Annotated in this window: 52 protein-coding genes, 1 tRNA gene and 2 pseudogenes (1 of these 55 cut by a window edge); 25 read left to right on the forward strand and 30 right to left on the reverse strand. The window is 59.3% G+C overall.

Annotation, left to right across the window (positions count from 1 at the left end; translation table 11 throughout):
- Together pssA and ACRER8_RS03080 are read left to right on the forward strand one after the other, a co-directional pair.
- A protein-coding gene (gene pssA / locus ACRER8_RS03075) for a CDP-diacylglycerol--serine O-phosphatidyltransferase (protein ID WP_431744884.1) crosses the window boundary here: on the forward strand, positions 1-904 show its 3' portion. Its footprint begins 440 nt before the window's first position; the window shows 904 of its 1,344 coding nt (coding positions 441-1,344); the start codon falls outside the window, past its left edge; the stop codon is at positions 902-904.
- A 5-nt stretch (positions 905-909) separates the two neighbouring features.
- Positions 910-1,560: a TetR family transcriptional regulator gene (locus tag ACRER8_RS03080; RefSeq protein ID WP_431744885.1), complete on the forward strand. Its 651-nt coding sequence runs from the start codon at positions 910-912 to the stop codon at positions 1,558-1,560.
- Positions 1,561-1,619: 59 nt separating this feature from the next.
- On the opposite strand, the gene ACRER8_RS03085 is transcribed toward ACRER8_RS03080, so the two are convergent.
- The 4 genes from ACRER8_RS03085 to ACRER8_RS03100 form a co-directional block, all read right to left on the reverse strand.
- On the reverse strand, positions 1,620-5,216 hold the full coding sequence (locus ACRER8_RS03085) for a molybdopterin cofactor-binding domain-containing protein (RefSeq protein WP_431744970.1): 3,597 nt from the start codon (positions 5,214-5,216) through the stop codon (positions 1,620-1,622).
- A 26-nt stretch (positions 5,217-5,242) separates the two neighbouring features.
- Positions 5,243-5,731, reverse strand: coding sequence for a (2Fe-2S)-binding protein (locus ACRER8_RS03090; RefSeq protein WP_431744886.1), 489 nt, complete (start codon positions 5,729-5,731; stop codon positions 5,243-5,245).
- Between the two features lie 242 nt (positions 5,732-5,973).
- Positions 5,974-6,432, reverse strand: coding sequence for a MarR family winged helix-turn-helix transcriptional regulator (locus ACRER8_RS03095; protein ID WP_431744887.1), 459 nt, complete (start codon positions 6,430-6,432; stop codon positions 5,974-5,976).
- Between the two features lie 215 nt (positions 6,433-6,647).
- Complete coding sequence (locus ACRER8_RS03100; RefSeq protein ID WP_431744888.1) at positions 6,648-7,697, reverse strand: 2,5-dihydroxypyridine 5,6-dioxygenase; 1,050 nt, start codon at positions 7,695-7,697, stop codon at positions 6,648-6,650.
- Positions 7,698-8,039: 342 nt separating this feature from the next.
- Here ACRER8_RS03100 and ACRER8_RS03105 point away from each other — a divergent pair, with 342 nt between their 5' ends.
- From ACRER8_RS03105 to ACRER8_RS03120, 4 genes are all read left to right on the forward strand, one after another.
- Entirely contained in the window at positions 8,040-9,197 is a 1,158-nt protein-coding gene (locus ACRER8_RS03105; RefSeq protein ID WP_431744889.1) for an FAD-dependent monooxygenase, read from the forward strand.
- Complete coding sequence (locus ACRER8_RS03110) at positions 9,194-10,012, forward strand: alpha/beta fold hydrolase (protein ID WP_431744890.1); 819 nt, start codon at positions 9,194-9,196, stop codon at positions 10,010-10,012. The genes ACRER8_RS03105 and ACRER8_RS03110 overlap by 4 nt, the downstream gene beginning before the upstream one ends.
- Positions 10,013-10,176: 164 nt before the next feature.
- Complete coding sequence (locus tag ACRER8_RS03115; RefSeq protein WP_431744891.1) at positions 10,177-10,857, forward strand: N-carbamoylsarcosine amidohydrolase; 681 nt, start codon at positions 10,177-10,179, stop codon at positions 10,855-10,857.
- Positions 10,858-11,526: 669 nt separating this feature from the next.
- Entirely contained in the window at positions 11,527-12,840 is a 1,314-nt protein-coding gene (locus ACRER8_RS03120) for an MFS transporter (protein WP_431744892.1), read from the forward strand.
- 222 nt (positions 12,841-13,062) lie between these two features.
- Here ACRER8_RS03120 and ACRER8_RS03125 read toward each other — a convergent pair whose 3' ends face one another.
- Positions 13,063-14,037, reverse strand: coding sequence for an aldo/keto reductase (locus tag ACRER8_RS03125; RefSeq protein ID WP_431744893.1), 975 nt, complete (start codon positions 14,035-14,037; stop codon positions 13,063-13,065).
- Positions 14,034-15,341 (reverse strand): NTP/NDP exchange transporter, encoded by a 1,308-nt coding sequence (locus ACRER8_RS03130; protein ID WP_431744894.1) that lies wholly within the window; start codon positions 15,339-15,341, stop codon positions 14,034-14,036. The genes ACRER8_RS03125 and ACRER8_RS03130 overlap by 4 nt, the downstream gene beginning before the upstream one ends.
- Positions 15,342-15,548: 207 nt before the next feature.
- On the opposite strand from ACRER8_RS03130, the gene ACRER8_RS03135 reads away from it, so the two are divergent.
- A complete protein-coding gene (locus tag ACRER8_RS03135) occupies positions 15,549-15,884 on the forward strand; it encodes a hypothetical protein (protein ID WP_431744895.1) in 336 nt (111 codons plus the stop codon).
- Positions 15,885-16,063: 179 nt separating this feature from the next.
- Positions 16,064-17,035, forward strand: coding sequence for a hypothetical protein (locus ACRER8_RS03140; protein ID WP_431744896.1), 972 nt, complete (start codon positions 16,064-16,066; stop codon positions 17,033-17,035).
- 491 nt (positions 17,036-17,526) lie between these two features.
- Here the strand turns inward: ACRER8_RS03140 and ACRER8_RS03145 are convergent.
- The 3 genes and pseudogenes from ACRER8_RS03145 to ACRER8_RS03155 all read right to left on the reverse strand — a co-directional run.
- Positions 17,527-17,667: pseudogene (locus ACRER8_RS03145) on the reverse strand (carboxymuconolactone decarboxylase family protein); the annotation flags it as partial.
- Positions 17,668-17,670: 3 nt separating this feature from the next.
- Positions 17,671-20,301 (reverse strand): DNA ligase D, encoded by a 2,631-nt coding sequence (gene ligD / locus ACRER8_RS03150; RefSeq protein ID WP_431744897.1) that lies wholly within the window; start codon positions 20,299-20,301, stop codon positions 17,671-17,673.
- A gap of 75 nt (positions 20,302-20,376) precedes the next feature.
- On the reverse strand, positions 20,377-21,297 hold the full coding sequence (locus ACRER8_RS03155) for a Ku protein (RefSeq protein ID WP_431744898.1): 921 nt from the start codon (positions 21,295-21,297) through the stop codon (positions 20,377-20,379).
- Between the two features lie 234 nt (positions 21,298-21,531).
- Between ACRER8_RS03155 and ACRER8_RS03160 the strand changes: the two genes are divergently transcribed.
- Positions 21,532-22,710: an MFS transporter gene (locus ACRER8_RS03160; protein ID WP_431744899.1), complete on the forward strand. Its 1,179-nt coding sequence runs from the start codon at positions 21,532-21,534 to the stop codon at positions 22,708-22,710.
- Between the two features lie 47 nt (positions 22,711-22,757).
- Here ACRER8_RS03160 and ACRER8_RS03165 read toward each other — a convergent pair whose 3' ends face one another.
- Together ACRER8_RS03165 and metC are read right to left on the reverse strand one after the other, a co-directional pair.
- Complete coding sequence (locus tag ACRER8_RS03165) at positions 22,758-23,024, reverse strand: hypothetical protein (protein WP_431744900.1); 267 nt, start codon at positions 23,022-23,024, stop codon at positions 22,758-22,760.
- A 34-nt stretch (positions 23,025-23,058) separates the two neighbouring features.
- Positions 23,059-25,800 (reverse strand): cystathionine beta-lyase, encoded by a 2,742-nt coding sequence (metC, locus tag ACRER8_RS03170; protein ID WP_431744901.1) that lies wholly within the window; start codon positions 25,798-25,800, stop codon positions 23,059-23,061.
- A gap of 244 nt (positions 25,801-26,044) precedes the next feature.
- On the opposite strand from metC, the pseudogene ACRER8_RS03175 reads away from it, so the two are divergent.
- Positions 26,045-26,317, forward strand: a pseudogene (locus ACRER8_RS03175) (LysR family transcriptional regulator); the annotation flags it as partial.
- A gap of 310 nt (positions 26,318-26,627) precedes the next feature.
- Here the strand turns inward: ACRER8_RS03175 and ACRER8_RS03180 are convergent.
- From ACRER8_RS03180 to ACRER8_RS03190, 3 genes are all read right to left on the reverse strand, one after another.
- Positions 26,628-27,347 (reverse strand): alpha/beta hydrolase, encoded by a 720-nt coding sequence (locus ACRER8_RS03180; protein WP_431744902.1) that lies wholly within the window; start codon positions 27,345-27,347, stop codon positions 26,628-26,630.
- 641 nt (positions 27,348-27,988) lie between these two features.
- Positions 27,989-29,314: an LLM class flavin-dependent oxidoreductase gene (locus tag ACRER8_RS03185; RefSeq protein WP_431744903.1), complete on the reverse strand. Its 1,326-nt coding sequence runs from the start codon at positions 29,312-29,314 to the stop codon at positions 27,989-27,991.
- Positions 29,315-29,329: 15 nt separating this feature from the next.
- Positions 29,330-30,283 carry an aliphatic sulfonate ABC transporter substrate-binding protein gene (locus tag ACRER8_RS03190; RefSeq protein WP_431744904.1) on the reverse strand — a complete coding sequence of 318 codons (954 nt, stop codon included), beginning with the start codon at positions 30,281-30,283 and terminating at the stop codon, positions 29,330-29,332.
- 230 nt (positions 30,284-30,513) lie between these two features.
- Between ACRER8_RS03190 and ACRER8_RS03195 the strand changes: the two genes are divergently transcribed.
- Entirely contained in the window at positions 30,514-30,957 is a 444-nt protein-coding gene (locus ACRER8_RS03195; RefSeq protein WP_431744905.1) for a hemerythrin domain-containing protein, read from the forward strand.
- Positions 30,958-31,020: 63 nt separating this feature from the next.
- Here ACRER8_RS03195 and ACRER8_RS03200 read toward each other — a convergent pair whose 3' ends face one another.
- The 4 genes from ACRER8_RS03200 to ACRER8_RS03215 all read right to left on the reverse strand — a co-directional run bounded on the left by ACRER8_RS03200 (position 31,021) and on the right by ACRER8_RS03215 (position 34,340).
- Positions 31,021-32,019: a bile acid:sodium symporter family protein gene (locus tag ACRER8_RS03200; protein WP_431744906.1), complete on the reverse strand. Its 999-nt coding sequence runs from the start codon at positions 32,017-32,019 to the stop codon at positions 31,021-31,023.
- Between the two features lie 107 nt (positions 32,020-32,126).
- Entirely contained in the window at positions 32,127-32,357 is a 231-nt protein-coding gene (locus ACRER8_RS03205; RefSeq protein WP_431744907.1) for a hypothetical protein, read from the reverse strand.
- A 185-nt stretch (positions 32,358-32,542) separates the two neighbouring features.
- Positions 32,543-33,721, reverse strand: a complete 1,179-nt coding sequence (locus ACRER8_RS03210) for a GGDEF domain-containing protein (RefSeq protein ID WP_431744908.1) — start codon at positions 33,719-33,721, stop codon at positions 32,543-32,545.
- Positions 33,722-34,004: 283 nt separating this feature from the next.
- A complete protein-coding gene (locus tag ACRER8_RS03215; RefSeq protein WP_431744909.1) occupies positions 34,005-34,340 on the reverse strand; it encodes an ArsR/SmtB family transcription factor in 336 nt (111 codons plus the stop codon).
- Between the two features lie 49 nt (positions 34,341-34,389).
- On the opposite strand from ACRER8_RS03215, the gene ACRER8_RS03220 reads away from it, so the two are divergent.
- The gene (locus ACRER8_RS03220; protein WP_431744910.1) at positions 34,390-35,481 is read left to right on the forward strand and encodes an NADH:flavin oxidoreductase/NADH oxidase; all 1,092 of its coding nucleotides are present in this window, start codon (positions 34,390-34,392) and stop codon (positions 35,479-35,481) included.
- Between the two features lie 393 nt (positions 35,482-35,874).
- On the opposite strand, the gene ACRER8_RS03225 is transcribed toward ACRER8_RS03220, so the two are convergent.
- The gene (locus tag ACRER8_RS03225; protein ID WP_431744911.1) at positions 35,875-36,123 is read right to left on the reverse strand and encodes a hypothetical protein; all 249 of its coding nucleotides are present in this window, start codon (positions 36,121-36,123) and stop codon (positions 35,875-35,877) included.
- 150 nt (positions 36,124-36,273) lie between these two features.
- Here ACRER8_RS03225 and ACRER8_RS03230 point away from each other — a divergent pair, with 150 nt between their 5' ends.
- Positions 36,274-36,597, forward strand: a complete 324-nt coding sequence (locus ACRER8_RS03230; protein WP_431744912.1) for a hypothetical protein — start codon at positions 36,274-36,276, stop codon at positions 36,595-36,597.
- A 184-nt stretch (positions 36,598-36,781) separates the two neighbouring features.
- Positions 36,782-37,222 carry a tryptophan-rich sensory protein TspO gene (tspO, locus tag ACRER8_RS03235; protein ID WP_431744913.1) on the forward strand — a complete coding sequence of 147 codons (441 nt, stop codon included), beginning with the start codon at positions 36,782-36,784 and terminating at the stop codon, positions 37,220-37,222.
- 98 nt (positions 37,223-37,320) lie between these two features.
- Here the strand turns inward: tspO and ACRER8_RS03240 are convergent, their stop codons facing one another.
- The 3 genes from ACRER8_RS03240 to ACRER8_RS03250 all read right to left on the reverse strand — a co-directional run bounded on the left by ACRER8_RS03240 (position 37,321) and on the right by ACRER8_RS03250 (position 38,788).
- Positions 37,321-37,713 carry a VOC family protein gene (locus ACRER8_RS03240; RefSeq protein WP_431744914.1) on the reverse strand — a complete coding sequence of 131 codons (393 nt, stop codon included), beginning with the start codon at positions 37,711-37,713 and terminating at the stop codon, positions 37,321-37,323.
- 100 nt (positions 37,714-37,813) lie between these two features.
- The gene (locus ACRER8_RS03245; RefSeq protein WP_431744915.1) at positions 37,814-38,308 is read right to left on the reverse strand and encodes a GNAT family N-acetyltransferase; all 495 of its coding nucleotides are present in this window, start codon (positions 38,306-38,308) and stop codon (positions 37,814-37,816) included.
- A 392-nt stretch (positions 38,309-38,700) separates the two neighbouring features.
- Positions 38,701-38,788: transfer RNA gene (locus ACRER8_RS03250), tRNA-Ser, on the reverse strand.
- 135 nt (positions 38,789-38,923) lie between these two features.
- Here ACRER8_RS03250 and ACRER8_RS03255 point away from each other — a divergent pair.
- The 7 genes from ACRER8_RS03255 to ACRER8_RS03285 all read left to right on the forward strand — a co-directional run bounded on the left by ACRER8_RS03255 (position 38,924) and on the right by ACRER8_RS03285 (position 43,212).
- Positions 38,924-39,595 (forward strand): Bax inhibitor-1/YccA family protein, encoded by a 672-nt coding sequence (locus ACRER8_RS03255; RefSeq protein ID WP_431744916.1) that lies wholly within the window; start codon positions 38,924-38,926, stop codon positions 39,593-39,595.
- A 127-nt stretch (positions 39,596-39,722) separates the two neighbouring features.
- Positions 39,723-40,115: a sulfurtransferase complex subunit TusD gene (gene tusD / locus ACRER8_RS03260; RefSeq protein ID WP_431744917.1), complete on the forward strand. Its 393-nt coding sequence runs from the start codon at positions 39,723-39,725 to the stop codon at positions 40,113-40,115.
- A gap of 1 nt (position 40,116) precedes the next feature.
- On the forward strand, positions 40,117-40,479 hold the full coding sequence (tusC, locus tag ACRER8_RS03265) for a sulfurtransferase complex subunit TusC (RefSeq protein WP_431744918.1): 363 nt from the start codon (positions 40,117-40,119) through the stop codon (positions 40,477-40,479).
- Positions 40,479-40,778, forward strand: coding sequence for a sulfurtransferase complex subunit TusB (tusB, locus tag ACRER8_RS03270; protein ID WP_431744919.1), 300 nt, complete (start codon positions 40,479-40,481; stop codon positions 40,776-40,778). Before tusC ends, tusB begins: the two co-directional genes overlap by 1 nt.
- The gene (locus tag ACRER8_RS03275) at positions 40,775-41,110 is read left to right on the forward strand and encodes a TusE/DsrC/DsvC family sulfur relay protein (RefSeq protein WP_431744920.1); all 336 of its coding nucleotides are present in this window, start codon (positions 40,775-40,777) and stop codon (positions 41,108-41,110) included. Before tusB ends, ACRER8_RS03275 begins: the two co-directional genes overlap by 4 nt.
- Complete coding sequence (locus ACRER8_RS03280; protein ID WP_431744921.1) at positions 41,107-42,108, forward strand: glycosyl transferase family protein; 1,002 nt, start codon at positions 41,107-41,109, stop codon at positions 42,106-42,108. Before ACRER8_RS03275 ends, ACRER8_RS03280 begins: the two co-directional genes overlap by 4 nt.
- A 96-nt stretch (positions 42,109-42,204) precedes the next feature.
- The gene (locus ACRER8_RS03285; RefSeq protein ID WP_431744922.1) at positions 42,205-43,212 is read left to right on the forward strand and encodes a glutathione S-transferase family protein; all 1,008 of its coding nucleotides are present in this window, start codon (positions 42,205-42,207) and stop codon (positions 43,210-43,212) included.
- A 136-nt stretch (positions 43,213-43,348) separates the two neighbouring features.
- On the opposite strand, the gene cysG is transcribed toward ACRER8_RS03285, so the two are convergent.
- The 6 genes from cysG to ftsK form a co-directional block, all read right to left on the reverse strand.
- Entirely contained in the window at positions 43,349-44,743 is a 1,395-nt protein-coding gene (cysG, locus tag ACRER8_RS03290) for a siroheme synthase CysG (protein WP_431744923.1), read from the reverse strand.
- A complete protein-coding gene (gene serS / locus ACRER8_RS03295; RefSeq protein WP_431744924.1) occupies positions 44,744-46,024 on the reverse strand; it encodes a serine--tRNA ligase in 1,281 nt (426 codons plus the stop codon).
- A 29-nt stretch (positions 46,025-46,053) separates the two neighbouring features.
- Positions 46,054-46,428: a fluoride efflux transporter CrcB gene (gene crcB, locus ACRER8_RS03300; RefSeq protein WP_431744925.1), complete on the reverse strand. Its 375-nt coding sequence runs from the start codon at positions 46,426-46,428 to the stop codon at positions 46,054-46,056.
- Positions 46,428-47,750, reverse strand: coding sequence for a replication-associated recombination protein A (locus ACRER8_RS03305; protein ID WP_431744971.1), 1,323 nt, complete (start codon positions 47,748-47,750; stop codon positions 46,428-46,430). Before ACRER8_RS03305 ends, crcB begins: the two co-directional genes overlap by 1 nt.
- An 18-nt stretch (positions 47,751-47,768) precedes the next feature.
- Positions 47,769-48,392 (reverse strand): outer membrane lipoprotein chaperone LolA, encoded by a 624-nt coding sequence (gene lolA / locus ACRER8_RS03310; RefSeq protein WP_431744926.1) that lies wholly within the window; start codon positions 48,390-48,392, stop codon positions 47,769-47,771.
- A 75-nt stretch (positions 48,393-48,467) separates the two neighbouring features.
- A complete protein-coding gene (gene ftsK, locus ACRER8_RS03315) occupies positions 48,468-50,873 on the reverse strand; it encodes a DNA translocase FtsK (RefSeq protein ID WP_431744927.1) in 2,406 nt (801 codons plus the stop codon).
- 465 nt (positions 50,874-51,338) lie between these two features.
- On the opposite strand from ftsK, the gene aat reads away from it, so the two are divergent.
- The 3 genes from aat (at position 51,339) to infA (ending at position 53,103) form a co-directional block, all read left to right on the forward strand.
- Positions 51,339-52,028: a leucyl/phenylalanyl-tRNA--protein transferase gene (aat, locus tag ACRER8_RS03320; protein WP_431744928.1), complete on the forward strand. Its 690-nt coding sequence runs from the start codon at positions 51,339-51,341 to the stop codon at positions 52,026-52,028.
- 47 nt (positions 52,029-52,075) lie between these two features.
- Positions 52,076-52,783, forward strand: a complete 708-nt coding sequence (locus ACRER8_RS03325; RefSeq protein WP_431744929.1) for an arginyltransferase — start codon at positions 52,076-52,078, stop codon at positions 52,781-52,783.
- Positions 52,784-52,884: 101 nt separating this feature from the next.
- Positions 52,885-53,103: a translation initiation factor IF-1 gene (gene infA / locus ACRER8_RS03330; protein WP_002553999.1), complete on the forward strand. Its 219-nt coding sequence runs from the start codon at positions 52,885-52,887 to the stop codon at positions 53,101-53,103.
- 293 nt (positions 53,104-53,396) lie between these two features.
- On the opposite strand, the gene clpA is transcribed toward infA, so the two are convergent.
- Complete coding sequence (gene clpA / locus ACRER8_RS03335; RefSeq protein ID WP_431744930.1) at positions 53,397-55,667, reverse strand: ATP-dependent Clp protease ATP-binding subunit ClpA; 2,271 nt, start codon at positions 55,665-55,667, stop codon at positions 53,397-53,399.
- Between the two features lie 29 nt (positions 55,668-55,696).
- Entirely contained in the window at positions 55,697-56,059 is a 363-nt protein-coding gene (gene clpS / locus ACRER8_RS03340) for an ATP-dependent Clp protease adapter ClpS (protein ID WP_110950555.1), read from the reverse strand.
- Positions 56,060-56,281: 222 nt separating this feature from the next.
- On the opposite strand from clpS, the gene ACRER8_RS03345 reads away from it, so the two are divergent.
- Positions 56,282-56,572: a cold shock domain-containing protein gene (locus ACRER8_RS03345; protein WP_431744931.1), complete on the forward strand. Its 291-nt coding sequence runs from the start codon at positions 56,282-56,284 to the stop codon at positions 56,570-56,572.
- The last annotated feature ends 419 nt before the right edge of the window (positions 56,573-56,991 follow it).

The following is a 56,991-nucleotide window of genomic DNA, read 5'->3' on the forward strand; positions in this document are numbered from 1 at the left end:
CGCCAGTATCAACAATGTCTACTTGCACAAGCTTGGCAAATACCGCCTCGATCGCTATCAGTTGCTGGAAAACAAAGCGCTGGCCGATTCATTCCAGCGTCTGGTCCAGGAGGAAATTCTGCCATCCGACGCCGTGTATCGTCTCGACCTGCCCTCGCCGCCAAACTCTCGCAGCATTCGGGGCGAAATCCGCCAGTTCCGCCAGCGCCTCAGGCGTGCCAGCTATGACGTGAATGAAGGGGTTCGTGAAAATGGCCAGTTGCGCATCATTCCGCTGCTGGGCATTGGCAACAAGAATTCGCTGAGCAAGGTGCTCTGCGATCTGATTGCCGCGACCCGCGATCAACTGACGCTCTGCACGCCCTATTTCAACATGCCGCTGGTGGTCAAACGCGAGATCAACCGCGCACTCAAACGCGGCGTGAAGATCGACATCATCATCGGCGACAAGACCGCCAACGACTTTTTCATCCCGCCGCAGGAACCGTTCAAGGTCATTTCCGCGCTACCGTATCTGTATGAAATCAGCCTGCGTCGTTTCATGCAGAAGCATCAGAACGCTGTCGCCAGACATGACCTGAACATTCACCTGTGGAAAGACGCCGATAACACCTTCCACCTCAAGGGCCTGTGGTCGGACGAGCGCTACACGGTGCTCACCGGCAACAACCTCAACCCGCGCGCGTTCCAGCTCGACCTGGAAAACGCGGTGTTGATCGATGACCCCAAGGGCGAGTGGCTCAAACCTCGCACCAAGGAAGTCGACCTGTTGATGCGCAACACCCACCACGTGGGCAAATTCGACGAGCTGGACACCTTGAGCGAATACCCGATGGGCGTGCGCACCTTCCTGCGCCGGGTCAGCCGGGTGCGGGTCGAACGCCTGCTGTACCGGATTCTCTGAAACTCATGAGCAAGAACACCGGCGTCCGCGCGCAACAAGCCGAAGAAACCCGCGCGCGCATCCTCCAGGCAGCGATCACGGTCTTCACCCGCGACGGTTATTCGGGCGGGCGCATAGAAAGGATTTCGGCCGAGGCCGAGTCCAACGACCGGATGATCTACTACTACTTCGGCAGCAAGGAAAAGCTGTTCGTGAAGGTGCTGGAGCACACTTACGAGCGCTTCAATCAGGCCGAAAGCACGCTGCAACTGGACCCTTCGACACCAGTTGCAACGTTGCGTCAGATGGTAGCGTTCGTTTGGGACTACTACGTCACACACCCGGAATTCGTCGCCATCCTGAGCATCGAAAACCTGCACAAAGGCAAACACGCCAGACAGTCCAGCGAATTGCGGCGCCTGTCGGGAGAAGCGGTGGGGGTCCTGAGGCCGATCATCGAAGCCGGTCAACAACAGGGCCTGTTTCGCCAGGATGTCGACCTCAAGCATGTCTATCTGATGATCGCCTCGCTCTGCTACTTCTATAACTCCAACCTGCACACCCTGACCTCGTTTCTCGGGCAGGACATGGGCGGCCAAGGCCAGCGGCGGGACTGGCTGGCGTTCATACAGGATCTGGTGGTGCGGGGGGTGATGGTGTTGCCCTCCGAAGAATAAACATCCAATTGCAGATCGTTCCCACACAGCGCGTGGGAACGATCACGGATCACGCGATGCTAATGCGTGCCGGGATTTGCCTTAAGGTACGCGACCTTCTCCTGCAATCCCGTCCACTGCGGTTCGTTCGGTGCGAAACGGCTGCGCAGATAGGCGGCCAGGTCGCTGATCTGCGTATCCGAGAGGCTGTCCTTAAACCCCGGCATGTACCCCAGATCCCGTGTGGCGGGGTTGGAAATCCCTTGCTGAATCACTTTGATCAGATTGTCCGGCATGGCGCTGTGGACGTTGGTATTGCTCGCCAGTGACGGGCTGACACCGAACAGTTTCGGCCCCATACCATCGGCGTGACAGCCCTGACACGAGCCCTCGAACACCCGCTGGCCATTGCTCAATGACTGCGCCGACACGCTGGGTTGCATTACAGGTTTCGGCGCAGATGCTGTGGTCGTTGTTAATGAACCCGCCTCAGCCGTCCCATTCAACGACGCCAGGTACACAGCCATCGCCCGCACATCCGTTTTCGACAGTTTCGCCAGCTCTGAGACCACCGGCCCCATCGGGCCTGCCGCCACGCCATGGGCATCGGAATAACCCGTGCTCAGGTAGCTGAACAGCTGATCCTCGGTCCAGGGCGTTGGCGATTTCGACAAGCTGTTGAGCGCCGGAGCCTCCCAGCCGTCGACCATGCCTCCCGCCAGAAACGCCGCGCCGCCCTTCTCCGCGCCCATCAGGTTGCGCGGCGAATGACAGGCCGCACAATGCCCCAGTCCGTTGACCAGATACTGCCCGCGATTCCATTGCGCGCTTTGCTGTGGCTGCGCCTGCACCTCACCCTTGCGCAGAAACAGCGCATTCCAGCCCGCCATCAAAGGCCGCATGTTGAACGGAAACCGCATGTCGTTGGCCGGCTGTAGCTGCTTCACCGGCGCTTGCGACATCAAGTAGGCGTACAGCGCCTGCATGTCGGCATCGTCGATGTTTCGAAAAGCGGTGTACGGAAATGCCGGATAAAGGTGTTTGCCATCGCGACTGATACCGTCACGCATCGCCCGTTCGAACGCCGGATACGACCAATTGCCGATGCCGGTCTCGGGGTCCGGCGTGATGTTGCTGCTATATAAGGTGCCGAATGGCGTCTGCATCGCCAGACCGCCCGCATTGCTTACACCGCCAGGCGCGGTGTGGCAGACCGCGCAATCCCCCGCCGACGCCAACAGCCGACCTCGCTCCAGTGTCGCGGCGGACCAGGTGCCCGAACTCGGCGGCGCAATCGGTGCGATCTCCGCACGCCAGGGCAATGCAGTCGCCGCCACCCCCAATACAGCGCCGAACGCCGCGAACAGCGAACCAAACAGCCATTTCGAGCGCTTGGCTTTAGGCGATTCGGGGGGATTGCAGTTGGCTTCATCCCCCGCGTTTTTCAGGGCCGCCAACACTCGCTCCGCCGTGATCGGCAATTCACGGAAACGAATGCCGGTGGCGTCATAAATGGCATTGGCGATGGCCGCTGCACTCGGCACGGATGCCGACTCCCCGGCCCCCATCGGCGGTTCGGCCTGGCGCGGCATCATCATCACGTCGACCTTGGGCACCTCCGGGAAAGTCAGGATTGGATATCCGCCCCACTCCTTGCTGGCAATGGTCGATTCCTCGAAAGTGACCCGCTCCTTCAGCACGCGGCTGGTGGACTGAATCACATTGCCGTGAATCTGGTGCTGCACCCCCGCCGGATTGACCATCATCCCCGCGTCATGGCCGATCACCACCCGCGTCACCGAGACATCGCCGGTGTGCTTGTCCACCGCCACATCCGCGACCCAGGCCGCCCAGGCCGCACCGAAGCCGGGAAACTTGCTGTGGATGTAGCGCGCATAGGCGAACCCGCGACCGCGCAGCACCCCGTCTTCTTCCGGGATCTGCATGGGTTGGATACGCGGCGTCCAGTCGGCGCGGGCCGCGGTGGCCTTGACCAGTTCCGAAGCGCGGTCATCGTGCAGATAGCGCAGGCGATATTCCACCGGATCCACGCCTGCGGCAAAGGCCAGTTCGTCGATGTAGGACTCATGGGCGAAGGTGTTGGGCAGCGCCGACACGCCGCGCATCCATGATGCGCGCACGATCGGCGCCATATCGTTGATGGTCACGCGCATGTGTTCGATGTCGTAGGGCGGGATCGACGTGCGGTCGCCCATTTCGAACATCACAGCGACCGGATCGACTCGCCCGGTCAGCAGGAGCGCCAGAGTGGGCGAGTTGTTGGAGGGGTAACTGGTGGTGAAGTCGTACCCGGCCACGCCACCTTCCGCGTTGAGGCCGCCGTCGACTTCCATCAATTGCGCCGTGCCCTTGGGCTCCCAGGCATGCTCTTGCTCGCGGGTCAGTTGCACCCGAACCGGGCGTCCTACCGCACGCGACAGCAGCACCGCATCGGCACACACATCGTCTGCGCAGTTGCGACCATAACAACCGGCTGCTTCCATGCGGATAATTTCGATCTGTTCTTCGGGATATTCCAGCAACCACGCCAGATCCGCCCGCAACATGTGTGGATTCTGCGTGCCGGACCAGACCCGGATGCCTTCCTCGCGGTAGTCCGCAAGCCCGCAGGAGGGTCCGATCGATCCATGGATCTGATAGGGCCAGAGATAAGTGCGGGTCATCCGTTCGCTGGCAGCGGCCAATGCTTCGTCGACGTTGCCCTTGTCCAACACTACGCGCTGCACCTTGGGATTATCGCGAATGGCCTGTTCGACATCGCTCATGTCGGGCAATTGATGCTGCCAGGGCTTCCAGGTGACTTTCAGCTCCTTGGCAGCCCTGGCCGCCTGCTCTTCGCGCATCGCCACCACGCCGATGAAATCGCGGATCACCACCACACGCACGATGCCAGGGATGTGAGCGATGGACGATTCATCGACCTCCAGCAGGCTGGTGCCTACGAACTCGCCTGTGTCGTAGCCGGCGTAAGGCGGGCGGATCACTCGACCGTGCAGCATGTCCGGCAGACGCATGTCGTGGACGTAGGTCAACTCCCCGGTGGCCTTGCCCGGAATGTCGACCCGCGCGGCGACGGTCCCCACCAGCTTGTAATCTTCCAGGCGCTTGAGCGGTGCGTCGCCGGAAATCCTCAGCTCGATGTGCTGGTCGAGCAGCAATTCGCCGAATCGGCAGGTTCGACCGTCTTGCGCTTTGATCACCCCGCTTTCGATCACCAACGTTTCCGGCCTGACCTCCCAGCGTTGCGCCGCGGCCTGCAACAGATAGCGGCGGGCCTCGGCGGCAGCGTTGCGCAAGGGGATCGCGGAAATCTGCAAGGTGGCGCTGGCGATGGTCGCGCCCTGATTCGGCGCACGCTCGGTGTCACCGAGGATCATGGAGACCTGATCCATCCGCAGATCAAGTTCTTCGGCGACGATCTGCGCAAGCGAAGTACGAATGCCAGTGCCGAGATCCACGTGACCGTTGAAGGCGTAGACCGTGTTGTCCTGATCGATGGCGATGAACAGCCCCAATTCCTTGGGCTTGACGGTGGGCGTGCCGCCTTTGGCGACCGGGCCGGACGGCGGCAGGATGTCATCGACGATCAGCAGCACGCCGTTCTTGGCCAATAGATGATCGCGAGTGGGCGTGGGCTTTGCCTGGGGAGGTGTCATTGGCGCAGTCAAAAGAGTCGCTCCGTTCAAAGCTGATGACGGGCGGCCCGCATGACCGCGCGAAGAATTTCGATGTGGGTGCCGCAGCGGCAGAGGTTGGCCGAGAGTTCGTTGCGGATCTGCGCTTCGGTGGGATGTGGGTTGCGGTCGAGTAAGGCCTTGGCGGTCATGATCATGCCGTTCATGCAGTAACCGCATTGCGCGGCCTGCTCGTCGATGAATGCCTGCTGCACCGGGTGCGGGTACTCGCGGGAGCCGATGCCCTCCAGCGTGGTGATTTCACGTCCCTCGGCACCGGCCAGTGGAAACACGCAAGAGCGTGCCGCCACCCCGTCGATGATCACCGTACAGGCGCCGCACTCCCCCAGGCCGCAGCCGTATTTCGGGCCGTTGAGCTGCAAGTCGTTGCGCAGGATCAATAGCAGCGGGGTCTCCGCCATGGCCGTCACGGACGAGATTCGACCGTTGACCTGTAGCGTCACGGTCGTCTCGCCCGTTACCTGCTGCTCGCTCATATCGCGTTCCCCATCTGTTACCAACCGTCTCGGGCTTTTGGTGAAGTAATTACTTCATGAAAAGAGAGCAGGAAGCGTGCCAGTGCGGGGTGGGACGTAGGAAGAGGAAGTCGGTCGTGCCGGAATGGAGATCAAACTGAGAGCGAATTCATTCTCGAAAGATTTATCAGACGTCAGAGATGCGTAGGAGGCACTGGCCCAATCGCGGATGAATTCGCTCCCACAAGGGATTCGTGAGCGCCTTACTCTTCCGGCTCTTCGATCAATTTTCGCAGCAAAAACAACACCGCCACGCGTTCGGCGGGATTCAGATTGCTGAGGGTGAGTTCAGTGATCTGCGCGGCGCGAGGAACGGTTTCCTGCACCAATTGGAGGCCGCTGTCCGTCAGGCTGCAGATGACCTTGCGTCGATCCTGCGGGTCGGGGTCCAGGCTGATCAGGTCGCGGGCCTTGAGCCGGTCGACGATACCGCGAATGGTCGCCTGATCCACCGCTGTGGCCTTGACCAACTCGGTTTGCGAACTGGGGCCGTGGTCGCGCAGCGCGCAGAGGGTTACGAACTGCACCGCCGTAAGCTGCGAGTCGCCAACATTCTGCTGAAAGATCGCCAGATGACGCTGGTAAGCCTTGCGCAGTAAGTGGCCGACCTGCTCGGAAAAAGTGTACGACGCGGGGGTTTTGGAAGGTTTATCAGTGGACACGGATGGCTCGTTCGGCGGGCGGTAGAGAGTGGTGGGTACATTAACGCTTGCGCAGGGTTAAGGGGAGTCTCTAGAGCACTGCGGATCAGAACTGTGGGAGCGAATTCATTCGCGAGGCGGCGGTACATCCGACGCACTTCTGTCGTATGCACTACGGCATCGCGAATGAATTCGCTCCCACAGGGTGTATTTCCGGGAGCTGAAGGAAAAAAGCGTCAGGCTTTGGAAGCCTCTGGCGCCACCACATCACCACCCAGCACCACGGCCTGATCATCCAGATAGATATCGCAATGGCGCAGCGGGATATCCAGGTGGCACGGCGTCTTGCGCGTGCCGCCGACTTCGGTGTTCGGCCCGGTAGAGAACAGGAAATTGCCGTAAAACGCCCTGGCATCCATGCACATGCCGTCGTTCTTGTCGTGCAGGCCCATGGCGGTCCACTGCGCACGCGGCTGCAGACCCCAGCCGATGTGGGAGATGCCATACACCTCGGGGTCGTTGAAATACTTCATGTAATCGCGCAGGTATTCGGCCTCGAATCCGCCGTGAATGTTGGTGATGAAGCCCTTTTCGATCTCCAGCGTGATCTGCTCGCGGGAGTACGTCTTGAATGGCAGCACGATATCCCCGACATCGATCACCAGCGTGCCCTCGGCGGTTTCCTCGTTCGGCCAGGAGAACAGAAAGCCGCTGGGCCAGTGGTCCCAACGCCCCGGTTCGTCGGCAAAACCATACTCGGTGACCGAAGGGTACTGCCCCAACCGCGCACGGAAATCGCTGCCTGCGCGGGACTTCACATGAATCGAACGCGCCGCCTTCAACATCTGCTCGGCCGCCAGCACCCGCTCCTTGTCGGCCACGCTCGGCAGCATGCGCGCCAGCACTTCCGGCGGCTCGACCGCCAGCAGAATCCGCGTTCCCGTCTTGAGGATCTGCTCCTGTTCAGGCGAATGCAGCAGCATCATGGTGTCGATGATCAGATCCGCCGCTTCCAGCGCGCGTTGCGCGGCAATGTTGCCGGTAAGCGCCGTGTCGCCGCAGTAGGCGGTCATGTCGTTGCCCATGGCCTTGGGGTGATTGAACGACGGCAACTCTACCGCATATACCTTCGCCCCCAGACGCTGTGCGGCATCCATCGCGGCACGCACGGTGCGCGCATCGGAGTAGTGGCTCTTGAGCACTGCGACGCTCTGAGTCGTGTCGACTTTCGACAGTTTCAGCACGTGCTCGAACATTTGGGTCAATTCGCAATCGCTAACCGGCATCACTTGGCTCCTCGTCATCCAGCCTGGGCGGAACGCACCATTGAAAGGCGTCACGCTTCACATTAGTGCAGTTTTTAAAGCGTACACGCTAATAAAAGGTGATAAGACATCAAATAGTGGAAGTCTGCAATAGGCGCGCCACTTCGTTACCTATACACACAAAACCCTTATTTGACTGGTTACAAAGGGTGACATGTCTATTTGCGACGGCCTGGCGTATTTTTTTGAAATACCTATTCACATTTCAAAAATTAAGCGTATACACTTTAAAAACGCACTGTGGAGACGATCAGTATTCGTCACACACTCTCAGAGATTCACGAAACACGAAGGAAGCGCGCCATGCCAGCTACGTCCATTTCGCAAAAAATCGCCATCGTCGGAGCCGGTCTGGGTGGTGCTGCTGCCGCCACGCTGTTGCAGCGGGCCGGCTTCAAGGTCGATGTCTATGAGCAGGCCCCAGAGTTTTCGCGCATCGGTGCGGGGATCCATATGGGCCCTAACATCATGAAAATCTTTCGCCGCATGGGCATCGAACAGCAGCTGAGCGACATGGGCTCGCACCCGGACTTCTGGTTCAGTCGCGATGGCGCCACCGGTGACTACTTGTCGCGCATCGCATTGGGCGAGTTCTCGCTCAAGGAATACGGCGCGGCGTACATCACCGTGCACCGCGGTGACCTGCATGCGCTGCAGATGTCGACCCTGGCCCCCGGCAGCGTGCACTTCAGCAAATGCCTGACCACCCTTGAAGAACGCGACAATGGCGTGCGCCTGAACTTCGCCGACGGCACTCACGCCGACGCCGACATCGTGATCGGCGCCGACGGCATCAATTCAAAAATCCGTGAAGAGCTGCTGGGCCAGGAGAAACCTTTGTACAGCGGCTGGGTTGCTCATCGCGCCTTGATCCGCAGCGAGGTACTGAGCAAATACAACCTGGACTTCGAGAACTGCGTGAAGTGGTGGAGCGAGGACCGTCACATGATGGTCTACCACACCACCGGCAAGCGCGATGAGTACTACTACGTCACTGGCGTACCTCATGCGGCATGGGATTTCCAAGGCAACTGGGTCGATAGCAGCCGCGATGAGATGTACGAAGCCTTCGCCGGTTATCACCCCACCGTGCAGGCCCTGATCGAGTCCACCGAAAGCGTGACCAAGTGGCCACTGCTCAATCGCAATCCGCTGCCGCTGTGGAGCCGGGGTCGTCTGGTGCTGCTGGGCGATGCCTGCCACCCGATGAAACCGCACATGGCCCAAGGCGCGGGCATGGCCATCGAAGACGCCGCGATGTTGACTCGCTGCCTTCAGGAAACCGGTCTGACCGATTACCGCACCGCGTTCGAACTCTATGAAGCCAACCGCAAGGAGCGCGCCTCGCGGGTGCAGGCCGTGTCCAACGCCAACACCTGGTTGCGCACCCAGGAAGATCCGGCCTGGGTCTACGGCTATGACCTCTATGCCCAGCAGCTGAAATCGGGGGTGGCCGCGTGAATACTTTCGTCCACGGCGGCAACGTAGCGACCAACGGCATTCGTCAGCATTACCTGCGCTACGGCGGGACCAGACATGCCGACAAACCGGCGTTGATCCTGATCCCGGGCATTACCAGCCCGGCGATCACCTGGGGCTTCGTCGCGGAACATTTGGGTCGGTATTTCGACACGTATGTACTCGATGCCCGTGGTCGCGGGCTGTCCTCCACCGGGCCGGATCTGGACTACAGCGTCGACACCTGCGCCGATGACATCAGCGCCTTTGCCACCGCCATGGGGATCGACAGCTATCACCTGGTGGGCCATTCCATGGGCGCGCGCTTCGCTGTCCGGTCTTCGGTGCGCAACGCTCAGGGCCTGAAAAGCCTGGTGCTGATCGACCCGCCGGTGTCCGGCCCTGGTCGTCGTGAATACCCGTCGAAACTGCCGTGGTATGTCGATTCGATCCGGCAGTCGCAAAGCGGCATGAGCGCGGACGACATGCGCGCCTTCTGCCCAACCTGGACCGAAGAGCAACTGCAACTGCGCGCCGAATGGCTGCACACCTGCTTCGAGCCGGCCATCGTGCGCGCCTTCACCGATTTCCATGAGGAGGACTTCCATCAGGACCTGCCGAACTTGCCGGTCCCTGCCCTGCTCATCGTCGCCACCCGTGGCGGGGTGATTCAGGCAGAAGACGAAGCGGAGATCCGACAGCTGCAACCGGAGATTCTGATTAATCGCGTGGAAGATGCCGGCCACATGATTCCGTGGGACAACCTGCCGGGATTCTTTGCGGCGTTTGGTGATTTCCTCGGCACGCGGTTGAGCTAGCGCCGATTTCTGTAGGAGCCAGCTTGCTGGCGAACCGCGGTGTGTCAGTTACATCTGCCTCACTGATACACCGCTGTTCGCCAGCAAGCCGGCTCCTACCAGAACGTCACCCGCCACAAAATCGGGTTTCAGCTTTCAAGCCGTGGTTTCCAAAGGAGAACGGGATGAGTGAACAACAGAGCGCCGACGCCAACTATCAGGGCGTCTGGGGCAATCGCATCGGCTTCGGGCAGAAACCGGCGCTGCTGATGATCGATTTCATGCAGGGCTACACCCAACCCGGCGCACCGCTTTTTGCGCCGGGTGTGGTCAGCGCCGTGGCCGAAAGCGTCGAGCTGCTGGCCAGTGCGAGGCAGCATGGTATCCCGGTGGTGCACACCAACATCCGCTATCACCCGACGCATTTTGCCGACGGCGGAATCTGGGTAAAAAAGGCGCCGGTGATGAAGGACATGGTCGAGGGCAATCCACAGGCGGCCTTCTGTAAGGAAGTGCTGCCGTTGCCGGAAGAAGTGGTGATCAGCAAGCAATACGCCAGCTCGTTCTTCGGCACCTCGCTGGCCTCGATGCTGCATGCGCAAGGCATCGATACCGTGGTGTTGGCCGGCTGTTCCACCAGCGGTTGCATTCGGGCGACGGCGGTGGACGCGGTGCAGCATGGTTTTCGCACCATCGTCGTGCGCGAATGCGTCGGTGATCGGCATCCAGATCCCCATGAGGCGAATCTGTTCGACATCGACAGCAAGTACGGGGATGTCGTGAGCAAGCACGAAGCGATGAAGCGGTTTCAGGCGGCAAGTGAAAAACTGGCAACTGAAGCCATGACCGGCGCGAGACATGACTGAAAACCGCCAGGCTCGACACACCCCCTGTGGGAGCGAATTCATTCGCGATACGACGGCACGGTCGACAGAGATGTGTTGCCTGAACGCCCCATCGCGAATGAATTCGCTCCCACAGAAGGATGGCGAACGGCAGATGAATCACTGAGCAAGGGACAAAGCGATGAAGCGGTTTCAAGTGACAAGTGACAACTGGCAACTGGCAACTGGCAACTGAGGCCACAACCGGCGCGATACATGACTGAAAACCGCCAGGCTCGACACACCCCCTGTGGGAGCGAATTCATTCGCGATACGGCGGTACATCCGACGCACTTCTGTCGTCTGCACTACGGCATCGCGAATGAATTCGCTCCCACAGAAGGATGGCGAACGGCAGATGAACCACAACGGATGAAACACCTGAAGAAACGGCGCTTACGTCGTTAGAACCAAGCCATAGAGTTCTGGTCTTGCATACAGCTTGCTTACTACTGGACACGTCGCCGCCCTGAATAGGCAAGACACAGCCAGTCTTCTGACACTGCCTTTGGAAGTCGCCATCCGGTGCTCGCCAAAGTACTTGATGTGCGGCAAACAAAAACCACAACAGGCCGTATGAGAATGTAGCGAACGCAGGCAAGATCAGCCGCAATCGCGCTCAGCCGGTCGAAGAACCGCCAGGAGACACCCATGCCCTCTGCGAATGTAGAAACCGTCGCGACAGACGCCGCTGACCCAATCAAAGCGCTCTACCACAAGATCACCTGGAAGCTCATTCCATTCCTGTGTTTCTGCTACCTTGCGGCGTACCTGGACCGCATCAACATCGGCTTCGCCAAACTGCAGATGCTCGACCAGCTGCACTTCAGCGAAACCGCGTTCGGTCTCGGCGCCGGACTGTTTTTCGTCGGCTATATCCTGTTCGAAGTCCCGAGCAACCTGGTGTTGGAGAAAGTCGGGGCGAAGATCTGGATCGCCCGGATCATGATCACCTGGGGGCTGCTATCCGCCTGCACGCTGTTCGTCAGCACACCGATGCAGTTCTACGTGCTGCGTTTTTTCCTCGGCGCTGCCGAAGCGGGCTTCCTGCCGGGGGTGCTGTTCTACCTGACCACCTGGTTCCCGACCTATCGACGTGGTCGCATCATCGCGCTGTTCATGATCGGCCTGCCGCTGTCCAGCGTCATCGGCGGCCCGCTGTCGGGCTGGATCATGGGGCATTTCGATCAGGCGGCCGGGCTGCGCGGCTGGCAGTGGTTGTTCCTGATCGAAGGGGTGCCCAGTGTGCTGCTTGGCGTGCTGACCTTCTGGGCGCTGCCGAACGCGCCAAAAGACGCCAAGTGGCTCAACAGCACCGAACAGACCCTGCTCGAAGGCGAGCTGCATCTGGACGATGCCGAAGGCAAGGACAGCAAGCACAGTTTCCGCGACGGCTTCTTCAATCTGAAAGTCTGGATGCTTGGCGGTATCGATTTCTCGATCCTGCTCAGTGCCTACGCAATGGGTTTCTGGATGCCGACGTTCATCAAGAATGCCGGGGTCACGGACACCTTCCACATCGGTGTGCTGACCGCCTTGCCCAGTGTGGCGGCGCTGATCGGCATGCTGATGATCGGCGCCAGTTCCGACCGTCGCCGTGAGCGTCGTTGGCACATCATCGTGCCGTTCTGGATCGGTGCCGTGGCCATGGCCGCCAGCCCGTTCTTCACCCATAACGTAGTGGCAACCGTTGCGCTGTTCGCCATTGCCTCGGCGGCGATCATCGGTGCAGTGCCGGTATTCTTCAGTCTGCCCGCGACCTTTCTCAAGGGCCGTGCCGCTGCAACGGGTTTTGCGTTGGCCTGCTCGCTGGCGAACATTGCCGGGTTGGTCAGTAACTCGATGATGGGCATTGCCATCGACGTCACTGGCAGCAGCGCAGGTGCGCTGTGGTTCTTTGCCGGGTGCCTGGTGCTCAGCAGCCTGTTGGTCGTGGCGTTGCCAGCGAAGCTGGTAAATCGGTAAGCCTTCCGGCTGTCCCCGATCAACTGTAGGAGCCGGCTTGCTGGCGAACAGCGGTGTGTCAGGTACGTCTCCCTCGCCGACACGCCGCCGTTCGCCAGCAAGCCGGCTCCTACAGCAAGAATGCATTTCTCCAATGACAACTGTGGAAACTCAACCTCGGGAGCGAGTTCATTCGCTCCCACAGTTTGAATCGTGCTCACCTTGAGAGATTCGCCCCAGCGCTCACCCCACCAACGCAATCAACTGCTGCCGTTGTGCATCGGTCAACAACGGTCCCACCGCCGCCGCGGCGTTTTCCTTCATATATCTCGGATTGCCCGTGCCCGGAATCGCGCAGGTCACTGCCGGGTGGGAGATCAGGAATTTCAGCGCCAGCTGCGCCCAGCTGTTGGCCTGCACTTCCCCCGCCCACCCCGGCAGCGGTTGGCCGCGCAAACGCCCGAGCAAACCTCCGCCGCCGAACGGCCGATTGCAGATGACCGCCACGCCCCGCTCCCGACACAACGGCAACACCCTTGACTCCACCGCCCGATCATCCAGTGCGTAGTTGATCTGCAGAAAATCCAGCTTCTCGGCCTTTAGCACCGCTTCCACTTCGTCATACGCTGAAGAGGTGTAATGGGTGATGCCGATGTAACGAATGCGTCCCTGTTCTTTCCACCCGCGCAGAGTCGGCAGGTGGGTTTTCCAGTCCAGCAGATTGTGGATCTGCATCAGGTCGATGCGCTCGGTCTGCAGCAGCCGGAAGGAGTCTTCCATCTGCGCGATGCCCTCCTGCTTGCCACGGGTCCAGACTTTGGTCGCGAGAAATGCCGGAGAGCGCGGCTCATGGATCGACAGCAGCTCGCCAGTGCTCTGCTCGGCGCGGCCGTACATGGGCGAGCTGTCGATCAGTGTGCCGCCTGCCGCAAACAACTCATCGAGCACTTTGGGCAAAAGTTTGTATTCATCACTGCCCGGCGCGACATCGAACCCGCGATAGGTGCCAACGCCGATCATCGGCAGCGCTTCGCCACTGGAAGGAATGTTTCGGGTGAGCATTTTGCGGTCTCCTTTATTGCCATTACCGGAAATGGCAGGGGCAGCGGTTGATGGCGGATTGACGCCCGCCGCCGCGAAATCGAACGCCAGCGCTGCCGACGCGCCAGCAGCGAGGGTGAGCAATCGTCTACGGGTGAAAAGCCTTGAGTCGGTCATGGACGTCTCCCGTGTTCAGCGTCGCGTTTTTTCTCTTCCTGCCGTTCGGCCAGCCACGCCGACAGCCAACTCCAGAGCCCGGCGAACGGCACGATCAACAGCGCCAGCAGGCCAAAACCGGCGCCCAGCGTCGAAAGCCCTGCCGACAACCAGCCACTGGCTGCGTCGCCGCCGCGATAGACCAGGGTTTCGATGACGTTCTTGGCCTTGTACTTCTCTTCGCGGCTGACCACCGTCCACAACACCTCACGCGCGGGCCGCACGATGGCGAACTCCACGGCCCGGCGCAGCCCTTGAGCCAACGCGACGCTGGCAGGCACCGGTGCCAGCGCCATCGCGGCAAAGGCCACCAGCGTGGCAATCGGCATCGCCGCCAACGCCCCACCGATCCCGACCAGGCGAATCAGCGGAGCCGTCAACAGCAGCTGGAAAACCAGGGTCAGCACCGACACCGTCAGGTCCACATAGGCGAAGAACTGCGTGCGCGCGGCCACATTGGCATAACTGTCGGCGACGATTCGGCCCTGCTCGAAATACAGCAAGGTCGCCGCGCTGGTGTGCAGCAGCATGAACAACACCAGGCCCAGCAGATAGCAGGATTTGAGGATCAGCGTCACGTCTGCCAATACCCCGCCACCCATGCTGCGACTTTCTTCGCCCAGCCGTTGATAACCGCCCCCGCCCCCTTCATCCGGGCTGCGAGGTTGGGTCCTGAGCAGCAAGGCGCGATAGCAACGCACGGCGATCTCAAGCAGCACGGCAGCGGCGACGGTCAGCGCCAAGGGGCCGAGGTGGGTTGCCATGGTCGCTGCCAATAATGGCCCGATAAAGGTGCCCAACGTGCCGCCCGCCGCAATGAAGCCGAACAGCCGCCGGCCCTGCTCATTGGAAAAACGGTCGACCAGCACGCTCCAGAACACCGTGACGATGAACAGGTTGTAGACGCTGATCCAGACGAAGAACACCCGCCCCACCAGCACCGGCGCCTCATGCCGGGAAATGAGCAAGCCGAAGATCAGCATCGACAGCGCCACCAGCCGATACACCAACGGCACGAAACGCTTGGCCGCAAGCCTTGCCACCATCGCGCCATACAACGGCACGGCGATCAACATGACGACGAACGTCGCCGTGAACAGCCATTGCAACTTGTCCGCGCCACCTTCCAGCCCCAAGGCATCACGCAGCGGGCGCACCAGGTAGTAGCTGGCCAGCACACAGAAATGGAACGCGAAACCAAGCGACAGCGCCGCCCGCTCATGGGGCTGGACCTGCAGGGTCTGGAACGGATGCAGGCGGCTCATGGCGCCGCCCATGCCAGCGCATGGGCATCAATGTGAAACGAGCGTCTGGAGCAGGCCATCGCGGGTCTCCCGATCGGACAATGATTGATCGACCGCCAAACGCCAGTCTCGGTTCAACGACCATTTCGTCCGTTGGGCCAAGATCGCGGGAACGCTCAGCGTCAGCCACGCGTCACACCTTAAGCACTGACCACGGAGCCAACGAACATGAAAACAGTAATCACTGAGCAAGAACTCGCCGAAGCGGACCTGCGGCCCTACAAGGAAATCTGGCTGACCTCGACGCTGGCGCTGGCCGAAACCGGCCACAACGAGGACGAACTGTGCCTGTGGCGATCAGAGCTGGCCTTTACCCACGACATGATGAGCGAGGGCACCCACGATCAGAATCTCAAGGGTGTGTGGCTGGTGGTTGACGACATCGACAATGCGGAACAGGTGCTGGAAATCGAAAACGAAGTGCGCGAGCGCTTGCGGGTGCTCGGTTTGCAGGGCGAGTTTTACCCGGCGGAGGTTGGGGATGGGCATGCGTCGCAAGGGTGAGCGTCGAACCCGTAACGCGCATGTCCGCCCCAACGGCGCCTCTACCGGCGCTGCAACGCTCACGTAGGAGCATTCCGAAGATTCTGTAGTCACACCATTGCTTACGGTTTGTTTAATGACATCTACCAAATAGGGTCTCTATCGTCGCTTCTTCATTTCGCTGAATAAGAAGCTCAACGATGTCGAGACCTTATGCATTCGTCAACGACCAGACCCAGAATTACACCTACCTGCGCGACCACCGGCTCGCCATTCCCATCGGTGCCCGCCCCAAGTTCGACCAGCTTAATTCTCACATTCGTAATGAAGTCGTCATGCCTGGGCAAGTGGTTGTCGTGAGCGAGGGCTCTGCGCAGATGTGTACCCCCGAGGAAACACAGTTGCGGCAGCTGGCCCAGAACGTGCGCATGGCCATGATCGGCACCGTGCACACTGAAAATAAAGTCATGGTCCAGAATTTCGATGTGCTTCAAAGCATCATGACTTACGGCTCAATCGGGATCGGTGCCAGTACGGGGGCATGGAGCAAACACCTGACTGAAATTGAAAATCTGCTCAAGGAAACCCAGACGCTGCATCAGCGCTGGCGTTCCGGAGCGTTGACCAACGATCAGTTTTTCGCACAACGAGGCGCCTTGTTTACCCGGATCGACACCCACTTGAAAGGCATCGGCCGGTTCGGAACGGGCCTTAATAACCAAGGCAAGATGAAGCGAATCCTGGGTATTTCGAGCAAGAGTTATCTGCACACGGGCGAGATTGCGGGGTATGCCAAGCACGTCAAAGGCGTTTCAAAAATGGCAAGCGCGATGAGTAAAGGAACGTATGTCGGGATTGCGCTGGATGTCGGCGTAGGTGCGCTGGAGATTCAGGAGGCGTGTTCTGTTGGGCGGGAGGAGCAATGCACCGAGGCCAAGTATGTCGAAGGTGGTAAAACGGCTGTGGGTATAGGATTAGCAGCGATTGGTGGAACCGCTGGAACTTATCTCGCAGGCGCCGTTTGCATAGCTATCGGTATTCCGACCGGGGGCGTGGGCACGTTGGCATGCGCGGTAATCGGAGGCTCCCTAGGCGCATATGCTGGCGGCCGGGCAGGGTCTCATTTTGGTGAGCAAGCTGGCGACAAACTCTTCGAGCAGATTGAACGATGAGACACGACACTTCTGGCTGGATAGCAATTTCTATCAGCATATCGGCCGTGCTGAACTTGGCTCTCCTGCTTTTCTCTGCGTATTGGAAGCTCCCCATTGCGGAGCAGCGCCTCGTTAATTGCAGAATCGTCTCGAACACGAAAAGCGTCTGGCGAGGCAATGACCCTATCGCACGGTTCAACAGGCTGGGTGCAGTGGCGTTGGTCTTTACGTTGAGCGGCTTGCTCGACAAGCGTGGCTTGATCGACCGAAACGAAGCAGATCATGTACCGCTAAGTTTGCGCATGTGGACAACAGGCCCAGTATTGGGCAGCTGCTTGATATTGGTGGTGGCCGTGAGTTTCTGGGTAATAGATAAGATCACAATCGCGTGATCCTACAGCCCTGCCCAACTCACCCGAGGGCACTCAAGCAGCCCGCCGCTTCGTCAAGCATATCTGCGGCACCGAGGGCGTGAGCAGATCGGTTCGTGCGAAGGACCGGCGTTGTTGTCACTTCTTCAACGCCTCATACGCCTCCCACGCATGCATCGAGTAGATGTACGCCACGCCCGCATTCAACGAAATCGCTGTCGCCAATGCCGCCGCCACTTCCTCGCGAGTGGCACCGGTGGCGATGGCCGCTTCCGAATGTCTTCACCCCGGCGCCTTGACCCCCAATTGCTTCCACATCGGCTTGGTAATGCGCTGGGTGTTCTTGTACCCCGCCCACGGATCGGCCTTGAGCTTGCGCAGGCGCTTGAGCAGATTGCCGATGTTCCACTGCGCCGAAGACTTGAGGGCGCTCAGTTCGTCGCGAGCGATCGGCACTGAAACCGGCAAGCCTGGGCGCGCGCGTACCGAATAGGCGGCGACGGTGCTGGCGCCGCGGGTGTTGCGCAGGTAGTCGATGAAGATTTTGCCAACCCGGTTTTTCGGCCCGGACGTCGCGGTGAAACGCTCCGGCAGTTGTTGGGAAATGAACTGCGCCAGCGCCTTGGCGAAAGCTTTCACGGTTTCCCATTCGGCCTTGCGCGCCAGCGGCACGATGATGTGCATGCCCTTGCCGCCGCTGGTCTTGATATACGCATCCAGGCCCAGTTCGTCGAGCACCGCCAAGGTCATCTGCGTGGCTTCGATCATGCTGCGCCACGGCAGATCCGGATCCGGGTCGAGATCGAGGACGAAATGGTCCGGCAGCTCGATCTGGTCATAGGTCGAGCCCCAGGTGTGCAGCTCGATCGTGCCCATCTGTGCCGCCCCGACCAGCGCCTGCACGCTGTCGATTTCCATCAGCCGCGCATGGCCCGTGTCGAGGCCGGGATCGAGCTGCTTGATGTGGGGAATCGCCAGCCGTTCGGAGTGTTTCTGAAAGAACTGTTCGCCTTCGACGCCTTCCGGGCAACGCAATAATGCAACCGCACGATGATCGAGGTGGGGCAGAATCCAGTCAGAGATCGACTCGTAGAAATGCGCGAGATCGATCTTGTGCAGACCGCTCTGGGAATCGATCACCCGCTCGGGATGGCTGATCAGCACGCCCGCGACGTCGACCTTGTCCTTGGTTGCCTTTTTGCTGGCAGGCTTGGCTTTTTCAGCCGGCGTGTCGGCTTTGCTAGCGCCAGCTTTCGAGGCGTTGGGTTTGAACGGGGCTTTGATGTCTTTCGGGGTTCTTGGGTATTCATGGACCACTTCACTGGCCGGTTTGTCACTGCGCAACGCGACAAACGACGCATGGCGAATGATGCCTTCGCGGGTCCACTCACCGAACTCCACTTCCCCGACCAGCGTCGGTTTGATCCAGTGCACGCCACGGGCCTGAGCGCTGGTGAGTTTTTTCCCAAGAGGTGATGCGTCCTGTTCCAGTGTCTTGAGTTGCTCGAACATCTCGCCGAGCATTTTCTGGTTGAAGCCGGTGCCCACTCTGCCGGCGTAAACCAACCCCGCGTCCTCCTCGTTCACCGCCAGCAGCAACGCGCCAAAACCGCTGCGACCGCCTTGCGGTTTGGTGAAACCGATGATGACGAACTCCTGACGCAGCTTGCATTTGAGCTTGATCCAGTCCGGGCTGCGGCGAGACTGGTACCCACTGCCGGCGCGCTTGCCAATCACGCCCTCGAGCGACAGTAAACATGCGCTCTCGATGATGTCGCCATGGCTCGCCGAGAACGCATCGGAGAATCGCAGCAGGCTCTTGCCTTGCCTACCCAACAGCTTTTTCAGGATCGCCCGACGTTCTTCTACCGGTTTCTCACGAATGTCCTCGCCATTGAGAAACGGCACATCGAACAGGTAATAGACGATGTCCTTGCTGCGGCCGATCTCGAAGGCATTCTGCAATGCCTGGAAGTCAGGCAAACCGGCGTCGTTGAGTACCACGACTTCACCGTCGAGCCAGCCATCGCCCAGATTCAATTGACTGATGGCCTTGGCCTGCAAGGGCAGACGCTCGGTCCAGTCATGGCCGTTGCGGGTGATCAGGCGCACCTCGCCGTCGAGAATACGGGTCATGATGCGATAACCATCGAACTTGATTTCGTACAGCCATTCGCCTTCGGGTGGGGCGTCCATCAATGTCGCCAATTGCGGAGAGAGTTTTTCCGGCATTTTGGTCTTTTTCGCCGGGGTCTTGCCGGCCGGTTTATTGGCAGGCTTCTTGTCCTCTTCAGGCGCAGAGGCAGCCTTGCGTTTGCTGGTTTTGGCGGGAGCTCGCCCCTCGCCCACCGTCGCACCGCTGACCACGCTCTCCGGCTTGTCGGTGACGATGTCGTACTCGTCCGCCGAGCGCACGGCAGCATCCTTTTCCTTGATCAGCAGCCATTGTTCCTTGTCGCTATTGCCCCTCAGATGCGTGCGTACCAAGGCCCAGTCGCCCGTGAGTTTTTCGCCGATCAGGGTGAACTTAAGCTTACCCGCCTTATAAGTGGCTCGCGGATCGCCGTGAGGCTGCCAGATGCCCCGATCCCAGACGATGACATCCCCGGCACCATATTGCCCCTCGGGAATGCTGCCCTCGAAGGTGCCGTAGCCCAGCGGATGATCTTCGACATGCACCGCCAAACGCTTGTTCTTCGGGTCAAGGCTCGGACCCTTGGGCACTGCCCAGCTCTTAAGGGTGCCATCTAGCTCAAGTCGAAAGTCGTAATGCAGATTGCGCGCATCGTGCTTGTGGATGACGAAGCTCAGCGCCTTGTCCTTGCTGGTGCGCGGCCGGTCCGGGGTTTCGGCGGGCTCGGACGTGATGTCGAAATTGCGCTTGCGGGTGTACTCACTCACAGGTTTTGCCATGATCGATTCAACCTCTGCGCCGTGTTCTCAAGGGAACGGTTCTCATGGGAACGGCTCTGAACAAGGCGCGTTTTTTCAGGACGCCTTGGTCGTCTTTTTCCTCGCAGGGGCTCGCCGTTTGGCCGCAGGTGCATCATCAGCGGCTGCGGTTTTGCTCTTGCTGGCAGGTTTGGTATCCGCTGGGGTTTTGGCAGAACCACCCCGGCTGCCCAGACTGCGTTTGAGCAACTCAGTCAGATCGATGACATCAGCGGATTTGCGCTCGGTTTCGCCAGCGTCGGTTTCCACATCTTCGATTTTGCCTTCCCGGGCCTTGGTCTCGACCAGCGTCATGATCTGGTCCTGGAAGGTGTCACGGTACTCTTCGTCGTCTGGCGACCACTCGGTGCTCATGTCCTTGACCAGCCGCTTGGCCATGTCCAGTTCGCTCTTGCTGAGCTTGACGTCGGTGGCTTCCTTGGGCAGATCCAGACTGTCGATGCCGCGCACCTCGGCCGGCCAGCGTAGCAACACCAGAATGATCGCCGAGTCCAGCGGCATCACCGCCGCCAAGTGCTGGCTGGTGCGGATCACCACATGAGCCAGTGCGACCTTGCCGGTATCCACCAGCGTCTGCCGTAACAAAGCGTAGACCTTCTCGCCGCGCTTGTCGGGCGCGAGGAAGTAAGGCGTGTCGATGTTCTGCAGGGGAATCTGCGCGCTGTCGACGAAACCGAAGATATCGATCGTTTGCGTGGACTTGGGATGCGCGGAGCGAATTTCTTCTTCGCTGATCACCACGTAGCGGCCTTTCTCGTACTGCACACCCTTGACGATGTTCTCCTTGGTCATCTCCTTGCCGGTGACCTTATTGATGCGTTTGTAACCGACCGGATCCATGCTGCGCTTGTCCAGCCAGTCGAAGTCGACGCCCTGCTGCGAGGTCGCAGACACCAGCGCCACAGGAATATGCACCAGCCCGAAGCTGATTGCGCCCTTCCAGATTGCCCGAGCCATCGCGTTAGTTCCCAAGGAGTGTGTGTAGCAGTGACCGGGGCGAGAGAGGAAAAGTTTCGACTGGGTGACGGGTGTGTTCAGTGACGAAGATTCAATCATTCCTCTCATGCATAAATCATATCGATCTGATAGCGCTTCTTAACGCAATGAAAAGGCGTTAGCCTCGTCGCCATCCTTTTCCATGCGCCGTCGCAGAGAGTTCCGCCGACGATGCGCCGCACAATCGAGTGACCCATGACCTCAATCTCCCAGACTAATCCGGTTGCAACCATGACCAAGGGGCTGGCAATCCTGTTCGCGTTTTGCTGCGGCGCGATCGTAGCCAATATCTATTACGCCCAGCCCATCATCGGGCTTATCGCTCCGGATATCGGGCTGTCGAGCACACTGGCAAGTTTCATCGTATCGCTGACTCAGATCGGTTATGCCTTGGGTCTGTTTTTTTTGGTGCCGCTGGGAGATCTGCTGGAAAACCGCCGTTTGATGATGATCACCACGGCGGTGGCGATCCTGAGTCTGCTGAGCGCAGCCTTTGCGCAAACGCCGAACCTGTTTCTCCTGGCGTCGCTGTTGGTGGGGTTCAGTTCGGTGGCGGTGCAAATTCTGATTCCGCTGGCGGCGCATCTGGCGCCGGAGGAAACCCGTGGGCGAGTGGTTGGCAGCATCATGGGCGGATTGCTGTTGGGCATTTTGCTGGCTCGTCCAGCATCCAGCCTAATCGCCGACCACTTCGGCTGGCGCGCCGTGTTCGGGACGGCGGCCGTGATGATGCTGCTGATCAGTGTGGTGCTGGCCACCACCATTCCCAAGCATCAACCGGCCCATAACGCCAGCTACGGCCAACTGCTCAAGTCGCTGTGGACCTTGCTGCGCAAACAACCGGTGCTGCGGCAACGGGCGTTTTACCAGGCGTGCATGTTCGCCACCTTCAGCCTGTTCTGGACGGCGGTGCCGCTGGAACTGGCGCGCAATCATGGTTTGTCGCAGAGCCAGATCGCGCTGTTTGCCCTGGTCGGCGCCATCGGTGCCATTGCTGCGCCAATCGCCGGAAGGCTGGCCGACGCCGGTCATACCCGTGTTGCCAGCCTGTGCGCGATGCTGTTCGGCGCCCTGAGCTTTCTGCCGAGCCTGATCCAGCCCGCATACGCTGTGATCGGCATGGCGGTGACGGGAGTGGTTCTGGATTTCTGCGTGCAGATGAACATGGTCGTTGGCCAGCGTGCGGTTTATGCCCTGGATGCCAAGAGCCGCAGTCGCCTGAATGCGCTGTACATGACCAGTATCTTCCTCGGCGGCGCCATCGGCTCGGTCATCGCCAGCGCCCTCTACGACCACGGCGGCTGGACCTGGATCGTGGTGGTCGGGAGTGCGTTCCCACTGCTGGCATTGCTGGTGTTTTTGAAGAATCGGTGAGTCGTCTGTAGCTGCGCGGCTTGCCGGCGGTGGCGATTTTGCGGGCGTCAACGTCGGCGAGCTGTGCTGCTATGGGGTATGTCTTTCGATGCAAGAGTTTGAGATGACGCCTTCACCAGCAAGCCGGCTCCTACAAGTTGGCGTGAATATCCAGGCATCATCGGGTTGCCGGTGTTTTTGAAAAATTCGGTGAGTCGTCTGTAGCTGCGCGGCTTGCCGGCGGTGGCGATTTTGCGGGCGTCAACGTCGGCGAGCGTGCTGCTATGGGGTATGTCTTTCGATGCAAGAGTTTGAGATGACGCCTTCGCCAGCAAGCCGGCTCCTACAAGTTGATGTGATATCCAGGCGTCACCGAATCGCCGCAAACCCTCTTTCCAGATCCTCGATCAGCGCGCTGACGTCTTCCAGCCCGATATGCAGCCGCAGCAGTGGGTTGAGCGTCTTGTTGTCTGCGTTTTCGCGGTCGCGGACGTTGGCGGTGATGACCAGACTCTCGAAGCCGCCCCAGGATGCGCCGAGGCCAAACAGGTGCAGGGCGTCGATGAATTGCTCCAGGTGTCTGGGGTCGTTGTCGGCCAATTCGAACGTCAGCAGGCCGTTGCTGCCGTTGAAGTCGCGTTTCCACAGGGCATGGTTCGGATGGTCGGGCAGCGCCGGGTGGAACACGCGTTTGACCCGCGGATGTTGCTGCAACCATCGGGCGACTTGCAGGGCTTGGCGCTCGTGGACATCCAGCCGGGTTGCCAACGTTCGGGCGCCGCGCAGGACCAGATAGGCATCGTCCGGGCTGACGGTACTGCCGAAGGTATCGGTCATCACTGCCAGTGGCTGCCATACGGATTGAGTGGTGCACACGCTGCCCATCATCACATCGCTATGCCCAGCCAGATATTTGGTCAGGGCCATGATGGAAATGTCCGCGCCCAGCGTCAGCGGCCGGTACTGATAGCCCGAGCCGTAGGTGTTGTCGATCGCCAACAGAATCCCGCGAGGCTTGCACAGTGCCGCGATGGCTGGCAGATCGGCTAGCTCATACAGCAACGAACCCGGTACTTCGGCGTAGACCATTTTGGTGTTGGCCTGCAGCTTGGCTTCCAGCTCGCTGCCATCGGCGTTGAAATAGCTGTACTCAATGCCGAACGAGTCGAGGAATTCCTCGGCAACCTGACGCACCGGCGAATACACCGCGTCGGTGATCAGCACGTGATCGCCGGGCCGCAGGTACGCCAGGAACGTCTGCGCCACCGCCGCCAGGCCGGTGCCGAACAGCCGGGTGCGGTAGCCGCCTTCCAGCTCGGTTACCAAGTCCTCCAGTTCGAACGCCGTCGGGTTGCCACGGGCGCCGTAGCTCAGCACACGCTCGGTGTCCCGGCGTTTACGGGCATCGCGCATCTCGCCAAGGCTGTCGAACAGCACCGTACTCATGCGCGACACCGGCGGATTGACGCCGCGCACGCCACTGCCCTTCTCGCCACGGGCGGCATGCACCAGCCGCGTGCGCACCCGGCTTTCACCGGCGTGACTGGCAAGCGGTTTTAAGCTGGCAATTTCCTGTTCAGTCATCTGCCCCAACAGGCCGATTTCCCATGCCAGATACTGACGAGCCGCGGCCTTGTTGCCGGAATGCCGGTCGTGGGTGAAGAACAGAAAATCGATGCACTGCTCGTTCGGCGGCTTACTGGCGTCTTCACTGAGCGCGAACCCGGCGGCCTGCCATGCCTGGAATTCCAGCCAACGCACCTGCTGACGCTGCTGCTCGGGCAATTCGCCCGCCGCAAGCGCTGCGACGTGTGGATGATCGGCGATCAGCACGATCGGTTTGGGCTCGGCGGCCAGATCATCCGCCAGCCGCGAACGAATCGACCACACTGAACCGGCAATATGCGCCTTGCGATAAGCCATGCTGCCGCGCAGATCGACTAGCGTAACGGCATCTTCACGCAATGAATCCGCCAACTCGGCGGCGCTGATTTCAGGCAGCGTCAATGGGCTGGAGAACGTGCCGACCGGCAACGCGAGACCACTGTGCAAACCATCCTCCAGCACATAGGTCTCATGCCCCAATTGGCGCAACCAACTGGCGACGACCGGAGCACGTACACCATCGTCGTCGAACAACACCAGCCGCGCCTGACGCACGCCAATGTACAGGTCTGTGGACTGAATCAATTGTCCACCCGGTGTATGTTGCGCGCCGGGCAGACTGCCGAAGGCGAATTCTTCCGGGGTGCGCACATCGCACAGAAACAAGCTGCGCGAAGCATCGTTCGCCCAGGCGGCGACCTGCTGCGCATTGACCGTTTGCGCACCCGCACGCCGGGCCAGACGTCGCGCCGCTTCACGCCGTTCAGTCAGTGCGTCGGCTGACGAAACGTCCGCATAACGTCGGTTGCTGCCATATTCCAGCGGCAGGTCGGCGAGGTACCAGCCTTGGGTGCCGTTCTCCAGCGCGTAAACCGGGTTCTTCACGCCCAGATCGATCAAGGTCTGCGCGCCGATGATGCTGCGGGTGCGACCGGCGCAGTTGACCACGATGGGGGTGGTTTCGTCCGTCACCAGATCGTTGAGGCGATAGCCCAGTTCGCCGTTGGGGCAGCACACGGAACCGGGAATGGTCATCTTGCGGTATTCGTCGAACGGGCGACCGTCGAGCAGCACCAACGGCTCGCCCCTGGCCTGCCATGCGGCCAGTTCAGTAGCGCTGATATGCGGCGTATGACTGGCCTCTTCAACCAGCTCGCCAAAGGCTTTCGAAGGCACATGCACCCCGGCGAACAGCTGCAACCCGGCCGCCTGCCAGCCCTGGGCGCCGCCTTCGAGCACGTGAATGCGGGTGTAGCCCAGCTCAAGCAGACGTTGCGCGGCGTTGACCGAAACATCGCTGCCGGTCTGGTCGTAGATCACCAGGCGCACGCCGGGGTTGGGCGCCAAGCGACGGACCTCGATTTCAAGACGGCTGTAGGGCAGGTTTACCCCGTGAAACAGATGCGCTTCGCCGTACTGACCATGCTCGCGCACGTCGAACAGGGCAATTTCCTGCCCGTCGAACAGCCAGGCTTGCAGTTGTTGCGGGGAGACTGTTTGGCTCATGGAATTCTCGCGGTTCTTTCGTGTTGCTAGATCAAGAGACTGGCGAAATCTTGTGGGAGTGAGCTTGCTCATGAAGGCTGAGGTCCAGCCGCGAAGATTGAGCGAATGTACCGGCCCTTCGTGAGCAAGTTCACTCCCAGGGGATTTGTTTCATCAACGATTATTGCGCTGATACCCCGCGGTTCGCCAGCAAGCCGGCCCTACAAGGGATCGCGTTTCAACCCACATAGGCGAGTCATACGTTATCTCCACCACCCTCGACTTCGAACCGCTACGCACCTTTGTCGCCGTCGTCGACATCACAGCGTCGCCGGTGCCGGCGCGCAGTTGTCGGCATGCAATCGTCGGTGACTCCGCACATGCAACGGCTGGAACAACAGATCGGCATCATCCTATTTCAGAAGCAGGGCCGGCAGAATCAACTCATCGAGCCCGGTCGCCAGTTGTTGCGCCACGCCCGGCAGATGCTTTCGGTGATGATGCACTCAATTCGCTACCGGAAAGCAGCCTCGGCGGGGGCTTCGGAGAGTCCGGGGTTGTGATGGGTTGCATGATTGACGCTTGAACGCGCTCTGCAACAGCACGGCTTACCGGCGGTGACACGCGAGAGATCGCTACCGCCGGCAAGCCGGACTGCTACAGGGGATTTGGGTGCGACTGGCCAGATACGGGCCCCCTGTGGGAGCGAATTTATTCGCGAGACAGAGGTTCAGACGATCCATTTCTGTCGCCCGACTCATTTTTCGCGAATGAATTCGCTCCCACAGAGATTCGTGCCAGGTCAGCGGTATCGGGACACCGATGGGATCGCCACCGACAGATGATAGCTATCTCAACTGCGCTTCAATCCACGTCTTCAAATCTCCCACTTCCGCCGAGGTGATGGTGTGCCCAGCCCCTGGGTAGGCATGAAACTCCGGCGTCACCAGCAGCGTTTCCAGCGCAGTCTGCGCGTCGGTGGCACCTGCGAACGGCACGCGGTAGTCAGCAGTGCCATGGCCGATGAACACCTTCAGTGACTTCAGCCGATCATCCGCTTTCAACCGCCCCTTGAGCCCCGCGAGAATCTTGCCGCTCAGCGGCGCAATGCCGCGAACGAGCTCGGGATGCTGCAGGCCGATCTGATAACTCATCATCGCGCCCTGGCTGAAGCCCACCAGGATTACCTTGTCAGGCTGCGTAGCGTATTTTTCCGTGGCCTGTTCGATGAAGGTCCTGAGCAAATCCGTGCTTTTGTCCACATCGCCGGTCACGCCCTCGTATTCGGCCTGATCGGTGTCCTGGGTGAACCACTTATAGCCACCGCCATCGACCTCCCCAGGCGCACGCACCGACAGGTACGTGTAATCCTGCGACAGCTCGTCCTTGATGCCGAACAGGTCGCGTTCGTCACTGCCATAGCCGTGCAGGAAGATAATCAGCGGTTTGTCATTGGAATGTGCGGGGGCCGCAGCGAGGTAAGGCAAAGCCAGATCGGTGAGCAGTTCAGGTCCGGCATGGGCGAAACCTGTGAACACACAAAGCAGCGCGGCGAAAAACTTCATCATTGCGAACGGGCCCTTTCAGAAAACGTCGGGCCCATCATACGCAGCATGTCTGGCATGTCAGCCCGTCATCGATCGAGGATGCTGTCGGGTTGCTGTACGGGGTGCAAATTTCAACCGCGCCCCCATCGAGCTGCAGCCGTCCGGCTTGCGACGGCTGACTGACCTGTGGGAGCGAATTCATTCGCGAGACAAAGGTTCAAGCGATACATCGCTTTCGCCTAACCTCATTTTTCGCGAATGAATTCGCTCCCACAGCGGTTCGATGTGTGGATCGCAGACTTCAACCGCGCCTCCATCGACCTGTAGCGGTCCGGCTTGCGATGGCTGACTGACCTGTGGGAGCGAATTCATTCGCGAGACGGGGGTTCAGACGATGCATCTCTGTCGTCTGCCCATTTTTCGCGAATGAATTCGCTCCTACAGCGGTTTGATGTGTGGATCGCAGATTTCAACCGCCCCCATCGGCCCCGTAGCGGTCCGGCTTGCGACAGCTGACTGACCTGTGGGAGCGAATTCATTCGCGAGACAGAGGTTCAGACGATGCATCTCTGTCGCCTGACCCATTTCTCGCGAATGAATTCGCTCCTACAGAGGTTTTATTTGGATTGCAGACAAGCCGTGCGGCTAAAAACGAAGTTCCCTCAATCTTCCAGCGCCGACAACCCCAAATGCTCGCGCAGCGTCGAGCCTTCATAGCCTGTACGAAACAGCCCCTTGCGCTGCAGATGCGGGATCACGCTTTCGACGAACTCGGTGAACGAACCCGGCAGATATGCCGGCGAGATGACAAAACCGTCGCAGCCACCCTGGGTGAATAGCTCGGCCAGTTGATCGGCAATCTGTGCGCCGGTGCCCACCAGTTGCGGCACGCGTACGCTGCTGGCAAAGATTCTGCCAAGTTGCTCCAGGGTCGTGTCTGCCCCCTGCATCAACAGCTTCTCAGCCGCTGCCGGGTGGATCGACGGCGCACGGGCAATCTCAGCCAGCGTGGCCGACAGCGGAAACGGCGACAGATCGACGTTCAACTGCGATGCCAGCGTCACCAGCCCCAGCTCCGGGCGCGCCAGGGCATTGTGCTTGTCACGTTTGGCGCGGGCTTCAGCCTCGCTGCCACCGATGAAGGGCATGACCGCCGTCAGCACCTTGCAGCTATCGGCCGTGCGACCCTGCTGCACCACCTGCCCACGCACATCCTCGCGAAATGCCTGCATAGCCTTCAAATGTGGATGGATGGTGAAAATCGCCTCCGCCCAACGTGCGCCGAAACGCCGTCCGCGCCCCGAGGAACCTGCCTGAATCAGCACCGGCCTGCCCTGCGGCGTGCGTGGGATGTTCAGCGGACCTTCGACCTTGAACCACTCACCGTGATGCTGCACCGAGGTGATCTTGTCAGGATCGGCCAGCACGCCGCTTTCGCGGTCCAGCTTCAGCGCGCCAGGCGCCCAACTGCGCCAGAGCTTCAACGCGACTTCGACGAACTCATCGGCCCGGTCGTAACGCAGGTCATGCTCAAGATGCTTGTCCTTGCCGAACAGGCGCCCTTCGCTGTCGTTCATCGAAGTCACAATGTTCCAGGCCGCGCGCCCTCGCGAGAGGTGATCGAGGGTGGCGAACTCGCGGGCGATGTGCGCGGGCTCGTAGTAGGTGGTCGAACGCGTGGCGCCCAGCCCCAGTTTGCTGGTCTGCCCGACCAGGTAGGAGAGAATCGGCAGCGGGTCCAGCCGCGTTGCATCCTGCGCGCCGTAACGCAACGCCAGATCCCGCGACCCGCCCATTTGATCGCCGACTGCCAGACGATCGGCGAAAAACAGAAAGTCGAACAATCCCTCTTCCACTACCTTTGCGGTGCGCGCGTAGTAGTCCGGATCGAGGTAGTTACCCACCGTTTCCGGGTGACGCCAGGCCGCGTGACTGTGAATGACCGGCCCGGTCAGCAGAAAGGCAGAAAAGTGAATTTGACGGCTCATGAACGCTCTCCTGCCCTATTCGGATTTAGGTTCGGCCTGCGGAACCCAGACTGATATATCGGAAATCTTCAAAGGTTTGGGGATCAGCTTCGCATCGAAGTAGTAATCGGCGATGCGCTGCTGCTCGGCCAACTCATCGATCTTGACCGGGACGATGTCGTAGCTGCGGCGCTGGTTGGCCAGTTCCACGGTTTCAGGCGGGATGTTGCCCCACAGCGGCGCGAGATTCTTCGCGGCTTCCTGCGGATGCCCTTTGACCCACTGTCCGGCCTGATGAAGGGTGTCGAACACCACTTGCAGGACTTCCGGATGGGCCTTGGCGAAGCTGGTATTGGCGACATAGAAACGGTTGTAATTGGCGACGCCATCAGTACCGTCGGCCAACACACGAACGTGGTGCTCACGTTGCTGGGTCGCGAAGAACGGGTCCCAGATCGCCCATGCATCGACATTGCCGCTGGAGAATGCGGCCACGCCGTCCGGCGCCTCCAGGTAAACCGGCTTGATGTCGGCCAGCGTCAGGCCGGCCTTCTTGAGTGCCGAGATGAGCAGGAAATTGCTGCCCGAACCCTTCGAAACTGCGACGCTCTTGCCTTTGAGATCCGCGACGCTGCGGATTGGCGAGTTGTCCTGCACGATGATCGCTTGCGCGGTTGGCGACGGGTTTTCCCGCGCGTAATAGGTCAACGGCGTATTCGCCGCCTGCGTGAACAGGGCGAAAGCATCAGCAACGTCAGCATGCAGATCGACACTCCCCGCATTCATTGCACTCAACAGCCCACTGCTGAACTCATGCCAGTTGACGGTAAAACCCAATGGCTTGAGGCGCTGTTCCAGCTGACCGTCGTTCTTGAGCAGGATCCACAGCGTCGATGAGCGCTGGTAACCGATGTTGATGACCTGCTCGGCGTGCACCGTGACGGTCGCCAGCAGCAAGGTGCAAGCGACGATGAGTTTACGTAGGGACATGGCGATCCTTGGGTGTTGGGAAGGGAACGGTATGAGGCTCAATGGCTGAAACGCTCAGTCCCGAAAAGCATGAGCGCACAAGCTTAAAGTCGTTTTTATTATAAAAAGTGATAAGAATTATGAAAGAAACGTATGGTTCTAAGCTTATGCCGCAAGGCCGGGGTGAACGTACGCTCGCCTGTCGGGTCTAGGCATTAAGCGGCGAACCTGCCCCGATTGAGGAAGACATTTTGAACATCTTCGAAGCCTTGAGAGAAAGCCATGAGCGCCAGCGCGGCTACGCCGATGCGCTGATTGAGACGCACGGGGACAGCAAGGACCGTGTCGAGGCCTATGAGCAGCTCAAAGCTGAGCTCCAGGCGCACGAAACCGCCGAGGAACGGTTCTTCTATATACCGCTGATGCAGTACGACAACGGCGTCGACCTGAGCCGCCACGCCATTTCCGAACATCACGAGATGGACGAGATGATAGAGGAACTGGATGAAACTGAGATGTCCAGTCCGGCCTGGCTTGCGACGGCGAAAAAGCTGTCGGAGAAGGTTCATCACCATCTCGAGGAAGAAGAGCACAAGTTCTTCCAGATGGCCGGAAAGCTGCTGGATGACAAACAGAAGGAAACGTTGGCGGGGGATTATGTGAAGGAATATGAGGAGCAGTTGGCGCAAGCGTGAGCTATCGAATGACAAAGCCCCGAATCATCGGGGCTTTGTCATTTCAGGGAAGCGGTGCGGGGATCAAGGATCGACCTGCGCCATCAGCTCGGCCACAGGCTCGTTGCGCCGGGCATAGCGCTGGGCAAGCACCGCGCAGACCATCAGCTGAATCTGATGGAACAACATCAGCGGCAGGATCAAGACGCCGATGGTACTACCGGCAAACAGCACCTGAGCCATCGGCACGCCTGTGGCCAGACTCTTCTTAGAGCCGCAGAACAGAATGGTAATGCGGTCCTCCAGACTGAAGCCAAACAGCCTGCCCAACAGTGTCGAAATCGACAACACCAACGCCAGCAACACGCAACATACGACGACAAGCGTCGCCAGATCCCACAGCGGAATCTTGTGCCAGATGCCCTCATTCACCGCTTCGCTGAAAGCGCCGTAAACCACCAGCAGAATCGAACCCTGATCGACATATTTCAGCCAGCTCTTGTTGCGCCCGACCCAGCCGCCGATCCAGCGACGAGCGATTTGCCCCACCACGAACGGCAATAGCAATTGCACGCTGATTTTGACGATGGCATCGACGGTCGAGCCGCCTTCGCCGTGAACGTTCAGCAGCAGAGTGACCAGCAGCGGCGTGAGAAAAATCCCGAACAGACTCGACGCAGCCGCGCTGCAGATTGCCGCCGGAATATTGCCGCGCGCCAGGGAGGTAAAGGCGATCGCCGATTGCACTGTCGCAGGCAGCGCGCAGAGATACAGGATGCCCATGTAGAGATCTTTGCCGATCAGCGGTGACAGCACCGGCTTGAGCGCCAGACCCAGTAGCGGAAACACCACGAAAGTCAGCCCGAATACCAGCAAATGCAGACGCCAGTGGCCTGCACCGGCGATGATCGATTCACGTGACAGCTTGGCGCCGTGCAAAAAAAACAGCAGCGCAATCGCGATATTGGTCAACCAGCCGAAACCCACGGCCACCTGGCCGCTGGCGGGTAGCAAACTGGCAATGATGACCACCGCGACCAAGGCCAGCGTGAAGTTATCGGGTAAGAAACGAGGACGGCTCATCGGCAAAATCCGGTCATGACAAGGACAGTGTTCGCAACTGTACGCCCTTGATCGTGTTCCGGCTAACGCCAACGAGCCGAATAATAGCGCCTAACGGACAGCGTCAATCAGGACAAACCGCCTTCAATCACCCGCAATACCGTCACGCGCCGCTTTCCCGGGGCGTTGTTGACGAGTTCGGTGAGTGCCGCCTGCCACTTGTGTACGTCTTTTTCCTTCGACAGCGTCATCAATTGCTCCCAACCCATCGCGTCCTGCGCCGCAGTTTCCGCGCCGGAACCCTCAGTCATACGTTCACGCTTCATAAGATTTGCTGCAATTTCCGAGAGGGTACTCAAGGCTGGCTCCATGACACACTCGTCTGCGAGCGCGTCGATACTATCCGCGGGATGGGTGCAGGCAGACCTCAGCGTCAAATTTCGGATGGTGCGGCCCCCTGCCCCAGGGTCGTAGCAATGTTTAGACCACAAGCGCAGGCCTGTGCGGAGATTCAGACCAAGTACATGGTTGCAGGAATGGACGTCTACGGCGTCTGCAGGGCGATTTCGCTCGCGTGGGTTCGATCGACCAGGCGAACGCTGTCGCGCCCGCCGCGCTTGGATTCGTAGAGCGTCGCGTCACCCTGCTCTATCAGGGCGCCCAGGCTGGCCGGAGGTTGGTCGAACACGGTAGCGCCGATGCTCAGGGTCACCGCGTCCGGTGTCGCGAACGCCTGAGACGCCGCTTCGTGAAACCGTTCACGCAGGGTGTTGCCCAACGCGACGATTCGCTCGCTGGAGGTGTTGCTTAGCAGCATCACGAATTCATCACCACCGAGCCGGGCCGCCAGCGCGCCGTCGGGCAAGACCGAACGAATCATTTCGCTGAGCACGACCAGCAACCGGTCGCCCGCCGTATGCCCGTAAAGGTCATTGACCGATTTGAAGTTGTCGATATCGATCAGCAGTAAAGCCCCGGCCCGTGATGCCGAAACATCTTCGAGCAGACGCGGTGCGCGAACTTCCAGCGCACGCCGATTGTAAAGCGCCGTCAGCGGATCGCGGGCGGCCAGACGTTCGATACGTTTCTCTCGGCGGTAGCGCTCGGACCCGGTCATTGACAGCGCGATCAACATGATCGCTATCGCTCCCTCCACCAGGGAAATCTGGATGATTTCTCCGCGGAATGCCGCAAGATCGATCAACGTGCCCGGCACTGCCGCCGTGATTGCCTTGGCTAGATAGAAAAGCCCATGACCCAGCAACACATAACGCAACTGCCCCGCGCCGACGCTCAGTGATTTGCCGTGGGGACGCAAAAGCAGGCTGGCCTTGAACATCATCAGCGCGATCAGCGACGAATTGACCAGCAGCATGACCTTCGACCACCACGGTGCCTCAGGCAGCAACAACATCCCCACCCACACCACGAAAATCAGATACCAGCCTCGCCATAGCCGCGCCTGGGTAAACCTCACTACTCCCAGCAGAAACAGCCAGTGCGCGGTCACCAACAAGCCATTGGCGAACCATATACCGATCAGCAGAATGCCGCTGCTGCGCAGCAACGCGAGCATGCACCCAACCGTGATCGTGGCAAACCCTGCACTCCAGAACAGCAGCGAAGCTTCCCGGACATGGCGCCACTCCGCAGCCAGATACAACGATGCCGCTGCGGCGAGAGCAATCGAGAGGGTCAACATCGTGATGGGATCGAGCGCCATATACTGCCTGGTTTTGTCAGGGGTGCGGTGGAGGGGCCGATTGTAAGCGTTCGGGGCGGTTTTTCAGAGGGCCTGACGCGCTTGCCCTTACTTATAGTCAAATCGCTGATTAGACAAAACCCCGGCAAAGCGACCTGTTGGAAACAATCTTGACGGGAATACGCTCGAATCTCGCGCATCCGGTTGCGCCAGACCCGCCTTGACGTCGACGCTGAGCGGATACTTCAGAGGCTGCCGCTGAGGTAGAGGGATAGTGCTGGAAATGCCTTGGGGCAATAGTTGCTCAGGCTTGCGCAAGAATACTGCGCAGCAGCCCGGGAAACCGAAGATCGAGTTCCTCGGCGCGCAATGAGTTCATGTGCGTAGTACCGACGTTGCGCGTGTGGACCAGCCCGGCATCACGCAATACCCGGAAATGGTGGGACATCGTGGACTTCGGCCGACCGCCATCCAAGTCCCCACAAGACGCTTCGTCTACGCCCGCCAGGCAGCGAACGATTTCAAGCCGCACAGGGTCGCTCAGCGCGTAAAGCAGGCGCTCGAGGGCAAAGTCGGATGGGATGGGGTGTTTGAAGGCACGCATGTTCGCATCATAGCGAGGGCTTCCAACGAACGCCATATTTCGAATACTATCGAACTAGCGAAACATTCCCACCAGGAGTCTACCCATGTCAGCACTGTTCGAGCCGTTCTCCCTGAAGGACGTCACCCTGCGTAACCGCATCGCTATCCCGCCGATGTGTCAATACATGGCCGACAATGGCGTGATCAATGATTGGCACCAGGTACACCTTGCCAGCATGGCACGTGGCGGCGCGGGTTTGGTCGTGGTCGAGGCCACGGCGGTCTCCCCGGAAGGCCGTATCACCCCTGGCTGCGCCGGCATCTGGAGCGACGAACACGCCCAAGCGTTTGTTCCGGCGGTGAAGGCGATCAAGGCTGCGGGCGCCGTGCCCGGCATCCAGATCGCCCACGCAGGACGCAAGGCAAGCGCCAACCGTCCATGGGAAGGCGATGATCACATTGCCGAAAACGACCCCCGCGGCTGGAAAACCATCGGCCCCTCCCCGATCGCGTTCGGCGCCAACCTGCCGAAGGTGCCCGAGGAAATGACGCTGGCTGACATCGCCCGCGTACGTCAGGACTTCGTTGATGCTGCGCGCCGCGCCCGCGAAGCCGGTTTCGAGTGGATCGAATTGCACTTCGCCCACGGTTATCTGGGTCAGAGCTTCTTTTCCGAGCATTCTAACCAGCGTACCGATGCCTACGGTGGCAGCTTTGAGAACCGCAGCCGTTTCCTGCTGGAAACGCTGGCCGCAGTTCGTGAAGTGTGGCCGGAGAATCTGCCACTGACTGCGCGGTTCGGCGTCATCGAGTACGACGGCCGGGATGAACAAACCCTCACCGAGTCGATTGAGCTCGCCCGCCGCTTCAAGGAGGGAGGTCTGGACCTGTTGAGCGTCAGCGTCGGCTTCACCATCCCGGAAACCAACATTCCCTGGGGCCCGGCCTTCATGGGCCCGGTGGCCGAACGGGTGCGCCGTGAAACCGGTCTGCCAGTGACCTCTGCCTGGGGCTTCGGCACTCCACAACTGGCGCAAACCGCACTCCAGGCGGGTCAGCTGGACTTGGTGTCGGTGGGACGCGCCCATCTGGCCGATCCGCACTGGGCGTACTTTGCCGCCAAGGAACTGGGCGTGGACAAAGCGTCCTGGACCCTGCCCGCGCCTTATGCGCACTGGCTTGAGCGCTATCGCTGATTCAATCAGCTCGACCCCGGCGGAATTCCGTCCTTGTTGAAGTCCTTGAGGCGTTCCTTCTCTTCCTCGGTGGAGTGAGCAGGAACGTCTTCTTTCGGTGGTGCTTTTTTGTCTTCGCTCATGGCAGGTGTCCTCCGATAGTTACCACATTGGGCACCTTTCCTACGGCGCAGTTCACGCCAATCCTGATGCCGAATGCGCTCTTCGATTCAGGCAGGGAACCATGTCTTTCGCATCAGGAACAGCCGTGGCTGGATGCCCAATAAGATTCATGGCTCCCTTAAAGGACGTTGAAGAACCTATGCTGATCACGTTGGCGAAACTGCCAACGCAGCGACATAGCACCAGAGTGCGCACGCCCCAGTTGGCAGTGCAACAGCGGACTTCACACAGCTATTCGAGTTTGATCACACCCGTCATGGCGGTGAACTGGCTTTGCCGGTGCTGAAGTTTGTCGAGGATTTCTGATGGGGTCGACTCGCGGAATATCACCATGTGGCCCACTTCGTTGCCGCCCTCGGTGACCCGCTCGATGTCGTTGATCATCCAGGTTTTCAGCTCATCGGCGGTGATGCCCAGCTCCTGTGCAACTTTCTGGTGCAAGCGTTCCGTATCGTACTGATTGAATTGATCATTGTTCATGGGATGCCTCCTGGGCTGGCTGTAAGGTTAAGGCCGCGGGGCAGCGCCACAGTTCATTCGCCGGGACGTTGCGCACAGATCGACCGCAGCAGCATCGGCAGCTATTAATCGACTACAGAAATGAACGGCCAACCCAGGGAGCCCCCCGACATGAACCCCACTACACCCGATGGCCGCTATTTCGTGGTCAAAGGACAGCTGTGGCGTTGCTCCAATCCTGCGCTCGACGAAGGCGACCGTCAGCGGCTGGTGAATGAGCTCATGGCAGCGCGGCGGGCGGTCAAGGCGGCGAAAGCCTCAGATGACCCAGCGCAATTAAAGGCGGCGAGGAAGGACGTCAATGCAGCCAAGGTCGCGCTTGGAGAGCGTGGCCCGGTCTGGTGGGATGACGGTGCGCCCGACTTCAACAAACATAAGGCCGCCAATACGCCGTACGCAGACTGGTATGCATCGTTGGGCGAATCCGACACCTGATAATGTCCGGTTACACCTCACCTTGCGGGCGTTTTCGATACCAGCAATACAACGCGGCGCAAAACCAAGCGCCGGACGGATCAATCCGGGATCTGTGTAAGGACTTTTCGGCTTGATAGGCATCCAATCCAGTGACGGCCGACGTGGCCCTCTGAATCCCGATTGCTCTAGCCAAGGATCCCAGATGACCTTCTATATTTTCCTCGTTGCCTGCTGCGCTGCAGCCAGTACCGGCATCATTTTCAAGCCCGGCAGCTGGTACGACAGCCTGCAAAAACCTGGCTTTACCCCGCCGAACTGGGTGTTTCCGCTCGCCTGGACCACGATCTACCTGCTCCTCGCCTGGGCGGGGTATCGCTTGAGCCTGATACCCGGCAGCCAGACCGTTCTGGCGTTATGGGCGACCCAGATTGCGCTCAACACCCTGTGGACGCCAGTGTTCTTCGGCGCCCACCGCATCTTCGCTGGCATGGTCATCCTATCGCTGCTCTGGCTGGTTGTGGCGACCATGGTGGTCATCGCCATACAGCTGGATCTGATAACCGGACTTATCCTGTTCCCCTACCTCATCTGGCTCAGCGTCGCAGCCGCGTTGAACTTCTCCATCCTGCTGCATAACCGATGATCAGGTAAGTCAGTGGGCGGCAGCATGTCGATAGCAGAGTTTGCCATCGGCTACCGCGGCCCACTCGCCCCACGCCGAAAACTTCGGAATGGCCGCCCTCAACTGCTGAAGAAAACCGCCACTTTGTTTCCGACCGGGTCGCGCAAGTAGGCGACATAAAACCCTGCCGTGTACGCAGCCCGTGTTCCCGGGCTGCCCTCATCCGCCCCGCCATTGGCCAAGCCAGCTGCGTGTACGTTCTCGACCTGGTTTCTGGAGTCTGCGCGGAACGCCGGCATCATTCCATTTCCAACAGTGGCGGGTTGTCCGTCGAATGGTTTGGCAACATGAACGGTGCCAGGGCCGTTGGATTTATCTTCAATGTCTGACAGCGAGTAGCTGTGCTGACCGTCAGACGATTCTTTCTCATAACCCAAGGGCAGCAGGATCGCGTCGTAGAAACGCGCTGAGGCGTCGATATCATTCGCGCCGATGAACAGATAACTGAGCATGATCTCTCCCAGGGCGCTCGAACGCAGGGATTTGATGAGCGCCTAGGCTAGAGACCTCCGGCTGTGAAGGGGATTCAGCCGCGACGAAGTATTCGCAATATCACAATGCCAATGCATAGAACCGGGTGTCGACCATCATCAAAGGAAAGCTGTCTGGCAGATCCTGCTGATCGATCAGCTCGAAGCCATGCTTCTCATAGAAACGGTGTGCAGCAAGGAACTTAGCGGTGGTTCCCAGATAAATCCTTCGCACTCCACGGGTTTTCGCAGCCGCGATCAAGCACTCAAGCAGCTTTCTGGCCACACCGAATTCGCGTCCGCGCCAAGCTGCGGCCACGAACATCTTGCGCAGTGCGACTTCGCCTTTGCCGATGTCCTTGAGGCCGATCGTTCCGATCACCGCTCCGTCATTTCGCGCCACCCAGAAATCTCCCGTGCCGGTCTGATAGAACGGCTGGATATGCATCAGATCGGGCTGATCTTCAGCGGCAATCGCAATCCCGAACTCCTCGCGCTGAATAGGTACGATCAATTCCACAATACCTTTCTCGTCACCCGGCGCGTAACGGTCGATGCTGATTCCGGACGTGGTCACAAGGGCCTCCTGAAACGGTTCAAAGCGCTGGATACTGCCCGGGATGCGGCCGGTCGTAAAGCCCAGGTGTGCAGCCGTAATTCACCTGCCCGTGGTTCCATCGTTCGCAATCGCTGAAGGCGGTTTGGCCATTGTCGCGAGCGCTGACCAATCCTTTGCGCGAAGGCCATAGGCCACGGAGGCGACCATTCTGGATGCACCACATCTTTCAGCCCCGGGGCCGATACAGGCTTTGCGAGCGCTCGCTGATCTTGTCGGGAAGGTGATTGGGCTGATTGCTGAACGGTGAGTCAGGCACTGTTCGGCGGTTTGCGGGCATGCTGGTGCTTTCATTGGGATTCGATCCCAGAAACGAAAAAGCCCTGAATAATCAGGGCTTTTTCGTATAAAGATGGCGGAGGCGCAGAGATTCGAACTCAGGGACCTGTTACAGTCGGCAGTTTTCAAGACTGCTGCCTTAAACCACTCGGCCACACCTCCATTGCGTTGCGGGCGCCATAATACCGTAATGAAACAAGCTGTCAAACTCTCTCCCTCGCGTGTTGCCACCGCTCTGTTATGATCTTTGCAACTTGAGATTTCAAATCATCCATTCCAGTCATCAGGAGTAGCGCCATGCGCGAACAGGATTACGCAGTCAACAACCGCGTGCAGGTCGAGCAGCTAGAGGTTAGCCGCGTCCTGCGCAACACTTACGGCCTTCTGGCTCTGACCCTAGCTTTCAGCGGCATCATGGCATTCGTCGCACAGCAGATGCATGTGCGCTACCCGAACGTCTTCGTGGTACTGATCGGTTTCTACGGTCTGTTTTTCCTCACTAACAAGCTGCGCGATTCGGCCTGGGGTCTGGTTTCGGCGTTTGCGCTGACCGGCTTCATGGGCTTCATCCTTGGCCCGATCCTCAACCGTTACCTGGGGATGCAGGGCGGCGCAGAGATCGTTTCTTCGGCGTTCGCGATGACAGCGCTGGTGTTCGGTGGTCTTTCGGCCTACGTGCTGATCACCCGCAAGGACATGAGCTTCCTCGGCGGCTTCATCACCGCAGGCTTTTTTGTCCTGCTGGCGGCGGTACTGGCTAGCATGTTCTTCCAGATCAGCGGTCTGCAACTGGCGATCAGCGCAGGCTTCGTGCTGTTCTCGTCGGTTTGCATCCTGTTCCAGACCAGCGCCATCATCCACGGCGGTGAGCGCAACTACATCATGGCGACCATCAGCCTGTATGTTTCGATCTACAACCTGTTCATCAGCCTGTTGCAGATCTTCGGCATCATGGGTCGCGACGACTGATCAACCGTTACAGCCTCAACAAAAAGCCCGCTTCGGCGGGCTTTTTGTTGCCTGGTTAATGTGTAGGCTCTTTGAATTCTTTATCATTGGCCCTATTCACACCGCCATTCGCTGATCGAGCCGCCCGATGAAGTTCGCAATCGCCCTGTATTCACCCGCTCATGCGCCCTCCTCGCGCCGCGCCTTGCTGTTCGCGCGGGCTGTGCTGGCCGCTGGGCATGAAATCGTGCGGTTGTTTTTTTATCAGGACGGGGTTCACAGCGCGTCCGCCAATATCGTCACCCCGCAGGACGAACTGGATGTGCCCGCGCAATGGCGAGACTTCGTGACGAATAATCAGCTCGATGGCGTGGTTTGCATCGCCGCCGCCCTGCGCCGTGGAGTTCTGAACGGAGAAGAAGCCGAGCGCTACTCGCGCCCTGCTGCGAATCTCTATGCGCCATGGGAGTTGTCGGGCCTGGGGCAATTGCATGATTCGGTACAAGCGGCAGACCGTTTGATCTGCTTCGGAGGGCCTTGAAATGGCGAAGTCGTTGCTGATTATCAGCCGCCAGTCACCCTGGTCCGGGCCCAGCGCACGCGAAGCGCTGGATATCGCTCTGGCCGGCGGCGCGTTCGATTTGCCGTTAGGGATGCTGTTTCTGGACGACGGTGTATTGCAGTTGCTGCCTTCCCAGAGCGCCAGCCTGTTGCAGCAGAAGGACATCACCGCCAATCTTCAGGCACTGTCGATGTTTGGCGTCGAGGACCTGTTCGCCTGCCACACCAGCCTCGCCGAGCGTGGCATGTTGCCAAACGAACTGAGCATCGAGCCATTGCATGTTCTGCGCGATCAGGAAATCGCCGCGCTCATTGACCGCTATGACCAAGTGATTACCTTCTGATGTCGACCTTGCACGTGTTATCTCACTCCCCTTTCGCCGACTCACGCTTGAGCAGCTGCCTGCGCCTGCTGGGTCACGAAGATGCAATTCTGTTGTGCGGCGACGCCACCTATGCGGTGACGGCCTCTACGGCTGCGCGTCAGGCGCTGGACGCCAAAGCCGACAGCCTCAAACTGTTCATCCTCGAAGAGGACGCCAAGGCGCGAAACCTGGTGCTGCCCGATTGGGTGAGCCGCGTCGATTACCCCGGATTCGTCGAGCTGTCGGTGCAGTACGACAAGGTCAATACCTGGCTATGAAACAGCTTATCGTCGACGGGCGCACCATCGTGCTGGATAAGGACGGCTACCTCGGAGACCTGCATGACTGGTCCAGCGAAGTCGCCCAGGCCCTGGCGCTGGAAGAAGACATTGCCCTGACTCCCGATCACTGGGAAATCCTCGAACTGCTTCGGGCTTTCTATGCCCAATACCAGCTGTCTCCCGCGACGCGCCCGCTGGTGAAATATGCGGCGCTGAAACTGGGTGCCGACAAAGGCAACAGCCTGTACCTGAATCGTCTGTTCAACGGCACTCCCGCCAAACTTGCCGCCAAGTTGGCGGGCCTGCCAAAGCCGACCAATTGCTTATGACCGAATTCGCCCCCCTCGTTACCGAAACGCCTGCAGAGCACCCGTTTGCGCAGTTCGTGCGCATCCTGGGCAAGGGCAAACGCGGCGCACGCAACCTAACCCGCGAAGAAGCCCGCGAAGCCATGGGTATGGTGCTCGATGAGAAAGTCGAGGATACCCAGCTTGGCGCGTTCCTAATGTTGCTTCGCCACAAGGAAGAAAGCCCTGAAGAGCTGGCAGGCTTCACCCAAGCGGTGCGCGAGCGCCTGACCGCCCCGGCGCTGACAGTGGATATCGACTGGCCGACTTACGCTGGCAAAAAACGCCATTTACCGTGGTATTTGCTGGCGGCCAAATGTCTGGCAGAGAATGGCGTGCGGGTACTGATGCACGGTGCCGGCGCTCACACCGCTGGCCGCCTTTACAGCGAGCAGCTGTTGGGACTGTTGGGTATTCCGCTGTGCCGCAACTGGGAGGCGGTGGGCGACGCGCTGGAACGGCACAATATCGCTTTCATTCCCCTAGGGGATTGGGCGCCGCAGCTGCAACGCATGATCGAACTGCGCAATACCTTGGGTTTGCGTTCGCCGATTCACTCACTGGCGCGGATTCTCAACCCGCTGGGCGCTCGCTGTGGGCTGCAGAGCATCTTCCATCCCGGTTATCAGTCAGTGCATCGCGACGCCAGCAGCCTGTTGGGCGACCATGCCATTGTGATCAAGGGCGACGGCGGCGAAGTGGAGATCAACCCTGACACCATCAGCCATTTGTACGGCACCACCGATGGCCAGCCTTGGGACGAAGAATGGCCGGCCCTGTCCGACCGTCGGCACGTCAAACCGGCGACACTGGATCCTCAGCAACTCGTCGGCATCTGGAAAGGCGAAGTCCAGGACAGCTACCCGCAGTTGGCGCTGATTGCCACTATTGCGCTTGCCCTGCGTGGTCTGGGACTGCCCCGCCCTGAAGCCTTCGAACGCGCCGAGCAGTATTGGGCTAATCGAAACAGATCGATTTAGCAGATCATGACTCCCGACTCTTTGCGTCATTTGTCCGAACGATTGTCTTTAGACTGATCTCCAACGTACGCACGTACACATTTTTTGGAGTCAGACATGGGCCTTCTGGTCGAAGGACGCTGGCAGGACCAGTGGTATGAAAGCAGCGACGATGGGGCGTTTCAGCGCGAACAGGCGCAACGCCGCAATTGGGTGACCGCCGATGGTCGCCCTGGTCCTTCAGGCGAAGGCGGCTTCAAGGCCGAGGTCGGTCGTTATCACCTCTATGTTTCGCTTGCGTGTCCATGGGCGCACCGCACGCTGATCGTGCGCAAACTCAAAGGTCTGGAAAGCCTGATCGATGTGTCGGTCGTGAGCTGGCTGATGCGCGAAAACGGATGGACCTTCAACCGGCAGACCGGTTCGACCGGTGATCCGCTCGATGGCCACAGGTTTTTGTATCAACGTTATCTAGCGGACACCCCCGACTACACGGGGCGCGTAACCGTGCCGGCGTTGTGGGACAAGAAGCTGCAATGCATTGTCAGCAACGAGTCTTCAGAAATCATCCGCATGTTCAATTCGGCGTTCGACGAGCTGACCGGCAATCCTCTGGACCTGTACCCCGAGGCGTTGCGTGCCGAGATCGACCGGCTGAATGACGCGATTTACCCGGCGGTGAATAACGGCGTTTACCGCGCAGGCTTCGCGACGGCGCAAGGCGCGTACGAGGCAGCGTTTGACGACGTGTTTGCCGAGTTGGATGTTCTGGAAAAATTGCTGGGTGAAAAGCGTTACCTGGCCGGTGAGTACCTGACCGAAGCCGACGTGCGGCTGTTCACCACGCTGATTCGCTTCGATGCCGTTTACCACGGCCACTTCAAGTGCAACCTGCGACGTATCGCGGATTACCCGAACCTGAGCAACTGGGTGCGTGAGATGTATCAACTACCAGGTGTGGCCGAGACAGTGGATTTCGTGCACATCAAGCATCACTACTACGCGAGCCATGCCACCATCAACCCAACAGGTGTGGTGCCCAAAGGGCCTGCTCAGGATTTCAGCGGCGAGCATGATCGCGGGCGATTGAGCGGACGCGGGATTATGCAGAAAAGTAGAGCGTAAACAGAAACCCGTGGGAGCCGGCTTGCCGGCGAATGCGCCGGGTCAGGAACGAATGTATCGCCTGACACGACGCGTTCGCCAGCAAGCTGGCTCCTACAGTTTGAGTGCTTCGATTCAAATCAGCCTCACGTCTCTATCAGACGCTCGCCTGAGCCCCTTCGAACCACGCCAGCTTGTCCCGCAGCATCACCACTTCCCCCACGATTACCAGCGTCGGCGCATGAACCTCATGCTCCGCCACCAGCTGCGGCAGGTTGGCCAAGGTGCCGGTAAACACGCGCTGGTTGGTGGTCGTACCTTGCTGAATCAGCGCCGCCGGGGTGTCGGCTGCGCGGCCGTACTTGATTAGCTCGCTGCAGATGATCGGCAACCCGATCAGCCCCATGTAGAACACCAGGGTCTGCGCAGGGGAAACCAGATCTTTCCATGGCAGGTCGGTGGTGCCGTCTTTCAAATGGCCGGTGACGAAACGTACCGACTGCGCGTAGTCGCGATGGGTCAGCGGAATCCCGGCATACGCTGCGCAACCACTGGCCGCAGTGATACCCGGTACGACCTGAAACGGAACCCCGTGGGCGGCCAACTCTTCTATTTCCTCGCCGCCACGGCCAAATATGAACGGGTCGCCACCCTTGAGGCGCACCACGCGCTTGCCCTGCTGGGCCAGTGCAACCAGCTGTCGGTTGATCTGATCCTGCGGCAGCGCATGGTCGGCCCGTTGCTTGCCAACGTAGATTCGGTCAGCGTCGCGCCGACACAACTCAAGAATTGCCGGTGCAACCAGACGGTCGTAAAGCACGACATCCGCCTGTTGCATCAGGCGCAATGCCTTGAAGGTCAGAAGGTCCGGATCGCCGGGCCCTGCGCCCACCAGGTAAACCTCGCCAGTAGCAACAGGCGCCTGGCCGTCGATCTTGGCCTGCAGCAACCGCTCGGCTTCAGCGCCCTGCCCGGCCAGTTGTCGATCAGCGATCGGCCCCTGAAACACGTCCTCCCAAAACGCCCGACGCTGCTGAACGTTAGGAAACAGGTTCTTCACCTGATGACGAAAGCGCGCAGCCAGCCCCGCCAGGTGGCCGTAAGTCGGCGGAATCCAGCTTTCCAGCTTGGCCCGAATCAGACGCGCCAGCACTGGCGCATCGCCGCCACTGGAGACAGCGATCACCAAAGGCGAGCGATCGACGATCGCTGGGAAGATGACACTGCACAAGGCAGGCGCATCCACCACATTGACCGGGACTCCACGCTGACGGGCATCGGTTGAAACCTGGGCGTTGAGCGGTTCGTCGTCGGTGGCGGCAATGATCAGCACGCAACCGTTCAAATCCGCGTCACTGTAGCCGCGCAGAATCTGTTCGCCACCGCTGCTGTCGATCAGCTCGCGCAACTCCGTTCCGATCTCCGGTGCAACGACCCGCAGGACCGCCCCGGCGTCGGCCAGCAGCCGAGACTTGCGCAAGGCAATCTCGCCACCGCCGACCACCAGCACCCGGGCACCCCGCAGGTTATGGAACAGCGGCAGATATTCCATTTAGCCGATGACCTCGATGCCGCCCATCCACGGTTTCAGCACCTCCGGCACACGGATCGAACCGTCGGCCTGCTGGTAGTTTTCCAGCACGGCGACCAAGGTTCGACCGACCGCCAGGCCAGAACCGTTCAGGGTATGAACCAATTCAGGCTTGCCGGTTTCCGGGTTACGCCAGCGGGCCTGCATGCGGCGAGCCTGGAAATCGCCGCAGTTGGAGCACGAGGAGATTTCGCGGTATTTGTCCTGACTTGGAATCCACACTTCCAGGTCGTAGGTTTTCACGGCGCTGAAACCCATGTCTCCAGTGCAAAGCGACAGTACGCGATACGGCAATTCCAGCAGTTGCAGAACACGCTCGGCGTTGCCGGTCAGGCCCTCCAGCGCTTCCATGGATTTCTCAGGCTCGACGATCTGCACCATCTCGACCTTGTCGAACTGGTGCTGACGGATCATGCCGCGGGTATCACGACCGGAGGCACCGGCCTCGCTGCGGAAGCACGGAGTATGAGCGACGAACTTCAACGGCAACTGCCTGGCGTCGATAATCTCGCCAGCGACGATGTTGGTCAGCGACACTTCAGCGGTCGGGATCAGGTATAGATCCGCCTCGCCTTCGCGCGCGATTTTAAACAGGTCTTCTTCGAACTTCGGCAACTGGCCAGTGCCTTGCAGCGCAGGCGCCTGGACCAGGTAAGGCGTATAGGCCTCTTCATAGCCGTGTTCGTTGATGTGCAAGGTGATCATGAACTGCGCAAGTGCGCGGTGCAGACGAGCGATCGGGCCACGCAGCAGGGCGAATCGAGCGCCGGAGAGCTTGGCGGCGGTTTCGAAATCCAGCCAGCCGAACTTCTCGCCCAGCGCCACGTGATCCTTTACCTGGAAGTCGAACGAAGCAGGCGTGCCCCATTTACGCACTTCGACGTTTTCTTCTTCGTCAGCGCCGACCGGAACCGATTCGTGCGGCAGGTTGGGCATGCTCAGCAGCATGGCATCGAGCTCGGACTGAATGCCGTCCAGCTCTTTCTTGCCGGTGGTCAGCTCTTCGGCCATGCGATCGATGTCAGCCATCAACGGCGCGATGTCTTCACCGCGTTGCTTGGCCTGGCCGATGGATTTGGAACGGGCGTTACGCTCAGCCTGGAGCTGCTCAGTGCGGGTCTGCACAGTCTTGCGCTGGTTTTCCAGCGCTTCGATACGGGCCACGTCCAGTGTGAAACCACGGGAAGCCAGGCGATCCGCTACGTCCTGAAGCTGGGTACGTAACAGTTTGGAATCGAGCATATCGTTGCCTCGTTGTTGAATCGGGTTTATTAAATTCGGGTCAAAGACAGGCCAGCCCAGGTCGCGAGCAGCCCGCCCAGTACGCTGATCAAGGCGTAGCCGATGGCCAGGGGAGCTTGACCGCTTTCCAGCAGACGAATCGTGTCCAGTGAAAAGGACGAGAACGTCGTCAGGCCACCTAAAAAGCCCACCATCAGTCCAGCGCGCAGCTCGATCGGGACGTCCGGGCGAATCAGAAACAGCCCATACAGAAAACCGATCAGCAGGCAACCAACCAGATTGACGGCCAGAGTTGCCGTATAGAAATGGCGTGGCCAGTTCGCAGAGACAACGTTCGCCGTGGCAAAGCGCAATAATGTACCAGCCACGCCCCCGGCGGACACGGCAAGAATCAACTGAATCACTATTTTCTCCGCTGGCGGGGGCTGGCGCGGTCAAGCGCAGCCAGATGTTTGAGCTTTTCGCCGATTTTCAGCTCCAGGCCACGGGGCACCGGCTGGTAATACTGACGTGGTTCGAGTTCGTCAGGGAAGTAGTCTTCACCTGCGGCGTAGGCGTCCGGCTCGTCATGGGCGTAGCGATATTCCTCGCCATAACCCAGTTGCTTCATCAGTTTGGTCGGCGCGTTGCGCAAGTGCAGCGGCACCTCCAGCGAGCCGTGTTCGGTCGCTTCACGCATGGCCATCTTGAAGCCCATGTACACCGCGTTGCTTTTCGGCGCACAGGCCAGATAAACGATGGCCTGCGCCACGGCCAGTTCACCTTCCGGGCTGCCCAGTCGTTCCTGCACGTCCCATGCGGACATGCACAGCGGAAGCGCACGCGGATCGGCGTTACCGATGTCTTCACTGGCCATTCGCACTACACGCCTGGCCAGATAAAGCGGGTCGCAGCCGCCGTCGATCATGCGCGCGAACCAGTACAGCGCCGCATCGGGGTTCGAGCCACGAATGGATTTGTGGAGGGCGGAAATCTGATCGTAGAACGCCTCGCCGCCCTTGTCGAAACGGCGACGGCTGTCACCCAAAAGGCTCTGCAGAAGTTCAGGTTCGATCTCGCTGCCGTCCTCGGCCAGATCAGAGGCGTTTTCCAGCAGATTGAGCATCCGCCGACCATCGCCATCGGCGGCGGCCAGCAATGTCTTGAAAGCTTCATCGCCCAATGTCAGATGACGATTGCCCAGACCACGCTCTTCGGTCAACGCGCGGTCGACCAACTGACGCAGCGCCGCCTCATCGAGGCTCTTGAGCACATACACCCGGGCGCGGGACAACAGCGCGTTGTTCAGCTCGAACGACGGGTTTTCGGTGGTAGCGCCGATGAAGATCAGCGTGCCGTCTTCGACGTAAGGCAGAAACGCATCCTGCTGCGACTTGTTGAAGCGATGCACTTCGTCAACGAACAGGATAGTGCGGCGGCCATATTGACCCGCCTGCTGCTTGGCGATTTCCACCGCGTGACGAATTTCCTTGACCCCCGCCAGCACCGCCGAAACGGTCTCGAAGTGCGCGTCCGAGACTTTCGCCAGAAGCCGCGCCAACGTGGTTTTGCCCACGCCGGGCGGGCCCCAGAAAATCATCGAGTGCAGCGCGCCCTGCTCCAGCGCTTCTCGCAGGGGCTTGCCGTGGGCGAGCAGATGCTGTTGGCCGACGTATTCATCCAGATTGGTCGCACGCAATCGTGCGGCCAGAGGCTGGGCAATCGGCTCACTGCTGAACAGGTCCATGCTGGACACTCGAACCTCTTATTCCTGAATGACGTCAGCGCCCTTCGGGATCTGGAACTGGAATTTGCTCGCTGCGACAGGCTCGTTGGCCTTGACGCCAGTGAACAGGATGTTGGTGCGCTGGCCGACGCTGTCGATCAGTTGCATGTCATTGATCATGCCGTTGCGGAAGGACAGGCGCAGGTTGTCGAACAGGGTGTCCTTGGACTTGGGCTTGAGCACGAAATCGATCACGCCCCCCGCTTCCTTGGCGGTGATATCGAAGCTTTCGCTGATTTTCGACACGTCACCGGACAACAGCAAGGCGGGCGTCTGGGTCAGGCGCTGATCGAGGGTCTTGATAGTGACCTGCTCCAGGTCCGGGTCCCACAGCGTGACCTTCTTGCCATCGGAAACCATCGTCTGCTCCTGAGGCGCATTAGTGTGCCAGTAGAACAGGCCGGGACGCTGCAGGGTCATTTCGCCCGAAGTTTCCTGCAACTGCGTACCGCCGCCATCCAGGGTCAACTGGGAGAAGTTGCCAGTGAGGGTTTTCGAGTTTTCCAGCAGTTGAGTCAGACGCGCCACGTCCTTGCTGTCGGCGTGGGCCGGGATAGCGGAAAAAGCCACTGCAGATACCAACAACATGCGGATAAGACGCATGGGATTCCTCTTAGAAGTTCAGTTAAGGCCAAATGGCGCCATCAGGCGCCATTTGGACTCGCGACAAACGAAGTGTCAGTCACGCATGGGGGCTGGCGCAATCACTTCCCGCGAGCCGTTAGTGTTCATTGCGGTCACGACACCGGCCATTTCCATGGCTTCGATCATGCGCGCCGCGCGGTTGTAACCAATCTTGAGCTTGCGCTGTACCGCGGAGATCGAAGCGCGGCGGCTTTCCAGCACAAACTTGACCGCTTCGTCGTACAAGGCATCGCTCTCGCTATCGTCGCCGTCGCCACCGCCGCCACTGCCTTCAAAGCCGCTGCCGGCCTCTTCGACGCCCGCGAGAATGTCGTCGTTGTAGTTAGGCGTGCCGCGCAGCTTCCAGGCCTCGACGACGCGGTGAACCTCATCGTCGGAGACGAACGCGCCATGAACCCGGATCGGCAGACTGGTGCCCGGCGGCATGTAGAGCATGTCACCGTGGCCAAGCAATTGTTCGGCGCCACCCTGGTCGATGATCGTCCGTGAGTCGATCTTGCTCGACACCTGGAACGCCATGCGGGTCGGAATGTTGGCCTTGATCAGACCGGTGATCACGTCGACCGATGGACGCTGGGTCGCAAGAATCAGGTGGATACCCGCCGCACGGGCCTTCTGCGCGATACGCGCAATCAGTTCTTCGACCTTCTTGCCGACGATCATCATCATGTCGGCGAATTCGTCGACCACCACGACGATGGTCGGCAGCTTGGTCAGCAGTGGCGCCTCGTCATGAATGCTTTCGCGGTGATAAAGCGGATCTGAAAGCGGTGTGCCGGCGTCTTCGGCCTCTTTGACCTTATGGTTGAAGCCCGACAGATTACGTACGCCCATCTTGGCCATCAATTTGTAGCGCCGTTCCATCTCGGCCACCGACCAGCGCAAGGCGTTGGCGGCGTCCTTCATGTCAGTTACCACCGGGCATAGCAGGTGCGGGATGCCCTCATAGATCGACAGTTCGAGCATCTTCGGGTCGATCATGATCAGCTTGGCGTCATCCGGACCGGACTTGAACAGTATCGACAGGATCATCGCGTTCACGCCCACCGACTTACCGGAACCGGTGGTACCGGCCACCAGCAAGTGCGGCATCTTGGCCAGATCAGTGATCACCGGCTTGCCGCCGATGTCATGACCCAGGGCCAGGGTAACCGGTGATTTGGCGTCGTCATACTCAGGCGTCGACAGGACCTCGGAGAAGCGCACGATCTGCCGGTCTTCGTTGGGAATCTCGATACCCACGGTGGTCTTGCCCGGAATCACTTCGACCACGCGCACGCTGGTCACCGCCAGAGAACGCGCAAGGTCCTTGGCCAGGTTGGCGATGCGGCTGACCTTCACGCCGGCGGCTGGCTGGATTTCGTAGCGCGTAATCACAGGACCCGGATGGATCGAGTCTACCGAAACCTCGACGCCGAATTCCTTGAGCTTGATCTCGAGCAGATGCCCCACTGCGGCGAGGGACTCAGGCGAATAGTTGAGCTGTTTCTTCTCGGCCGGGTCGAGGATGGAAATGGGCGGCAAGGTGCCTTCCACGGCGCTGTCGACGAACAACGGTACCTGTTTCTCTTTCTGAATACGCTTGCTTGGCTCGGGCGGTTTGGCCGGAGCGGGCGCGATCACCGCTGGAATGTGCTTCTCACGCGCGGTCATATGCTCGCTCAGCGCCTGTTCGCGCTCGATCAGCCGCTCCTTGGCCCTGGCTTGCTCACGACGGTCCGGCACCACGGGCGCGACGACCTCGTCGACCCGCATGTCGACCTCGCGAAGTTGAGCGACCATCTGCTTGCGCTCGTTGCGGTCCGTCCACCAGCGATTGATCGCGCCCTGGAACAGCTCGAAAAGGTCCAGGGTGATCTTGCCAGTGGTGTCCATGACCTTGAACCAGGACAGATCGGTGAATACGGTCAGACCGAACAGGAACAATGCGATGAACAGCAAGGTGCTGCCCTGCACGTTCAGCGCACGCTTGGCCAGGTCCCCGAGGACCTCTCCCAGCACACCGCCGGCAGAGCCTGGCAGACCTGCGGCCGAATGAAAGTGGATATGCGCGAGGGCAGCACCAGAGAGAATCAGAAACACCAGACCGATCATCCGCCAGGAAAACAGCCAGCCGCTCCACTGCCACGGTTCGTGCCGCTGCCGAAATACCTGATACGCCTTGACCCCCAGCAGGATCGGGAAGATGTAAGCGAAGTAGCCCAGCACCATGAACAGGATGTCGGCGGAAAACGCACCGGCGCGACCTGCGGCGTTCTGCACCTGCACGGAACTGCTGGTGTGACTCCAGCCCGGGTCGGCCTGGTCGTAGGTCAACAGGGCCATCATCAAGTACAGGCACAGAAAGCCGAATGCGATCAGCGCACCTTCCTTGAGTCGGTAGTGCAAATGCTGCCGCCAGAGCGGTACGGGGCTGGGTGCTACGGTGGATTTCTTCAAAACGCTTCAATTCCTGCGCGCTAGCGCGAACATCTACTGGTGGTTGACTATGTACGACTGCATCGACGAAATAGTGCCGACCGATTCCTGATCATCGCGAAACGCCAACGAAGGTTGAACGTATGCTCGACAGGTGACTTGAAATGAGGTTAAACAACATCGGGCATTGTACGGATTTGCACGCTGCACGCCACGATAGTCTGGCGCGGACCTTGCAGATCTTCAAGCATCGATGACACCGGGCGATTTGATCACGCATTCTCTTAGCTGACAAAGGCTTATAGCCTGTTGCTGCCGCACTTTGTACCGAACTGAATAACTGTCCAATGGCCATACTCGAGTAAAGAGAATAAATCTGCCCAGACTTCCCCATTGCAGCAACGGTCAACCGCCTGTGACCGCATTCACGGCCTGTAGTTGCACCTGTGCCTGCACTCCTCTCCCCTCTCGTGAAATCGGAACGCCATGCTGACCTGGTTACAACGCGACACTCTCGATTTTCCGCCGCTTGAAAAGGCCATGCGCGAACCGAACGGGCTATTGGCTGGCGGGGGTGATCTATCGGCTGACCGACTGATCGCGGCCTACCGCCATGGCTGTTTTCCGTGGTACCAGCAGGGCCAGCCGATTTTATGGTGGTCACCGGATCCGCGTACGGTGCTGTTTCCCGACGAGCTGCACGTATCTCGCAGTCTCGCCAAAGTCCTGCGCCAGCAGCGTTATCAGGTGAGCTTCGATGAGGATTTCCCGGCGGTCATACGCGCCTGTGCCGAGCCTCGCGCTTACGCGGACGGTACATGGATCACAGACTCCATGCAGGCGGCGTATATCGAATTGCACGCACGCGGTCATGCCCACAGCGTCGAGGTCCGGGAAAACGGCGAGCTGGTGGGCGGCCTGTACGGCCTGGCCATGGGTCAGCTGTTTTTCGGCGAGTCGATGTTCAGCCGCGCCGACAATGCATCCAAGGTCGGTTTTGCAACGCTGGTCGAACATCTCAAGGATTGGGGCTTTGTTTTGATCGATTGCCAGATGCCGACGCGGCACCTGCAAAGTCTGGGCGCCCGCTCGATTTCCCGGCAAGCGTTCGCTGCCTACTTGAACAAACACCTGGATCTGACAAATTCCGCCGACTGGTTACCTAGGCGAGTTTGATTCGGCTGGCATACACTCTCACCTATAGTTTTTCTCGAGGGTTGATCATGACCGAGCTGGCGCGGCTTAAGTTCTATGCCACTCAACCCCACTCCTGCAGCTACCTGCCCGAAGAGCAAGCCACAACGCTGTTCCTCGATCCCAGTCAGCCAATGGATGTTCAGGTCTATGCCGACCTTTCCGACATGGGGTTTCGTCGCAGTGGCGATCATCTCTATCGCCCGCACTGCCAGAACTGCAGTGCCTGCGTGCCCGCCCGTATTCCGGTGGGACTTTTCGTACCCGATCGTCAGCAAAAACGTATTTTCAAGAAAAACGCCGACATCGAAGTGTCCAGCACCAAGCCGCACTTCAGCGAAGAATATTTTGACTTGTACCAGCGATACATCGAAGAGCGTCACGCAGATGGCGACATGTACCCACCCAGTCGCGATCAGTTCTCGACCTTTCTGGTACGGGATCTGCCCTTCTGCCGCTTCTACGAGTTCCGCCTGAAGGAGCGCCTTCTCGCTGTCGCGGTGACCGACATGCTGCCAAACGGCCTTTCGGCGGTGTACACGTTTTATGAACCCGCGGAGGAGCGTCGCAGCCTGGGACGCTACGCAATCCTTTGGCAAATTGCCGAAGCCGCTCGTCTCGGGCTGCATGCGGTGTACCTGGGTTACTGGATCAAGAACTGCAAAAAGATGAATTACAAGACCCAATATCGCCCCATCGAGCTGTTGACCAATCAAAGATGGGTCACTCTTTACTGAATCCCTTGGCTTGAACCCCACTTTTCGGGCACAATGCAGCCCGCTTTTGCCTGGCTGCCGTTTGCACCGGGCCATTCATTGGATACCGAGGGCTTTACTGCATGTCGAAAGAAGACAGCTTCGAAATGGAAGGCACTGTCGTCGACACCCTGCCCAACACCATGTTCCGTGTGGAGTTGGAAAATGGGCACGTCGTAACCGCGCACATCTCCGGCAAGATGCGCAAGAACTACATTCGTATTCTTACCGGCGATAAGGTCCGCGTTGAACTGACGCCCTACGACTTGAGCAAAGGGCGCATCACCTACCGCGCCCGCTAACAGGTCTTAACAAAAACGCCCGGTTTATACCGGGCGTTTTTGTTTGCGCGAGATTTGCCCGCCCTGTGTGAGCGCGCTTGCCCGTGATTTCGCTTGTGTTGCAGTTGTCACACGCTGAGCAAGCCTGTGGGAGTGAGCTCGCTCACGAAGGCGTCAGGACAGATAGCCATTCAGCGTCTGACTCGACCCATTCGTGAGCAAGCTCACTCCCACAGGCTTCATGACGTTTTCAAATTCGCACAAATAACAAAAAGGCGCCAATCGGCGCCTTTCTGCTGTGCTGCAACGAAACGTCAGGCCATTTCTGCCGTGGTCTCGTAGTCGAACGTGATCTCGCCGTCCTTGAAGTCGATGTGTACGACGCCGCCATGTTCGGACAAATCGCCGAAGAGGATTTCCTCGGCCAATGGACGCTTGATCTTGTCCTGGATCAGACGCGCCATCGGGCGAGCGCCCATCGCCGCATCGTAACCACCTTCCGCCAGATAGCTCCTGGCCGCATCGGTCACTTCGAGCAACACGCGCTTGTCTTCCAGTTGCGCCTGAAGCTCGGTAAGGAACTTGTCCACCACGCTCTTGATAACCTCATGGCTAAGGCGACCAAACTGAATGATGGTATCCAGACGATTGCGGAATTCCGGCGTAAAGCTCTTCTTGATGACCTCCATCGCATCGGACGAGTGGTCCTGATGGGTGAAGCCGATCGAAGCACGCGCCGCGGTTTCCGCACCGGCGTTGGTGGTCATGATCACGATCACATTGCGGAAATCCGCCTTGCGCCCGTTGTTGTCGGTCAAGGTGCCATGGTCCATAACCTGCAACAGCAGGTTGAAGACTTCCGGATGCGCCTTTTCGATCTCATCGAGCAGCAACACACAGTGTGGCTGCTTGGTGATGGCTTCGGTCAACAGCCCGCCCTGATCGAACCCGACATAACCAGGAGGCGCACCGATCAGACGCGATACGGTGTGACGCTCCATGTACTCGGACATATCAAAACGCACCAGCTCGATACCCAGAGCCTTGGCCAGTTGACGCGCTGCCTCGGTCTTGCCGACACCAGTCGGACCTGCAAACAGGAATGAACCTACAGGTTTATCCGGAGACTTCAGACCTGCGCGAGACAGCTTGATAGCGGTGGACAGAGAATCGATCGCCGCATCCTGACCAAACACGGTCAGCTTGAGATCGCGCTCAAGGTTGCGCAGCAGTTCTTTGTCGGAGCTGTTGACGTGCTTTGGCGGAATCCGCGCGATTTTCGCGACGATGTCTTCAACCTGTGGCACTTCGATGCGTTTGACGCGCAACTCGACCGGCTGCAGACGCTGATAGGCGCCTGCCTCATCAATCACGTCAATGGCCTTGTCCGGCATGTGACGGTCGTTGATGTAGCGCGACGCCAGTTCAGCAGCGGCACGCAGCGCCTCATCGCTGTATTCGATGTTGTGGTGCTGTTCGAACCGACCTTTCAGGCCGCGAAGGATACCGATGGTGTCTTCGACAGACGGCTCGGACACGTCGACTTTCTGGAAGCGACGGGCCAGCGCACGGTCTTTCTCGAAGATCCCGCGGAATTCCTGGAACGTGGTCGAACCGATGCAACGGATATCACCCGAAGACAACAGCGGCTTGAGTAGGTTGGAGGCGTCCATCACCCCGCCGGACGCAGCACCGGCACCAATAATGGTGTGGATTTCGTCGATGAACAGGATCGCGTGTGGACGTTTCTTCAGCTCACCGAGCAGTGCCTTGAAGCGCTTCTCGAAGTCGCCACGGTATTTGGTGCCGGCCAGCAATGCGCCCAAATCCAGAGAATAGACGACGCTGTTGGCCAGCAGGTCCGGCACCTGATTGTCGACGATGCGCTTGGCCAGGCCTTCGGCGATGGCCGTTTTACCGACACCGGCCTCACCGACCAGCAACGGGTTGTTTTTGCGACGGCGCGCGAGAATCTGAGCGACGCGCTCGACTTCCAGCTCACGGCCGACCAGGGGATCGATGCGGCCCTGACGGGCCAATTCATTCAGGTTGCTGGCATAGGCATCCAGAGGATTGCCCGAAGAAGAAGACTCACCGCCCTCATCATCCTGCATATCTTGCTCACCTTCAGAGTGATCGCCATGCCCAGGCACCTTGGAAATGCCGTGAGCGATATAGTTGACGACATCGATACGGGCAACGCTCTGCTGTTTCAGCAGAAACACCGCCTGACTTTCCTGCTCACTGAAAATCGCCACCAGAACGTTTGCGCCGGTGACTTCACGCTTACCGGAACTCTGCACATGAAACACGGCACGCTGGAGCACGCGCTGGAAGCCCAGGGTGGGTTGGGTCTCGCGATCCTCATCGTGTACGGGGATCAGCGGCGTGGTGGAGTCGATGAACTCCTGAAGGTCGTGTTTAAGTTTGTCGAGGTTTGCGCCGCAGGCACGCAGAACAGTGGCGGCAGCCTCATTGTCCAATAGGGCCAACAGGAGGTGCTCGACGGTCATGAATTCATGACGTTTGGAGCGGGCCTCCTTGAAAGCCAAATTGAGGGTGACTTCGAGCTCACGGTTTAACATAGCTTCACCTCATACCCAAGTGTCCGGCGTTAACCGTCCTTCTCGATCTCACAGAGTAGCGGATGCTGGCTTTCCCTGGCGTATTGGTTGACCTGCATTGCCTTGGTCTCGGCGATGTCGCGGGTAAACAATCCGCACACTGCCCGTCCCTCTGTATGGACGGCCAGCATGACCTTGGTCGCCAGCTCACGATTCAGGTTGAAGAACACCTCGAGCACTTCGACAACGAAATCCATCGGGGTGTAGTCATCGTTGAATAAAACCACCTTGTACATCGGTGGCACCTGCAATGTCGGCTTGGCTTCCTGTACAGCGATGCCCGCCGCTTCGTCCTCATGGGATTGCGGATCATCCTGATTGAATGTTAGTCGAATCTTGCTGATTGCATGCATGGTAAAGAAGGTTCGTAGGGGACGAAATTGAAATAAGTAGTCACGATCATGCAGCTTTTCAACTGGACCGCCGCTTGAGCTTGACTATCGGCTAATCGGTGTTACAAACAATAGAACCCACATTGGGTAAAAAGGGTCCGCGCAGTCAACCAAAATTTTTTAGGTCCGGCGGATGAGAGGTGATGATACTCCCATCGGAGTCCTTTGCAGAGGGATGTGACTATGCTAAGCGGTACTGTGCTACGCGGTAAGGTCAAGTGGTTCAACAACGCCAAGGGGTATGGCTTCATCGTCACGGAAAGCAGACCTGGGGAAGACCTGTTCGCGCATTATTCGGCCATAAAAATGGACGGATACAAAACGCTCAAGGCAGGCCAGGCGGTCAAGTTCGACGTCATTCAGGGTCCCAAAGGGACGCACGCAGTGGACATATACGCTGATACCGAAGCGCTGGGTGCGGACGCTGCTCCCGCACATAACAAGCGACACGAACACCGCAAAGATCACGCCTGAGCCGGACCGTTCAAGCGCGAGACTCATGAAAACCGGTCAGCTCTGTCTGAGCTGACCGTTTTTTTTGCCCGCGGACTCTCCGCGTTCCCATATAAATGAACAAGGCTACCCCGAGGCCAATAAAGATAGCGTTTTGACTTCGCCAAAAACCCCGGCCGGCTGACAGCGTTCTCTCTGATCGCATGCGGTTTGCGCCTCAGCTCTCCCCGAATGCTCCTTTAGTCGAAATCCGACTTGCGATTCATCCATGCTTCACTACGCTTGTACGACTGCAACAGTCTGCCGCAGACCCCATGAGACGCGGGCTTCAAGGTTTTGCGGAATTTTCGGGATGGGAACCGGAAGGCTGAATCGATCAAGGCGCCTGTCAAGCGTTCACACTACTATCGTATTAATGGCCGGGACCGGTGGTATACTCG

The organism is Pseudomonas sp. (assembly GCF_050739935.1).
Taxonomy (GTDB): domain Bacteria; phylum Pseudomonadota; class Gammaproteobacteria; order Pseudomonadales; family Pseudomonadaceae; genus Aquipseudomonas.

What these genes read in the sequence shown, in the direction of transcription:
- infA (WP_002553999.1), top strand. Translation starts at nt 52,885, where the DNA reads ATGTCGAAAGAAGACAGCTTCGAAATGGAAGGCACTGTCGTCGACACC.
- metC (WP_431744901.1), bottom strand. Translation starts at nt 25,800, where the DNA reads ATGAGCCAAACAGTCTCCCCGCAACAACTGCAAGCCTGGCTGTTCGAC.
- ACRER8_RS03255 (WP_431744916.1), top strand. Translation starts at nt 38,924, where the DNA reads ATGCGCGAACAGGATTACGCAGTCAACAACCGCGTGCAGGTCGAGCAG.
- ACRER8_RS03120 (WP_431744892.1), top strand. Translation starts at nt 11,527, where the DNA reads ATGCCCTCTGCGAATGTAGAAACCGTCGCGACAGACGCCGCTGACCCA.
- ACRER8_RS03080 (WP_431744885.1), top strand. Translation starts at nt 910, where the DNA reads ATGAGCAAGAACACCGGCGTCCGCGCGCAACAAGCCGAAGAAACCCGC.
- clpA (WP_431744930.1), bottom strand. Translation starts at nt 55,667, where the DNA reads ATGTTAAACCGTGAGCTCGAAGTCACCCTCAATTTGGCTTTCAAGGAG.
- ACRER8_RS03090 (WP_431744886.1), bottom strand. Translation starts at nt 5,731, where the DNA reads ATGAGCGAGCAGCAGGTAACGGGCGAGACGACCGTGACGCTACAGGTC.
- tusB (WP_431744919.1), top strand. Translation starts at nt 40,479, where the DNA reads ATGTCGACCTTGCACGTGTTATCTCACTCCCCTTTCGCCGACTCACGC.
- ACRER8_RS03285 (WP_431744922.1), top strand. Translation starts at nt 42,205, where the DNA reads ATGGGCCTTCTGGTCGAAGGACGCTGGCAGGACCAGTGGTATGAAAGC.
- clpS (WP_110950555.1), bottom strand. Translation starts at nt 56,059, where the DNA reads ATGCATGCAATCAGCAAGATTCGACTAACATTCAATCAGGATGATCCG.
- ligD (WP_431744897.1), bottom strand. Translation starts at nt 20,301, where the DNA reads ATGGCAAAACCTGTGAGTGAGTACACCCGCAAGCGCAATTTCGACATC.
- ACRER8_RS03220 (WP_431744910.1), top strand. Translation starts at nt 34,390, where the DNA reads ATGTCAGCACTGTTCGAGCCGTTCTCCCTGAAGGACGTCACCCTGCGT.
- ACRER8_RS03230 (WP_431744912.1), top strand. Translation starts at nt 36,274, where the DNA reads ATGAACCCCACTACACCCGATGGCCGCTATTTCGTGGTCAAAGGACAG.
- ACRER8_RS03345 (WP_431744931.1), top strand. Translation starts at nt 56,282, where the DNA reads ATGCTAAGCGGTACTGTGCTACGCGGTAAGGTCAAGTGGTTCAACAAC.
- ACRER8_RS03115 (WP_431744891.1), top strand. Translation starts at nt 10,177, where the DNA reads ATGAGTGAACAACAGAGCGCCGACGCCAACTATCAGGGCGTCTGGGGC.
- ACRER8_RS03140 (WP_431744896.1), top strand. Translation starts at nt 16,064, where the DNA reads ATGTCGAGACCTTATGCATTCGTCAACGACCAGACCCAGAATTACACC.
- ACRER8_RS03240 (WP_431744914.1), bottom strand. Translation starts at nt 37,713, where the DNA reads ATGCTCAGTTATCTGTTCATCGGCGCGAATGATATCGACGCCTCAGCG.
- serS (WP_431744924.1), bottom strand. Translation starts at nt 46,024, where the DNA reads ATGCTCGATTCCAAACTGTTACGTACCCAGCTTCAGGACGTAGCGGAT.
- aat (WP_431744928.1), top strand. Translation starts at nt 51,339, where the DNA reads ATGCTGACCTGGTTACAACGCGACACTCTCGATTTTCCGCCGCTTGAA.
- cysG (WP_431744923.1), bottom strand. Translation starts at nt 44,743, where the DNA reads ATGGAATATCTGCCGCTGTTCCATAACCTGCGGGGTGCCCGGGTGCTG.
- ACRER8_RS03325 (WP_431744929.1), top strand. Translation starts at nt 52,076, where the DNA reads ATGACCGAGCTGGCGCGGCTTAAGTTCTATGCCACTCAACCCCACTCC.
- ACRER8_RS03085 (WP_431744970.1), bottom strand. Translation starts at nt 5,216, where the DNA reads ATGACACCTCCCCAGGCAAAGCCCACGCCCACTCGCGATCATCTATTG.
- ACRER8_RS03180 (WP_431744902.1), bottom strand. Translation starts at nt 27,347, where the DNA reads ATGATGAAGTTTTTCGCCGCGCTGCTTTGTGTGTTCACAGGTTTCGCC.
- ACRER8_RS03105 (WP_431744889.1), top strand. Translation starts at nt 8,040, where the DNA reads ATGCCAGCTACGTCCATTTCGCAAAAAATCGCCATCGTCGGAGCCGGT.
- lolA (WP_431744926.1), bottom strand. Translation starts at nt 48,392, where the DNA reads ATGCGTCTTATCCGCATGTTGTTGGTATCTGCAGTGGCTTTTTCCGCT.
- ACRER8_RS03100 (WP_431744888.1), bottom strand. Translation starts at nt 7,697, where the DNA reads ATGCCGGTTAGCGATTGCGAATTGACCCAAATGTTCGAGCACGTGCTG.
- ACRER8_RS03225 (WP_431744911.1), bottom strand. Translation starts at nt 36,123, where the DNA reads ATGAACAATGATCAATTCAATCAGTACGATACGGAACGCTTGCACCAG.
- tusD (WP_431744917.1), top strand. Translation starts at nt 39,723, where the DNA reads ATGAAGTTCGCAATCGCCCTGTATTCACCCGCTCATGCGCCCTCCTCG.
- ACRER8_RS03305 (WP_431744971.1), bottom strand. Translation starts at nt 47,750, where the DNA reads ATGGACCTGTTCAGCAGTGAGCCGATTGCCCAGCCTCTGGCCGCACGA.
- ACRER8_RS03275 (WP_431744920.1), top strand. Translation starts at nt 40,775, where the DNA reads ATGAAACAGCTTATCGTCGACGGGCGCACCATCGTGCTGGATAAGGAC.
- ACRER8_RS03210 (WP_431744908.1), bottom strand. Translation starts at nt 33,721, where the DNA reads ATGGCGCTCGATCCCATCACGATGTTGACCCTCTCGATTGCTCTCGCC.
- ACRER8_RS03135 (WP_431744895.1), top strand. Translation starts at nt 15,549, where the DNA reads ATGAAAACAGTAATCACTGAGCAAGAACTCGCCGAAGCGGACCTGCGG.
- tspO (WP_431744913.1), top strand. Translation starts at nt 36,782, where the DNA reads ATGACCTTCTATATTTTCCTCGTTGCCTGCTGCGCTGCAGCCAGTACC.
- ACRER8_RS03185 (WP_431744903.1), bottom strand. Translation starts at nt 29,314, where the DNA reads ATGAGCCGTCAAATTCACTTTTCTGCCTTTCTGCTGACCGGGCCGGTC.
- ACRER8_RS03125 (WP_431744893.1), bottom strand. Translation starts at nt 14,037, where the DNA reads ATGACCGACTCAAGGCTTTTCACCCGTAGACGATTGCTCACCCTCGCT.
- ACRER8_RS03130 (WP_431744894.1), bottom strand. Translation starts at nt 15,341, where the DNA reads ATGAGCCGCCTGCATCCGTTCCAGACCCTGCAGGTCCAGCCCCATGAG.
- tusC (WP_431744918.1), top strand. Translation starts at nt 40,117, where the DNA reads ATGGCGAAGTCGTTGCTGATTATCAGCCGCCAGTCACCCTGGTCCGGG.
- ACRER8_RS03155 (WP_431744898.1), bottom strand. Translation starts at nt 21,297, where the DNA reads ATGGCTCGGGCAATCTGGAAGGGCGCAATCAGCTTCGGGCTGGTGCAT.
- ACRER8_RS03160 (WP_431744899.1), top strand. Translation starts at nt 21,532, where the DNA reads ATGACCTCAATCTCCCAGACTAATCCGGTTGCAACCATGACCAAGGGG.
- ACRER8_RS03215 (WP_431744909.1), bottom strand. Translation starts at nt 34,340, where the DNA reads ATGGCGTTCGTTGGAAGCCCTCGCTATGATGCGAACATGCGTGCCTTC.
- ACRER8_RS03200 (WP_431744906.1), bottom strand. Translation starts at nt 32,019, where the DNA reads ATGAGCCGTCCTCGTTTCTTACCCGATAACTTCACGCTGGCCTTGGTC.
- ACRER8_RS03280 (WP_431744921.1), top strand. Translation starts at nt 41,107, where the DNA reads ATGACCGAATTCGCCCCCCTCGTTACCGAAACGCCTGCAGAGCACCCG.
- ACRER8_RS03190 (WP_431744904.1), bottom strand. Translation starts at nt 30,283, where the DNA reads ATGTCCCTACGTAAACTCATCGTCGCTTGCACCTTGCTGCTGGCGACC.